Source organism: Arthrobacter sp. 05T442 (assembly GCF_056395945.1).
Genome location: NZ_JBFTKM010000022.1, coordinates 1 through 46010, shown reverse-complemented (window position 1 = coordinate 46010; position 46010 = coordinate 1). Strand labels below are relative to the sequence as shown.

The 46010-nt window shown below is 66.5% G+C and carries 40 protein-coding genes; 27 read left to right on the top strand and 13 right to left on the bottom strand.

The genetic code is table 11. From position 1 onward, the window contains the following. Positions 1-3554: 3554 nt before the first annotated feature. The 5 genes from trxA to AC1DES_RS16965 all read right to left on the bottom strand — a co-directional run bounded on the left by trxA (position 3555) and on the right by AC1DES_RS16965 (position 9544). Positions 3555-3881 carry a thioredoxin gene (trxA, locus tag AC1DES_RS16985; RefSeq protein WP_476896877.1) on the bottom strand — a complete coding sequence of 109 codons (327 nt, stop codon included), beginning with the start codon at positions 3879-3881 and terminating at the stop codon, positions 3555-3557. 37 nt (positions 3882-3918) lie between these two features. Further along, positions 3919-4875, bottom strand: a complete 957-nt coding sequence (trxB, locus tag AC1DES_RS16980) for a thioredoxin-disulfide reductase (RefSeq protein WP_476896876.1) — start codon at positions 4873-4875, stop codon at positions 3919-3921. A 176-nt stretch (positions 4876-5051) separates the two neighbouring features. After that, entirely contained in the window at positions 5052-6677 is a 1626-nt protein-coding gene (locus tag AC1DES_RS16975; RefSeq protein WP_476896875.1) for an ABC transporter substrate-binding protein, read from the bottom strand. 172 nt (positions 6678-6849) lie between these two features. After that, on the bottom strand, positions 6850-8916 hold the full coding sequence (murJ, locus tag AC1DES_RS16970; protein WP_476896874.1) for a murein biosynthesis integral membrane protein MurJ: 2067 nt from the start codon (positions 8914-8916) through the stop codon (positions 6850-6852). Between the two features lie 79 nt (positions 8917-8995). Further along, on the bottom strand, positions 8996-9544 hold the full coding sequence (locus tag AC1DES_RS16965; RefSeq protein WP_476896873.1) for an NUDIX hydrolase: 549 nt from the start codon (positions 9542-9544) through the stop codon (positions 8996-8998). 182 nt (positions 9545-9726) lie between these two features. Here AC1DES_RS16965 and AC1DES_RS16960 point away from each other — a divergent pair, with 182 nt between their 5' ends. The 5 genes from AC1DES_RS16960 to AC1DES_RS16940 all read left to right on the top strand — a co-directional run bounded on the left by AC1DES_RS16960 (position 9727) and on the right by AC1DES_RS16940 (position 15814). Then, positions 9727-11202, top strand: coding sequence for a CCA tRNA nucleotidyltransferase (locus AC1DES_RS16960; protein ID WP_476896872.1), 1476 nt, complete (start codon positions 9727-9729; stop codon positions 11200-11202). Beyond that, positions 11203-11787 carry a histidine phosphatase family protein gene (locus AC1DES_RS16955; protein WP_476896871.1) on the top strand — a complete coding sequence of 195 codons (585 nt, stop codon included), beginning with the start codon at positions 11203-11205 and terminating at the stop codon, positions 11785-11787. Positions 11788-12447: 660 nt separating this feature from the next. Further along, complete coding sequence (locus AC1DES_RS16950) at positions 12448-12687, top strand: hypothetical protein (RefSeq protein ID WP_476896870.1); 240 nt, start codon at positions 12448-12450, stop codon at positions 12685-12687. 219 nt (positions 12688-12906) lie between these two features. Further along, on the top strand, positions 12907-14376 hold the full coding sequence (locus tag AC1DES_RS16945) for a glycosyltransferase family 87 protein (protein ID WP_476896869.1): 1470 nt from the start codon (positions 12907-12909) through the stop codon (positions 14374-14376). Beyond that, complete coding sequence (locus tag AC1DES_RS16940; protein WP_476896868.1) at positions 14369-15814, top strand: phytoene desaturase family protein; 1446 nt, start codon at positions 14369-14371, stop codon at positions 15812-15814. Before AC1DES_RS16945 ends, AC1DES_RS16940 begins: the two co-directional genes overlap by 8 nt. On the opposite strand, the gene AC1DES_RS16935 is transcribed toward AC1DES_RS16940, so the two are convergent. Further along, complete coding sequence (locus AC1DES_RS16935; RefSeq protein ID WP_476896867.1) at positions 15811-16503, bottom strand: ABC transporter ATP-binding protein; 693 nt, start codon at positions 16501-16503, stop codon at positions 15811-15813. The two genes, AC1DES_RS16940 and AC1DES_RS16935, sit on opposite strands and share 4 nt — an antisense overlap. A 47-nt stretch (positions 16504-16550) precedes the next feature. Continuing rightward, positions 16551-17660 carry an FtsX-like permease family protein gene (locus AC1DES_RS16930; RefSeq protein WP_476896866.1) on the bottom strand — a complete coding sequence of 370 codons (1110 nt, stop codon included), beginning with the start codon at positions 17658-17660 and terminating at the stop codon, positions 16551-16553. A gap of 188 nt (positions 17661-17848) precedes the next feature. On the opposite strand from AC1DES_RS16930, the gene AC1DES_RS16925 reads away from it, so the two are divergent. The 12 genes from AC1DES_RS16925 to AC1DES_RS16870 all read left to right on the top strand — a co-directional run bounded on the left by AC1DES_RS16925 (position 17849) and on the right by AC1DES_RS16870 (position 33204). Further along, positions 17849-19162 (top strand): sensor histidine kinase, encoded by a 1314-nt coding sequence (locus AC1DES_RS16925; RefSeq protein WP_476896865.1) that lies wholly within the window; start codon positions 17849-17851, stop codon positions 19160-19162. After that, entirely contained in the window at positions 19159-19815 is a 657-nt protein-coding gene (locus AC1DES_RS16920) for a response regulator (RefSeq protein WP_476896864.1), read from the top strand. Before AC1DES_RS16925 ends, AC1DES_RS16920 begins: the two co-directional genes overlap by 4 nt. Before the next feature lie 114 nt (positions 19816-19929). Next, positions 19930-21957 carry a penicillin-binding transpeptidase domain-containing protein gene (locus AC1DES_RS16915; RefSeq protein ID WP_476896863.1) on the top strand — a complete coding sequence of 676 codons (2028 nt, stop codon included), beginning with the start codon at positions 19930-19932 and terminating at the stop codon, positions 21955-21957. Between the two features lie 163 nt (positions 21958-22120). Then, positions 22121-23803, top strand: coding sequence for an ABC-F family ATP-binding cassette domain-containing protein (locus AC1DES_RS16910; RefSeq protein ID WP_476896862.1), 1683 nt, complete (start codon positions 22121-22123; stop codon positions 23801-23803). Positions 23804-23948: 145 nt separating this feature from the next. Beyond that, entirely contained in the window at positions 23949-24722 is a 774-nt protein-coding gene (locus AC1DES_RS16905; protein WP_476896861.1) for a DeoR/GlpR family DNA-binding transcription regulator, read from the top strand. Beyond that, complete coding sequence (locus tag AC1DES_RS16900) at positions 24719-25906, top strand: MFS transporter (RefSeq protein WP_476896860.1); 1188 nt, start codon at positions 24719-24721, stop codon at positions 25904-25906. Before AC1DES_RS16905 ends, AC1DES_RS16900 begins: the two co-directional genes overlap by 4 nt. A 90-nt stretch (positions 25907-25996) precedes the next feature. Further along, on the top strand, positions 25997-27493 hold the full coding sequence (locus AC1DES_RS16895) for a bifunctional phosphatase PAP2/diacylglycerol kinase family protein (RefSeq protein WP_476896859.1): 1497 nt from the start codon (positions 25997-25999) through the stop codon (positions 27491-27493). Between the two features lie 158 nt (positions 27494-27651). After that, complete coding sequence (locus AC1DES_RS16890) at positions 27652-28596, top strand: ABC transporter ATP-binding protein (RefSeq protein WP_476896858.1); 945 nt, start codon at positions 27652-27654, stop codon at positions 28594-28596. 3 nt (positions 28597-28599) lie between these two features. Next, positions 28600-29502, top strand: a complete 903-nt coding sequence (locus AC1DES_RS16885) for an ABC transporter permease (RefSeq protein ID WP_476896857.1) — start codon at positions 28600-28602, stop codon at positions 29500-29502. A 34-nt stretch (positions 29503-29536) separates the two neighbouring features. Next, on the top strand, positions 29537-29956 hold the full coding sequence (locus tag AC1DES_RS16880) for a hypothetical protein (RefSeq protein WP_476896856.1): 420 nt from the start codon (positions 29537-29539) through the stop codon (positions 29954-29956). A gap of 257 nt (positions 29957-30213) precedes the next feature. Beyond that, positions 30214-31746 carry an amino acid permease gene (locus tag AC1DES_RS16875; protein ID WP_476896855.1) on the top strand — a complete coding sequence of 511 codons (1533 nt, stop codon included), beginning with the start codon at positions 30214-30216 and terminating at the stop codon, positions 31744-31746. A gap of 132 nt (positions 31747-31878) precedes the next feature. Further along, a complete protein-coding gene (locus tag AC1DES_RS16870) occupies positions 31879-33204 on the top strand; it encodes a M18 family aminopeptidase (RefSeq protein WP_476896854.1) in 1326 nt (441 codons plus the stop codon). 12 nt (positions 33205-33216) lie between these two features. On the opposite strand, the gene AC1DES_RS16865 is transcribed toward AC1DES_RS16870, so the two are convergent. After that, positions 33217-33900 (bottom strand): DUF1345 domain-containing protein, encoded by a 684-nt coding sequence (locus AC1DES_RS16865; protein WP_476896853.1) that lies wholly within the window; start codon positions 33898-33900, stop codon positions 33217-33219. Between the two features lie 278 nt (positions 33901-34178). Here AC1DES_RS16865 and rpsF point away from each other — a divergent pair, with 278 nt between their 5' ends. The 5 genes from rpsF (at position 34179) to AC1DES_RS16840 (ending at position 36871) form a co-directional block, all read left to right on the top strand. Then, on the top strand, positions 34179-34484 hold the full coding sequence (gene rpsF / locus AC1DES_RS16860) for a 30S ribosomal protein S6 (protein ID WP_232084085.1): 306 nt from the start codon (positions 34179-34181) through the stop codon (positions 34482-34484). 55 nt (positions 34485-34539) lie between these two features. Continuing rightward, positions 34540-35127, top strand: coding sequence for a single-stranded DNA-binding protein (locus tag AC1DES_RS16855; RefSeq protein ID WP_476896852.1), 588 nt, complete (start codon positions 34540-34542; stop codon positions 35125-35127). A gap of 126 nt (positions 35128-35253) precedes the next feature. Next, the gene (rpsR, locus tag AC1DES_RS16850) at positions 35254-35493 is read left to right on the top strand and encodes a 30S ribosomal protein S18 (RefSeq protein WP_003800144.1); all 240 of its coding nucleotides are present in this window, start codon (positions 35254-35256) and stop codon (positions 35491-35493) included. A gap of 17 nt (positions 35494-35510) precedes the next feature. Continuing rightward, positions 35511-35963 (top strand): 50S ribosomal protein L9, encoded by a 453-nt coding sequence (rplI, locus tag AC1DES_RS16845; protein ID WP_476896851.1) that lies wholly within the window; start codon positions 35511-35513, stop codon positions 35961-35963. Positions 35964-36244: 281 nt separating this feature from the next. Next, positions 36245-36871 carry an FMN reductase gene (locus AC1DES_RS16840; protein WP_476896850.1) on the top strand — a complete coding sequence of 209 codons (627 nt, stop codon included), beginning with the start codon at positions 36245-36247 and terminating at the stop codon, positions 36869-36871. Between the two features lie 37 nt (positions 36872-36908). On the opposite strand, the gene AC1DES_RS16835 is transcribed toward AC1DES_RS16840, so the two are convergent. Then, entirely contained in the window at positions 36909-37481 is a 573-nt protein-coding gene (locus AC1DES_RS16835) for a hypothetical protein (RefSeq protein ID WP_476896849.1), read from the bottom strand. Positions 37482-37484: 3 nt separating this feature from the next. Next, positions 37485-37952 carry a hypothetical protein gene (locus AC1DES_RS16830; protein WP_476896848.1) on the bottom strand — a complete coding sequence of 156 codons (468 nt, stop codon included), beginning with the start codon at positions 37950-37952 and terminating at the stop codon, positions 37485-37487. A 583-nt stretch (positions 37953-38535) separates the two neighbouring features. Between AC1DES_RS16830 and dnaB the strand changes: the two genes are divergently transcribed. Next, positions 38536-39918, top strand: a complete 1383-nt coding sequence (dnaB, locus tag AC1DES_RS16825) for a replicative DNA helicase (RefSeq protein WP_476896847.1) — start codon at positions 38536-38538, stop codon at positions 39916-39918. On the opposite strand, the gene AC1DES_RS16820 is transcribed toward dnaB, so the two are convergent. Together AC1DES_RS16820 and AC1DES_RS16815 are read right to left on the bottom strand one after the other, a co-directional pair. Continuing rightward, positions 39915-40916: an acyl-CoA thioesterase gene (locus AC1DES_RS16820; RefSeq protein ID WP_476896846.1), complete on the bottom strand. Its 1002-nt coding sequence runs from the start codon at positions 40914-40916 to the stop codon at positions 39915-39917. The two genes, dnaB and AC1DES_RS16820, sit on opposite strands and share 4 nt — an antisense overlap. Positions 40917-41034: 118 nt before the next feature. After that, entirely contained in the window at positions 41035-41469 is a 435-nt protein-coding gene (locus tag AC1DES_RS16815) for a DoxX family protein (RefSeq protein ID WP_476896845.1), read from the bottom strand. Between the two features lie 162 nt (positions 41470-41631). On the opposite strand from AC1DES_RS16815, the gene AC1DES_RS16810 reads away from it, so the two are divergent. The 3 genes from AC1DES_RS16810 (at position 41632) to AC1DES_RS16800 (ending at position 44115) form a co-directional block, all read left to right on the top strand. Beyond that, on the top strand, positions 41632-42987 hold the full coding sequence (locus tag AC1DES_RS16810; protein ID WP_476896844.1) for an MATE family efflux transporter: 1356 nt from the start codon (positions 41632-41634) through the stop codon (positions 42985-42987). A gap of 86 nt (positions 42988-43073) precedes the next feature. Beyond that, positions 43074-43667, top strand: a complete 594-nt coding sequence (locus AC1DES_RS16805) for a hypothetical protein (RefSeq protein WP_476896843.1) — start codon at positions 43074-43076, stop codon at positions 43665-43667. Between the two features lie 85 nt (positions 43668-43752). Continuing rightward, positions 43753-44115 carry a hypothetical protein gene (locus AC1DES_RS16800; RefSeq protein WP_476896842.1) on the top strand — a complete coding sequence of 121 codons (363 nt, stop codon included), beginning with the start codon at positions 43753-43755 and terminating at the stop codon, positions 44113-44115. Between the two features lie 49 nt (positions 44116-44164). Here the strand turns inward: AC1DES_RS16800 and AC1DES_RS16795 are convergent, their stop codons facing one another. Continuing rightward, entirely contained in the window at positions 44165-44707 is a 543-nt protein-coding gene (locus AC1DES_RS16795; protein ID WP_476896841.1) for a CGNR zinc finger domain-containing protein, read from the bottom strand. 162 nt (positions 44708-44869) lie between these two features. Between AC1DES_RS16795 and AC1DES_RS16790 the strand changes: the two genes are divergently transcribed. After that, positions 44870-45817, top strand: coding sequence for an EamA family transporter (locus AC1DES_RS16790; protein WP_476896878.1), 948 nt, complete (start codon positions 44870-44872; stop codon positions 45815-45817). The last annotated feature ends 193 nt before the right edge of the window (positions 45818-46010 follow it).

Sequence of the window (46010 nt, the reverse complement as noted above, 5' to 3'; positions counted from 1 at the left end):
GGGTCGATAATATGGGGTGCGGTCATCGCGTGGTAACTCCTTGAGAGAAGACTTTGGTCGGTCTTTCCAAGAATCACGCGATGGCCGCCTCACGTTCGGGAACAACACGCCCGGGGCCGGGCCGTTACACCACGCTAATGGGCACTACCCCCTGAGGACAAAATGTGCGTGCCGTGTGAGTCCGTATGGATGGGGGGATGAGGTTCGTCCTCCGTCCGTACGACCTGGTCTGGGAGCGGCCTTGCCATCAAGTGCCCGGCCGGCGGATCTTCGTGTTCAGGCGGCGCATCGGAAGCACACCATGACTCCGCGCGACGCTCCCCCGAAGCCAGCCGGCAGGAAGCCAGATTGCAGCTATGCAGCCTGCTGCGATGCCATGTCGGCGGCCGGTGGAGGTCGACACATCGCGGGTGACAGGTCCACGACACGACCGTTCCACGCCCGGCACCTGTCTGAGGCGACGGCGGTCTATCGCCGCAGGCATCATCGGAGACGGGACCGACCCACACGGCCAGTTCCTCGCACGGTCGTCTCTCAAGTCCACACCCCGATCACGCGGTGGATACGACAGTGGATATCGCTGTGGATAACTTTGTGGATTACCAGGCGCAGCCCTTTCGACGTTCGACGGAGGCGGTCTCTCGGGACATTGCCGTCTTCGGCTTCACCGCACGCAGTCAGCAGGAGGGCCTGGGACGTTTCACGTGAAACATGCACCTGCACGGCTTGAAGCCGCTTCGCTCGCTCTGGCGCGCGCCAAGAAAATCCACGTACTCCGGTTAATTTCTGCGACATCAGGACGCAATTGTGCGCTCTTTCCCGTGCACGCGGCAGCTCCCCGTCAGCTATCCGCGGGAGACCCTGACTGCCCGGACTCCGGCAGGCCGGCCGGGGTGAGCTCTAAGCGGATGAATGGGCGGGGCCCGCCGCGGTGACCACAGCTGTGAACAATGTCTCAGACCCTGTGGATAACGATGTGAATAAGTTCTGTGGAAAACGCATCGGCAGCGGCGTAGCCGGGGATCCTTTGCGGGGTTTAAACGAGGCGTGCTGGAGCTTCGAGCGCGCTCCACGACGGTCCCACGGAGCTGGAAGGAACAGGGGTTCCGGCGCGGGAAAGCAAGACGCGGACCAACCACCGTCGAAGGCTGCGGCGCCTGGAAGGAAACCGGGCCAGCTGACGCCCTGGCCCCGAGTCACCTGAGGTCTGTCGGGTTGATTGCTGAGGGCGCGGACTGCACGCATAGCGGTCCTGCGGTCGGCATTTCTATCCAGCCTTCTGCGTGGAGGTCCGAGGACGGAGAGGTGGAAAACATGGTGTCTCGGTTCGATCCCTCGTCGAGACCCATCACTGGAGGTGCCGGAGATTGACCGGATTGTGCGGCGGCGCAGAGCCAACTCGGTGTCCTACAGTTATCATCCCTGATTCGAAAGCCGCAGCAGGGGAACTGCCTGGTCCAGGGCCGTCGAGCACCCGAGGGCAATGTACGCCCTCGAGTCGCGCAGGAAGCATGGGTCCGGACGCAACGCGCATCGGCGCCGGCCGCTGCAGCGGGTCTCCGGCCACGGATCCGACATGTGCCAGTCGGCCCCCGCGCGCCCTGATGCGTCAGTCAGAGGACCCTTCGCCCGTACGAATGGCCCAAGCTGCCGGGGTTCACGTCGGGACGTCCGTGACATCCCGGGACCGTTCCCTCGCGGCGGGGCTGGGCTGTTCAGCGGGTTGCGTTGTGGCGGGACACGGCCGTCATCCAGGTCTCCCCTGCCTTCTCGGCCGCCCTCGTGACGCCCCCCGGAGTGCTCATTTTCGGGTCGGTAGGTTGTCACCGATGAGATGAAACGGTGATGCGGTAATGAGTGCCGGTGAGATTCCCATCAAGAACGGCGCCGGCCAATCTGACGTCGCCAGGGGGTGGCCGGTGGTCCGAGTTGTCTGTGGGTTGAGGAATCATGGCAGGCCCGGACTGTACGAGCCAAGGATCGCGAGTCCCGCGGCAGCATTTAGAGAGGCCGATGCCGTGCGTATTCATGTTTTGGGGGCACCGCATCCCCCGGGCGGGCGCGCACGCCCTCCCGGGTCGCCATCGGAAAGCTCTCCTGCAGCCCGGATGAACCCCAGCGAGTCCGCACTGTTTCACGTGAAACAGCGATGCACGGCTCATGCAGCGGCGAACCACCGGAGGCGCTTAGCCTCAGCACCAATGCTTGTCACGTCGCAGGCATGGCGGGGCGGTGCCTTTGGTGGGCTGAGCGCCGCCCACTTCGGAGAGACTGACGCGTGTGCCGTACCGCTCGGCCGCTCTGGCCGCTTGGCTGGAAGCGGCCCACTGAGGGTGTTTGCGGGGGCCGGCGTCGGGGCGGCCTGGTGCACGCGGACAGGCTATCTAATAGTCGCGTATCAATTGTTCGCCCAAACGCAGTACCACGGCACAGAGGGTCTCTCCGAAGTGCACCAACGGACAAGAATCGAGGGGCACGAGAATCCGTGAAGATGCTCGCTCGCAATGCGCCACGTGAACGTCGGTTAGCCTGCACAGGCGCATGGCTGGCGGCGCGGGTCCGGGGAGAACATCCTGGTCAGGCTCCCTCGGGTGCCGGGTCCGCGGACCAGACATACCGCCTTGGAGCATAGTGTTTCACGTGAAACATTCACTAGACACCAACCATTAGCTTTGGCCATCTGCTTCCCCAGCACAGTCCGCAGAGGTTCGGGCAGCTTGCCCGCATTATCCCGCTAGAGCTGATGAGGCTCCTGCGGCATATGACACCGGATCAACGCATGTCCTGACGGACGGGGAGCATCGCGTTTCATGTGAAACATTCACGAGCCCTGACAATCAGCAGTGGGTATCGGTCCCCCGCCGCCGCCCGCGGTTGCTTCGTCGAGCCAGCACGGGCCTTCCCGCAAGATATGCGCCCACATGGGCCGGCTGGAAGGTGCCCGGTCGGGCGGTCGAAATATCCCGTCGGCTCGTCTGCCGACTTGTGAACGGTCCAGCCGGAACGGCCCCCTACCTCTCGCTGGAAAGCCGCTGCGTCCCGGACGAAATCCCCCTAGGCGTCAGCAGCGCCGAAGGCTGCGGTTCCAACTTGCACAAAGCAGAAACGGGTCCGCCGCGATGCGGATGCCCGCCGTTGTGTTCCGTGTCAATGATTACCCCGACGAGAGGCGCGGACCCTTACAACCATGTTCTGGAGCCCGTGACAGCCGATGTTTCACGTGAAACAGGAAGGACCAGATTCGGCACTCAGCCGAAGCGCCGGACCACCGCCAGCGAGGCACGCTGAGGTTCTTCTCCGTCAATGGGCCAGGCCTGGCACAGCGAAGGGGCGCATCTCGCGTCGGGACCGCTGCCACACAATGCAGGAGTAACTAAACCGTTATCAGGGGAATACGACGACTTCGACTCCGGCTCGATGATCTGTCGGGCAGACTGCCGCCGTACCCGAGCCGAGCCGAGGGCAACGAAGCTGCCAAACGAAAGCGGCCCCCGCATCCAAGAAGCGGGGGCCACCGACACACGCAGGCCCAGCGGCATGCACGTGAGCGTGGACTAAGACAAAACGTCCGCGAATTCCTTTTCGAAGAACTGCTTGGGCCGGGCGCCGATTACAGTGCCCTTCACTTCGCCGCCCTGGAACAGGTAGACGGCGGGGATGGACGTGATGCCGTATTCCGCAGCAATGCCCGGGTTGTCGTCCACGTTGACCTTGACCACGTTGACCTTGTCACTGTACTCGACCGAAATCTCGTCGAGAATGGGGCCAAGCTTTCGGCAGGGACCACACCATTCGGCCCAGAAGTCCACGATGACCGGCTTGTCGGCGGCCAGTACGTCGGTGCTGAAGCTTGCGTCTGTTACGTCTTTTGCGTTGCTCATAACCTTGCTCTCTCTCCGGTTGGTTCCTGCGCGCCGTTTAGGCGTGGAAGTCTGCGAGGTAGTGCTCGACGTCGAGGGCGGCTACACAACCGGAACCCGAGGCGGTGATTGCCTGTCGGTAGGTAGGGTCGATGACGTCACCCGCGGCGAACACGCCCCTGACGCTGGTCTTCGAGGTTCGGCCGTCGACGGCGATAGTTCCCTCCGGGGTCAGCTCCAGCTTGTCCTTGACGAGATCGGTGCGGGGATCGTTGCCGATCGCTACGAACACGCCGGTGACAGCCAGTTCGGTTTCTGTACCGTCCACGAGGTGCTTCAGGCGAAGGCCCGTAACTTTGTCCCCGCCAAGGACGTCCTCGACGCCGGTGTTCCACACGAAGCTGATCTTCTCGTGCGCCAGTGCGCGGTCTGCCATGATTTTGGAGGCCCGGAGCGTGTCGCGGCGGTGCACCACGGTGACGGACTTGGCGAACTTTGTGAGGAACAGGGCCTCTTCCATGGCCGAGTCACCGCCGCCGATCACGGCGATGTCCTGGTCCTTGAAAAAGAAACCATCGCAGGTTGCACACCAGCTCACACCGTGGCCGGAGAGCCGCTTTTCGTTCGGCAGGCCAAGCTCACGGTACGCCGAACCCGTGGACAGGATGATGGCGCGGGCTTGGAAGGTCTCCCCTGTTCCTATGGTCACGGTTTTGATGTCACCGTCGAGGTCCAGTTCGGTAACGTCCTCAAACTGGATTTCAGTTCCGAAACGGGCAGCCTGCTTCTCGAAGTTCTCCATCAGGTCCGGGCCCATGATGCCTTCGGGAAATCCCGGGTAGTTCTCGACGTCTGTCGTGTTCATCAGTTCGCCGCCGGCGGTAACCGATCCTGCGAGCATCAGGGGCTTGAGGTTGGCTCGCGCCGTGTACACCGCGGCGGTGTAACCCGCAGGGCCGGAGCCGACGATGATGACATCACGTACTTCGGACGCGGTGTTTTCTGCGTTGCTCACTGAACGGTGAACCTCTTCCTTTGTCGATGCGCCCGCCTGGGTGGCCGGCCACATGGCACAACTACTACATGGTGCTGAATATTCCGGCCCAGCCGGGCATCACAAAAGGACACCATCACCTAGGCTACCGGCTAACCCGCGAAGACAGATGGCCGCCGTGTCTCAGATGCGCAGCCCTACTGCACCTTGATCTCGGCCAGGCGGAGCCCATAACCGTAGCGGGTCTTCGGGGCGGCCAGCTTCGGAAGTGACTTGATGGACACAATTACGTACTGCGCCGTAACAGGCTCCTGCAGTGGCATCGTCAGGTCCGGGGAGGTGAAGCTGTTGCTGCCGACCTGCTTGGCCCCATCCAGGGACGGGCTGTCGTTGGTGAAGACGCTGATGCTGCCGCCGGACGCCCCAAGCTGGCTCAGCGTGACGGAGGAGATCTTGGAGGGACCCTTTAGCTTGACCACCAAAGGCACTTCCGTGGCGAGACCGCCCCAGTTGTCTGTGGCGAACTCCATGTCCGACCAGAAGCTGGCACCGTTTCCGTCGAAGGTCTTGACCAGATCACCGTCGTAGGTGGCGGCAAAATCGAAGTTGCCAAGCCGGGTTACTCCCTCGATGGCAGGAGGGCCCGCTACAGGTGCGTTGCTGGCGCTTGCTGAAGGCGCACCGGACGCCGCCGACGGCTCGGGTGCGCTGGACGAGGATGTTGCCACAGCATTGGGCTGCGGGCTGCTTTTGAAGAGGCTTCCGAGGTTGGTTACAGCAAAGATCAGCCCTACAACGAGGACAGCGGCGAGAAGCCCGCCGACGAGCCAGCGCATGGACCGCGGTTCGCGACGGGGCTCGTCGTCCTCGTCGCCGTAATATTCGTCGTCCTCGGCAGTGTCCCTGGCAGACGCCGGGAAGTTGCCGGGAGCACGGTCTGCCGCCCCCAAGCCTCCTGCGGCCATGCCGGCGGAGGCACTTGCGCGACCCTGACCGACGCCGGCGCCGGGCTTATCCCGCGTGGGCTGAACGGCCGTGCGCTGGTCGCCGCCAGTGTAGTCGTCGTCGGACCACAGAGACACTTTGGGTGACTCGGCGGCGGCCACCGGCTGGGCGGCGGTCGGCTCGGCCGGCCTGCGGGCAGCAGCGTTCTGGACAGGTTGGGGCGCCGTCGAGTGCGGTGCCGCTTCCTGCGGCGCGGTCTGGGGGGACTTTGCTGCGCTGGCCGCCGCGGCGCCGCCGGCAAGTCCTGCTGCAGCCGCAGCTGCGCCTGCACCGGGGGAGGGCGACGCCGTCGGCCGCGACGGTGCATTTGCCGGGCGGCTTACCGGAGATGCAGCAGGGGAACCCGGCTGCTGGGCTGCGGCCGGCTGGCCCTGACCGTAGTCGATGTACCCGGCGTCGACTTCCTCGTCGTCGTATAGCCCGTCGTAGGTTTCGGGTTCGTTGGACCGGGCCTGCCCGAAGATTTCGCTGCCGAGCGTGTCAGTGAAGAAGGGTTCAACGTAAGGAGGGTTGGATGACACCACCAGATCCAGTAGGTCAGCCGCTGAAGTGTGGTTGGTGATCAGGTATGTAGTGGATTCGCTGACGCCAAGATCCAGGATCTGGACGCTGCCGGGCCGCTCGCCTGTGGCCACCTCGCGCGCACTTTGCGCCACTTGATCAGCGTTGCCCGGTCCCGCGACAAGGATGCTCACGGGACGGTTCAAGACCTGGTCCATCCCGTCCAGCACCAGATCCTGGTCATGCGAGGTCAGCACTGTAGCAGTGACCTTGTAACGGCCACCGAGTACTGATCCGACATCGATCGGGTGGGACACGGGCTCCTCCTAAGCTGTCCGGCAATTACCGACGCTGGTCACCTTATGAGTGACGATCAGCCCCCCGTTAAGCCGGTTGGCCGCTGGCCTGCAACTCTCCTTGTTAGTCTTCGATCCTAGCCGATGCGCTGTCCGCGCCGTGGAGGCCCGGCTGTTCGAAAGCGGTCGAAGATCATTTTTTCTTCTTCCGTCCAAACGGAAAATATGGATTGTGACCCACCGGGCCCTGATAGGTCCTGCGCCCCGGGAGCGGAACGTCGCCCCGGCCCAAGCCCCCTTGCGCGGTGCTGGGAAGGTCTTCCGCGGGGAGATAGCCGCCCTCCGGTCCCGCGGGCCGGCCGAAGGAAGCTGCGTCTTCGTCCCTGATGTCAGGCCCGGCGCGGAAGGATGCCGCATCGAATTCACCGGAGATCCTCGGAATCAGGCCCGTATCGACGGAGACTGTGGCCCGTTCGGGGGCCGTCCGTGCAGGGGTGGCGCCGTCCTTGCCGGGTTCGGTGCGGGCCTGGCCGCCGGGTTCCGGGGACGGTCCCCGCCGGAGCCGGCCCAGCAGCGGCTGCAGCAGATCCCGGAGTTCGGTGACCTGGAAGACCTTGAGCAGGACGAGGTAGACGGCCAGCATCACTGGTCCGACGACGGCGATCGTCGCCAGCGCTGCAATGCGGCTGCTCCAGGCGAACCCGTCCGGGCTGTAGCTGCCCAGCAGCCACAGGCCCAGCGCGCCGGCGATTGCGGAGCCGAGTGCCGCATAGCCCATGCGGATATAGGAGTTGGCGATCCGCGGCCCGTCCAGGTGTCCGAGGAGCCGGCGCAGGAATAACGCGCTGACGATGACGGAGAGGATGTTGCCGCCGGTGTAGAGGATGGCGATGGCGAAGATGATCTGGTCAAACGGCAGGAACTGGATGGAGAAAGCGGACACGACGTTGACCAGGGCGAGGACCAGCTGGATGAAGAACGGCGTGCGTGCGTCTTCGTTGGCGTAGAAGACCCGGGACATCATGAAGTTGGCGCTCATGAAGGGCGTGCTGAGTGCCAGGATGGTCAGCGTCTGGGCCAGCATGACGCCGTCCTGCGGCTTCCCGCCGGAGAAGAACATGCCCAGCGGGCCGGCGAGGGCAAACAGCGCCAGCGCCCCGAATACCGTGGCGACGGCCATGGTCCGCAGGCCGTGGGACAGTGCGTTCCGCAGCTCGGCCCGGTTTCCATCCTGCGAGGCGCGGGTCATCCGGTTGAAGAGCACGGTGGCCAGGGACAGCGCAATGATGGAATGCGGCAGCAGATAGAGCTGGCTGGCCACTTCCAGCACGGCGTTTCCTGGCAGGGTGGCCGCGGCGGGGTCACCGGCGTGTTCCAGGCGCAGCCGCTCGGCACCGGGGATCGTGGCAATGCGCATGACATACAGGAATGCAAGCTGCCCGACGGCGGCGGTAGCCAGGGTCCAGACGCTCAGTCTTGCGGCTTGGCCCAGCCCGACGCCCCTCCATCCGAAGCGGGGCCGGAGGCCGAGCCTGAGCCGGAACACCGGGACCAGCAGGATGGCAGTCTGGGCGATCACGCCGATCGTGGAGAACCCGGCCACCAAAATCGTCTGGAAGGATCCCCAGTTGTCGAGTGTGTGCGGGTTGGCGACGTTGGCGCCCATGATCCCGATGAACATGCCTAGTCCGGCGATCGCCACGATGTTGTTCAGGATCGGAGCCCACATTGCCGGTCCGAATGCGCCATTGGCGTTCAGTACCTGGGTCAGCAGGGCATACAGGCCGTAGAAGAAAATCTGCGGAAGGCACCAGAATGCGAAAGACACGGCCAGCGATTTCTGCTGGGGCGAATAGCCCTGCGTCGTCAGCTCGATGACGGACGGTGCCAGCAGCGTCACCAGCAGGGTCAACGTCAGCAGCACCACGACGGCGAGCGTCAGGAGCCTGCTGATGTAGTCAGCTCCCCTGTCAGGCGCCCGGCTGGCCTTGATGATCTGCGGGACCAAAACCGCGTTGAAGACACCGCCCGCGACCAGCAAGAAGATCAGGTTCGGCAGGTTGTTGGCGTTGATGAACGTGTCGTTGACGGTGGAGCCGAGGCCAAGCGCGGCTCCCAGCATCCAGGTCTTGCCGAACCCCAGGAAACGCGAAACCAGGGTTCCGGCGGCCATGATGGCGCTGGAGCGTGCTTCGCCGGGGTGGGCGGCCTGGGAATCGGCGGGACCGGGGCGTGAGGGGGTGGGTTTGGCGGATGACATTGTCTTCATCGTCTCACCCGGGCGTGCCTTTGCGCGTCACCCGTGGCCGGAAGCGGCGGCCCGCGTGCCCCGGATTCCCTCAGCGGTCTTCCGGGAGGACTTCCTTGGCGAGATCGGCAATCCGGCGCTCGTTCGGGAAGGAGAGCTTGCGGGCCAGTTCGTGGATGGGGACCCAGGCAACGTCGACAGCTTCTTTGTCGGGATCGTTCTCGATGGTGAGTTCCCCGCCAGTAGCCTGCAACAGATAGTGATGGACGGTCTTGTGGACCCGGTGTCCGCTGACAGTGAACCAGTAGTCAATGCTTCCGAGCGGCGCGAGGATCTTGCCTTCGATGCCCGTTTCCTCCGCGATTTCGCGCACGGCGGCTTCCTCGTTGCTTTCCTTGCCTTCCGGATGTCCCTTCGGCAGGCACCATTCGAGGCGTCCTCCGCGGTTGAGCCGGGCGATAATCGCAACCCTCAGTTCGGCGTCGGACGTGTCCACCACGACGCCGCCGGCAGAGATTTCCTCCACGGTGGGCAGGGAGGCCTGTCCCGTGTGCTGGACGGGCGCGACATTGGCACCGATTGCCGATGGCAATGGTGCGTTTGTCCTCCTGCCGGGAGCGCTCGGTACGGGGTGGGCCATGAAGTCCACTCTAACTACTCTTGTCCGCTGTTGATGACCTAAACATGGCTCGAAAGTGGACGGCCGGGAAAGTGGTTTGCCGCCGCCGCGGTCCTTGCCCGGTCCCGTCCGGGGCCAACGCCGGGATTATGCGACGGATCCTGTGTGGTGCTCGCGCGGTTTTCTGACAAGCTTAAGAAACTATGGCGCACGCACATCACAAGATTGACACCCACACCGTTGAATTCCAGGTGGACCCGGTGGTTCTGGAGCTTGGGCAGCGGTTCGTCGACGCCGGCCATGAACTGTCCCTCGTTGGCGGACCTGTCCGCGACCTATTCCTCGGAAGGGTGTCCCCCGACCTGGACTTCACCACGGACGCGACCCCGGACCAGACTGTTGCGCTGATCAGGAAGTGGGCGGACAACTACTGGGAGATCGGGCGCGCCTTCGGCACCATTGGGATGCGCAAGGGCGGATTCCAGATCGAGATCACCACCTACCGGGCCGACGCCTACGATGCCGACTCCCGCAAACCCGTGGTGGCGTTCGGGCATTCCCTGACGGATGACCTCCTGCGGCGGGACTTCACCATCAACGCCATGGCCCTGCGCTTGCCGATGCTGGACCTCGTAGATCCCTTCGGCGGCGTCCGGGACCTGCACGCCTCCGTCCTCGCCACTCCGGGACCGCCGGAAACGTCCTTCTCCGACGATCCGTTGCGCATGATGCGCGCCGCCCGTTTCGCGGCCCAGCTGGGCGTGAGCCTGCGCGAGGACGTCCGCGAGGCCATGACCCGGATGGCCGAACGGATCACCATCATTTCGGCCGAGCGCGTGCGGGACGAACTGGTCAAGCTCATCTGCGCCGCCCATCCCCGCGCCGGTGTGGACTTGCTGGTGGACACCGGGCTCGCGGAGTTTGTCCTGCCCGAGGTCTCGGCCCTGCGCCTCGAATCCGATGAGCACCACCGGCACAAGGATGTCTACCAGCATTCGCTCCAGGTCCTGGAGCAGGCCGCGGCACTGGAAACAGGCGCGGACGGCGACGTTCCCGGCCCTGATTTTGTGCTGCGGTTTGCGGCGCTCATGCACGACGTCGGCAAGCCGGCTACGCGACGCTTCGAGCCCGGCGGCGCGGTGAGCTTCCGCCACCACGACATGGTGGGGTCCAAACTGACCGCCAAGCGGATGAAGACACTGCGTTTCGATAACGACACCATTAAGGCGGTCGGCAGGCTCGTGGAGCTGCATATGCGGTTTTACGGCTACGGCGATGCGGGCTGGAGCGATTCCGCCGTTCGCCGGTACGTCACTGACGCCGGGCCCCTGCTGGAGCGGCTCCACAGGCTCACCCGCTCTGATGTCACCACCCGGAACCAGCGCAAGGCGGACCGTCTATCTTTCGCCTATGACGACCTGGAAGCCAGGATCGCGGCCCTGCGGGAGCGGGAATCCCTTGAAGCCGTCCGCCCGGACCTGGACGGCGGGCAAATCATGGCACTCCTTGGACTCAAACCCGGGCCCGTCGTGGGCCGCGCCTACAAGTTCCTGCTGGAAGAACGAATGGAGCACGGCCCGCTTGATCCCGCCGTGGCGGAGGCTAAAATTCGAGAATGGTGGGCAGCTCAGCCCGAGTCTTCAGCCGCCGTCGAACTGTCCACCACTGAGGAGCTTTAAGTGATTGCACCTTCCAACGGCCCGCGTCCGCAGCTGTGGATCCTGCGGCATGGTGAAACCGAATGGTCCAAGAGCGGGCAGTACACCGGGCTCACCGACATGCCGCTCACGGTGGAGGGCGAGCAGCAGGCCGTGGAGGCGCGCAAGGTTCTCGAGACTGTCGACTTTGACCTCGTGCTGACCTCCCCCCTGCGCCGCGCACGCCGGACCGCCGAACTCGCCGGCTACCCCGATGCCCAGCTGGAGCCGCTGGCGGTGGAATGGGACTACGGCGACTACGAGGGCATCAGCTCAGACCTCATCCGCAAGGACAACCCCGAATACCTGATCTGGACGCACGGCGTCCCCAACGGTGAAGCGCTCGACGACGTCGCCGCGCGGGCCGACAAGATCGTGGCCAGGGTGCTGGAATCGGGCCTGGATAACGTGCTGATCGTCGCGCACGGACATTTCTCCCGCATCCTGACCGCCAGGTGGCTCGGACTCGATCCCCACGAGGGCCGGCACTTTGTGCTGGGTACCGCCAAGGTCTGCACACTGGGTTGGGATAAGAAAACGCCGGCGATCGTCCGCTGGGGCCTGTAAATACATTCAAGGAAAGAACTTCCAAAAAACTTTATGAATTCAGTAGTCAGCTGCTGTATTCGTAGGGTAGTTTTATTTCTGTCCCCAGAGCGTCTTGCCGGGGACATGGCGCGCGTCGCCCGGCCAGTCAGCCGGAGCCACGGCAGGACGGAAAAGGAGGTTGGGAAAATGAATACTTTGACTAGCGGATGGAAAGTCACCTTTGCCTCTTCCCCGGCCACTGTCGCTGAACCGCGCCTGGTTCCCGGAATGACTGCCTCCTGATTCACCCGCTCCCCGTCTAGGCGTCACCGCCAGCCGGTGGAGCCCGGGTGACAGGCGGGACCTCCCATGAGGAAGGTCCCTATGCAGCAGCCCGGACAAGCGGACCGTCGAGGTTGCGCAGCACCCCTTAGTTCGGAACCCAGCTTCTTGTTGGGGTTCATTGCGCTACCGCGGCCAGGGGCCATTCCTCGCTCCGGCGAAACATATCCCGCTGCCGGGCATTTACGGACCAGTTACTGTGCCATTAGTGGCCGCTAATTGCCGTACCCGAAAAGCCATTGTTCATTCTGATGAATGGGGCTTTATTTGCCATGCCCAATTCTATTCATTGCAGCAGTGCTGCACTAAGGTGCAGCCCCGGCTAAAGACACAACACCACCCAAAGAAAGGTCCATCGTGTCGATCGCCACCAACACCAACACCAACACCAGCCCCGGCCGGACAGAGGCGCTGCCGCTGCCGCCCAAGCCAAGCCACCGACGGGAGGTAACAACCATGATGAAAAAGCTCCGCGACGTCCTGATCTTTTCGAGGAAGCCGGCGCGCAGGGAAGCTACCCGTTTCAACGGAGCGCTGCTCGACCAGAAACGCGAGGACGTCTTCGCCGCAATGCGCCAGATCGGCCTGCTCCGCTGAGCGACGGGCTTCCGCCGCCGCGCACCATCAGCGCGCGGAACCGTGCCTCAGCTGGACTGTGCTCAGCGAAGGAGGATCTGATGACTGACATCGGAACCGGTCTGCAAGGAGCCCACGCGGCGACGCGTGGGCTCCCGCAGTTAAGCGCCGGCGGCGAATCGGCCTTCCGGGCCCGGCCGAAGCGCGACCGGCAGCGGCGGCCCCGGTAAGCTCAAGGGCATGCAGGAGACAAAGCCGCCGGAGCACCGCAAACGGGCCCGACTGGTCATCCCGAGCCGCAGCGACCTGCTACTACGGAACTTCACAGAACTAATCGGCGGTCCCATGGGCCACCGCTCGGCACCGGGCATTGTCTCGCCGGGATTCTTCACCGTGGAACGGGTTCTGGTCCTGCTCACCGTCCTGGCCGCGTTGACGGGGATCCTGGTCAAGAATTACTGCCGCATCAACGGCTGGGAATCCCCCGGACAGTTCTACGCCACGTGCTACTCCGACTTCCCGGAGCTGTTCCGGAACCGCGGACTTGCCGACGGCGCCTTCCCCTTCATCACGCACGGCAGCTTCTTTGAATATCCCGTGCTTATGGGGTTCATCGCCGGCGCCACGGCCTTGCTGGTCCCGGGCACCGGCGCCAGCAGCCCGCGCGCCCTGGCCTACTTCGATATCAACGCCACGCTGATCGCGGCAGTCTGGATCGTCACGGTCCTCGCTACGGCACGGATGACGCGCCGGCGGCCCTGGGACGCCGCCATGGTGGCCCTCGCCCCCGGAATTGTCCTGGCGGGCGTCATCAATTGGGACATGTGGGCTGTCGGCCTGCTGGCCGCCGGGATGTTCTTCTTTTCCCGCAACAAGCTGGTCCTTGCCGGGATCTTCATCGGCCTCGGCACGGCGATGAAGCTCTACCCGTTGCTGATCTTGGGCGCCATCCTGCTGCTGTCCCTGCGGACCGGCCGCTTCCGGGCGGTCCTGGTCACCGCCGGTGCGGCGGCAGCCGCCTGGCTGGCGGTCAACGTTCCGGTAGCCGCCCTGAACCCGGACGGCTGGAAGTACTTCTACCAGTTCACCCAGGAACGGCCTGCGGGCTACAGCTCCCCGTGGTTCGCCTACAACCTGGTGGCCGGGCGTCTGGGCTGGACACCGCTGCAGGCTGAAGCCATCAACTCCGCGGCATTGAACGTGTTCCTGCTGGCCTGCATCCTGGTTGGCGTGCTCGCCCTCACGGCACCCCGGCGCCCCAGGCTCGCGCAGCTGGCCTTCCTGATCGTCGCGGCGTTCATCCTCACCAACAAGGTGTACTCCCCGCAGTTTGTCCTATGGCTGATCCCCCTGATCGCCCTCGCCCGTCCACGCTGGCGCGACTTCCTTCTCTGGCAGGCCGTCGAAGGGCTGCACTGGGCTGCCGTCTGGATGTACCTGGGGCAGGTGACGAGCGGCGGCGCGGCCCAACACAACATCGACATGCCGTACTACGTCCTTGCCGTGGCCTTCCACATGCTCGCCACCGCATACCTGATGGTCCGTGTGGCCTGGGACATCTGGGACCCCGGCTATGACGTCATCCGCCGCCATGACATGGATGATCCCCACGGGGGGCCCTTCGACCGTGCCCCGGACTGGTTGCGGCTGGATCCCCTGCGGCCCTCGGCTTCGCTGCTGCCCTGGCGGAAGGTGACGGCCGATGCCTGACGTCGCCGTCGTCGGCTCCGGCCCGAACGGGCTGGCCGCAGCAGTGACGATGGCGCGGGCCGGGCTCAACGTGCACGTATACGAGGCCGCCCCCACGCCCGGAGGCGGCCTTCGCACCGCCGAACTGATGGAGCCGGGCCATTTCCACGACGTCTGCTCTGCAGTGCATCCGATGGCACTCGCGTCCCCCTTCTTCCGGGAGTTCGAACTCTCCCGACGCATCATCCTCAGCGCGCCCGAGGTCTCGTACGGCTCCCCCCTCGACGGCGGCCGGGCAGCACTGGCCTACCGTTCCCTCGACCGGACAGTTGCCGGGCTGGGGCGGGACGGCGCTGCCTATGGCCGCCTGATGGCGCCCCTGGTCCGACGCGTGGAAGGCATCACGGACGTGGCCCTGAACCAGCTCCTTCGGGTACCGAGGGACCCTGCGGCCGCCGGCGTGTTCGGCCTCAGGACGCTGGAGCAAGGCTCGCCCCTGTGGGGTGCCCGGTTCCGGGAGGAATTGGCCCCGGCCCTGCTCACCGGCGCCGCAGCCCACGCCGTCGGACGGCTGCCTGCCCTGGCTGCGGCAGCCGCCGGTCTGATGCTGGGCGCGCTGGGCCATGCCGGGGGCTGGCCCATTCCGCAGGGCGGATCGGCCGCAATCGCGCGCGCCCTCATCGCGGACCTCGAAGCCCATGGCGGCGTCGTCGAGACCGGAAACCGGATCGGATCCCTGGCCGATTTGCCCCCCGCGAGAGCCACCCTGCTTGACGTTGCCCCTCCCGGGCTCCTGCGGCTCGCGGAGGGACGCCTTCCGGCACGCTACCGCCAGGCGCTGGAATCCTTCCGGTTCGGGAACGCAGCCTGCAAAGTCGACTTCATCCTCTCCGGCCCCGTACCGTGGGCGGCCCCCGGACTGGCGGACGCCGGGACAGTCCATGTGGGCGGGACGAGGCATGAGATGGCCGAGGCGGAAAACCAGGTGGCGGCGGGCCGGCACCCCGCCCGGCCGTTCGTCCTGGTCTCGCAGCCGTCACGCTTCGATCCCGGACGTGCTCCGGCCGGGCGGCAGGTGCTCTGGAGCTACTGCCATGTTCCGGCCGGTTCCGCCGTGGACATGGGCGAGGCCGTCATCGCCCAGCTTGAACGCTTCGCTCCCGGATTCAGGGACATCATCGTCGAGTTCAAGGTGACGACGGCGGCCGGGCTGGCGGCGTACAACGAGAACTACGTCGGCGGGGACTTCAGTGCCGGCGTGATGGACGTCCCGGGCCTGCTACGGCGTCCGGTCGTCGGTCCGGTGCCGTGGCGGACGCCCCTGTCGGGCGTCTACCTGTGCTCGTCCTCGACGCCGCCGGGCCCCGGCGTCACCGGGATGCCCGGCTACCATGCGGCGAGGCATGCCCTTAAAGACATGTTCGGTCTGCCCGTGCCGGACCTGGGCTTCGAACCCTAAGAGCCCACCAGCTGCGCTGCCGAGAGCCGGCCGTCCCGCATGATCGCCCGCGCGTCCGTCAGCCGGACAAACTCCGTCTCGTGGGTAACCATGACCGTTGCGACATTGAACTCGTCGGTGACCTGCCGCAGCAGTGAAACGATGGCCTCGCCACGTTCGTGGTCCAGGGCCGCCGTCGGCTCGTCGACGAGCAGCAGCGCGGGGCTGCCCATGAGTGCGCGGGCAATGTTGACGCGCTGACGCTGCCCGCCCGAGAGCTGGTGCGGCCGTTTCGACAGGACGCCCCCGAGGCCGACGAGATCCAGCAACCCCTGTGCGCGCTCCACTGCAGCCGAGGCCGGCTTCCCGCGGAGGTGGTCACCAATCGCGAGCTGCTCCACCGCGGTCAGCGACGGCAGGAGGTTCGGTTGCTGGAAGATGATCCCGATCTTCTCGCGGCGCAGCGCAGTGCGACCGGCGTCGGTCAGCGCGCCTGCATCCTTCCCGTCAATCAGCACGAGGCCGGCCGTCGGCCTGACGAGGGTGGCGGCGACGGCCAGGAGGGAGGACTTGCCGGAGCCGGACGGGCCCACCAGGGCCAGGAACTCCCCCGGCCGGACCGTGAGGCTGACGCCGTCGAGGGCCTTGAGCGTTCCGTCGCCGTCCGGGTACTCCAGCGTGACGTCGACGAGGCTGAGGGCAGGGTTCATGATGTATTCCTCTCGGGGAATGTATAGTGCCGCGGCTGCGCCGGGCATTAGTTGCCGCCAAGGGCGATGAGCGGATCGACCCGCGTGACGCTGCGGACAGCGAGAGCCGCCCCGCCAAGGCCGAGGAGGACAATGCCCGCTACCGGCAGGAGCGTGGTCATTGGGGTGACGAGGAAGGGTGCGACCCGGGAGGCGAGGAAACCGCCGGCGACTCCCGCTGCGCCGCCGGCAGCGGCACCGGCCAACAACACCAGCGCAGCCTGCACCATGGCGTCCCTCAGGACATACCCGGAAGAACCTCCCAGGGCTTTCAGCACGGCGATGTCACGCGTGCGCTGTACCGTCCAGACCGTCAGGAACGCCCCGATCACGAGGGCGGAGATCCCGTAGAGGAATGCCTGCATGAGCAGCAGCGAGCCGTTCTCGCTCTTGTAGGAACCAAGGGCCTGGAAAGAGCCGTCCCGGGTGGCGCTGACCGTGCCGGCGGCCGCGTTGGCGGCGTCGACGTCGACCCTGGCCCCGGCGTCAAACGTCACGGCGGTCACGGTTGCGACGGCATCGCTTCCGGAGATATGGGCCAGCTTCCGCCAGTCCGCCAGCGTGGTCCACACGACGCCGGTATGCGAATACCACTGGTCCGGAACCACACCGGCCACGGTCAGTTCGGATCCGCCGACGCCCGTGCGGCTGCCGACGCTGAGATCCAGCTCCTTCGCCAGGGCCGCTCCGATCACGACCGTCCCTTCTGCCACGGGTGCAGGGGCGATTCCAGTGCCTCCCGCGCCGGCGTCGTCTGTGCCGAAGACCGCCACGTTGGCGGTGCATGAAGGAGTGCCACCGGCGCCCAACGCCTGGAAACGGCTCTGGCTGACGCCCACGGCCCGGGCGCGGGAGACACCGTCCCGTGCGGCCCATCCGGAGACCTGGGCGCGGGTCACCTCGGACTCGGTGAAGGAGGCGGTCGGGCTGCTTCCGGCGGGGGCGCCGAAGACGATCTGGTCTGCCGGCAGGACGGCGATTGCCGACGTCGACTGGTTGCCGAGACCGGCCGTGAGCCCGGAGAGCAGCACGAGCAGGAGGGTGATGAGGGCAACCACCCCGCCCATGAGGGCGAAGCGTCCTCTGGCGAAGCGGATGTCGCGGATGGCGAGAAACATGGATGTCCTTTTCCTGGGGGTTTGTGGCCGTGCTTCAACCCTCCCGCCCCGGCGCGGCATTGGCATCGGGCGGTCGGTTGAACAACCGCCTCCACCCGGGGGGTCCGCGGGTCAACCAAATGGTTGATTCCTTGCCGCACGGGCACTTTCCCGGCGGCCGGCTGCCGCATCGGCACTACCCTGAAGGAATGGAGGACACAGCCTGCAACACGGAGACACGCAGTACTGACGCGGCCGTGATCCTTCGGGTCCTGCGGGTGAGCCTCCACGTCGGCTTCGCGGCGCTTCTCCTTGTGGCTCTTGTCCGGCTGCTCCTTGCTGGAGTGGAGGGGACCCAGTGGTTCACGCTGGGCCTCGCCGTGGCCCTCGCCGCCGTCTATGTGGCCGGCACGGTGCTGGAAAAGCGCCATGCCCAGGATCCGTCGCGTTTCGACCCGAAACCGTTTTCCGCCTGGTGGCTGGGCGCCGTCGGGGTCCTGTGGCTGCTCCTGATCTGGGCCAGCGCGGACTTTGTGTGGCTGGCCTTCCCGCTGTTCTTCCTGCAACTGCACGTGCTGCCGCGGGCAGTGGCACTGCCGGCGATCGCCGCGAGCACGGTGCTGGTCATCACCGCCCTGTGGTTCCACAACCGCGGTGCAGCCGGGGCCGCCCTGCAGCTGCCCATGGTCCTGGGGCCGGCGTTCGGCGCGGCCTTTGCCGTGGTGACCGGGCTCGCCTACCGTGCGCTTTACCTGGAGGCCGCAAACCAGCGGCGTGCGGCGGAGGAGCTGCGCCGCACGCGTGCCGAACTGGCACGCACCCAGCACGACGCCGGAACGCTCGCCGAGCGGGCGCGGCTGGCCCGCGAGATCCACGACACCCTCGCCCAAGGCTTCTCCAGCATCGTGCTGATGGGCCGCTCGGCTGAGAATGCCCTCGACTCCGGCGACACCGCCACGGCGAAGGACAGGCTCCGCACCGTCCAGGACACCGCCTCCGCCAACCTTGCCGAGGCCCGCAATTTCGTCCGCGACCTGCAGCCCCCGGTCCTGGAGGAAAGTTCGCTCGTCAATAGCCTGCGGCGGCTCTGCGAAAAGACCGAGACCGAGGCTGCCGCCCGCGGAGCGGGGCTACGGTGCCGTTTTGACCTGGAAGGCACACCGGTGGAGCTGCCCAATCCCTACCGGACCACCCTGCTCCGGGCCGCGCAGGCGAGCCTCGCGAACGTGTGGGTTCATGCGAAGGCCGGCTCGGCCGTCGTGACCCTGTCCTTCCTTGGCAGCGAGGTCGCGATGGACATTTACGACGACGGCGCCGGCTTTGACGCCGCCGCTGTCGCGGGGCGCTCTGCACGAGCTGACGGCTCAGGGTACGGGCTGAAGTCCCTCCGCCAGCGGGTCGCCGCGCTGGCTGGCAGCCTGGACATCGAATCGACCGAGGGCGAGGGCACCGTGGTGGCCATCCGCCTGCCGCTCGGAACCGGGGCCGGCGCCCACCCGGCTGCAGACAGGGCAAACCAGTGAACGACATCCGGGTGCTCCTTGTGGATGACCACCCGGTGGTGCGGGCCGGGCTGAGGGCCATGTTGAGCGATTTTGCGGGCATCCGGGTTGCCGCTGAGGCCTCCGACGGCGGTGCGGCGCTGGCCGAGCTGGCCAGGCTCCACACCCTCGGTGAGCCGGTCGACGTCGTGCTGATGGATCTGCAAATGGGTGCCGGCATGGACGGCGTCACGGCGACCGGCAGGATCAAGGCCGGCGAAGCGGGGCAGCCGGCCCCGCCCGTGCTCATCCTGACCACGTACGACTCCGACGCGGACATCCTCGCCGCCGTGGAAGCGGGCGCCAGCGGCTACATGCTCAAGGACGCGCCGCCGGAACAGATCCGCCAGGCGGTGCTCTCCGCCGCTGCCGGCCAGACGGCACTGGCACCCGAAGTGTCCGCGCGGCTCATGGGCCGGATCCGGAATCCGGAGCCGGCGTTGACCGCCCGCGAGATCCAGCTCCTGGAACTCTTGGCCACCGGCATGGGCAACCGGGCCATTGCGAAGCAGCTGTTTATCTCCGAGGCCACGGTCAAGACCCACCTGGTGCACATTTACGGGAAGCTTGGGGTGGACAACCGCACCGCGGCGATCTCCGTCGCGACGCAGCGCAGGGTCATCCGGCGGACCTGAGCCCCGTTACCCGCTGGCGGCGGCCCATCATCATGTGCCCGCGCCATGTGCCTGCATCATGTGCCTGCGTCATGTGACAAGGGAGTTGTCCGCAGCTCAGTGCATAATGGCGCGATGGGGAACTCATCAAAACTTTCACTCGCCCTTGTGGGTCTCGTTCTTGGCGCCTCGCTGGTGGCCTGCGATGACGGGCGCTCCGGCGCCCAGGACGCCGCGAAGAAGCTCGCTTCCGGGGTAGCCGCGCTCGACATCGGCTCCGTCGCTTTTGACGGCAAGGACTCCGGGGCGGCAAACGACCAGCTCAAAGAGGTGTTCAAGGCACTCGATCCGGCCAAGCCGTCCGTGGAGGCCGGAGAGCTGAAAATGGATGCCGACACGGCTAAGGTCCCGCTCAACTACACCTGGAAGGTGGGCGCCGACGAGTGGAAATACACTGTTTCCGCCCAGCTGAAGAAGGCGGGCGACAAATGGCTCACCGTCTGGAATCCAGCCATTTTGGTGCCGGACCTGGCCGACGGGGAAGTCCTCAGCGCATCCACCGAGACACCACAGCGGGCACCCATCCTCGGCGCGGGAGACGTCCCGCTGGTCACTTACCGGCCGGTGGTGAACGTCGGCATCGACAAGCCCCAGCTCGGCGGGGCCGACGCCGCGGACTCCGCCACCAAGCTCGCCCAGTTGGTCGGCGTGGACCCGGCCGCGTACTCCAAGCAGGTGGCGGCAGCCGGGGCCCAGGCGTTCGTTCCCGCCATTACGCTGCGCGAAGACGGCAGCCGGACCATCACCGACGAACAGATCTCAGCGGTTCCCGGCGGCCGGGCCATCAACGACATGCTGCCGCTGGCCCCCACCCGCACGTTCGCGCGGGCCCTGCTGGGAACTGCCGCCGAGGCCAGCGCGGAACAGATCGAGAAGTCCGGCGGCGCGCTCAAGCCCGGCGACACCACCGGCAACGGCGGCCTCGAGCAGCAATATGACGCGCAGCTGCGCGGATCCGAGGGCATCGTGATCCGGGCCCAGAAGTCCGGCCTGACGGCCGAGGAGATCAAGGCTGCGGCCGCTGACCCGCGCCGGATCCTATTCCAGGAGCCGATCAAGCCCGGGATCCCGCTGAAGACCACGCTCGATCCGAAGCTCCAGCAGCTGGCGGAGGACGTCCTGGGCAAGGTCGGTCCGGCCTCGGCCATCGTGGCGCTCCGCCCGTCGACCGGTGCCGTCCTCGCGGCCGCTTCCGGGCCCGGCAGCAACGGCTACGACACGGCCATGCTTGGCCAGTACGCGCCGGGTTCCATCTTCAAGATGGTGGATTCCCTGGCGCTCTTCCGCAACGGAATGACCCCTGACTCCAAGGTCGAATGTACCCCGACCCTGACGGTGGACGGCCGGACGTTCAAGAACGCTGAGGGGTACCCCGCGTCCTCGCTGGGCTCAGTGACCCTCCGCGAGGCTTTCGCGCATTCCTGCAACACCGCCTTCATCAATGCGCGCGACAAGGTCACCCAGGCGCAGCTGGAAGCCGCCGCCACCTCCCTCGGGGTCGCCGTCGAGGCGCCGGCACTGGGTGCCGCGGCCTTCCTCGGTTCAGTCCCGGGCGCGGCCGAGGGCACCGAACACGCCGCCTCCATGATCGGGCAGGGCAAGGTCCTGCTCTCCCCGCTCGCGGCCGCCATCATGGCCGGCTCGGTCGCCAAGGGAGCGCCCGTTTCGGCGCAGCTCGTGCTGAATCCGAACGCCTCCGTCGGCGCCCAGCCCCCCGCGCCCGGCAGCCCCGCGGCGACAGGCTCTGCCCCGGCCTCGCCACCGGCCTCGCCAACCGCGGCCGGCGACGCGTCAACGACCCCAGCCGCCCCCGCGAAGACCTCCGGCACGCCGGTGACGGCCGCGGAAGCGGCCTATTTGACGGACATGATGCGCGCCGTCGTGACTTCCGGCCACGCCGGCTTCCTTGCCTCGGTGCCGGGCGCGCCGGTGGGTGCCAAGACCGGCACCGCCGAATTCGGCACGGATGACCCGCCGAAGACCCACGCCTGGATCGTGGCAGTGCATGGAGACCTCGCCGTCGCGGTGTTCGTGGACGACGGCGGCCTGGGTGCCACGACCTCCGGGCCGTTGCTGAAGCAGTTCCTCACCCAGGCCGGCTGAGCCGACCCTCCCTCAGTTCCGGCAGCGAATCGGCGGACGCTCCCTCAGTTCCGGCAGCGAATCGGCGGACGCTCCCTCAGTTCCGGCGGCGAATCGGCGGACGCTCCCTCATCGTCGGGAGCGTCCGCTTGGGCGGGAAGATGCACGTGGGAAGATTGACTGCGTGGCTCATATTGACGTTTCCGGCATCGACTACTTCCTCTCCGACGGCACCCAGCTCCTGAACGGGGTGACCTTCAAGGTCCCGGACGGCGCCAAGACGGCGCTGATCGGGCCGAACGGAACCGGCAAGACGACGCTGTTCCGGATCATATCCGGTGACCTCATCGCGGATGAAGGCGTCATCGGCCGGTCAGGGAACATGGGCATCATGCGCCAGTTCGTCGGCCAGGTCCGGGACGACTCGACGGTCCGCGATCTGCTTGTGTCCGCTGCCCCGCCCGCACTGGCCGCTGCCGCGCGGGCAGTGGACGACGCCGAGCTGGCCATGATCGAACACGACGACGAACCCATGCAGATGGCCTACGCCCAGGCGATCGTGGACTGGGGCGACGCCGGCGGCTACGACGTCGAGACCGTCTGGGACGAGGTCTGCATGGCCGCACTGGGCCTGCCCTTCGACCGCGCACAGCACCGCCCGGCGTCGAGCCTCTCCGGCGGCGAGCAGAAACGGCTCGTGCTCGAGGCGCTCTTCGCCGGCCCCGACCAGCTGCTGCTCCTGGACGAACCGGACAACTACCTCGACGTCCCCGGCAAGCGCTGGCTTGAGGCCAAACTCAACGACTCGAAGAAGACCGTGTTGTTCATCAGCCACGACCGCGAGCTGCTCAACAACGCCGCAGGGCGCATCGTGACCCTGGAACCGGGCATCAACGGTGCCGGGGCATGGATCCACGGCGGCGGCTTCGGCTCCTACGTGGAGGCCCGCGCGGACCGCAACGCCCGCTTCGAGGAACTGCGCAAACGCTGGGACGAGGAGCACGTGAAGCTCAAGGAACTCGTCAACATGTACAAGAACAAGGCCGCATTCCGTTCAGACATGGCCAACCGCTACCACGCCGCGCAGACCCGGCTGGCGAAGTTCCTCGAAGCAGGGCCGCCCGAGGCCCTGCCGATCGAACAGAACGTGAAGATGCGGCTCAAGGGCGGACGCACGGCCAAGCGCGCGGTCATGGCCGAGAAGCTGGAGCTCACCGGACTGATGAAGCCGTTCTCCACCGAGGTCTGGTTCGGCGACCGTGTCGGCGTCCTGGGCTCCAACGGCTCCGGGAAGAGCCATTTCCTGCGCCTGCTGGCCACCGGCGGCACGGACCCGGAGCGGGAGCACCTGCCGGTTTCCGATGTGGAGATCGCTGAAGTGCCGCACGAGGGCACCGTTAAGCTCGGGGCCCGCATCCGGCCCGGCTTCTTTGCCCAGACGCACGTCCGCCCAGACCTGTTGGGCAAGACCCTGCTGGAAATCCTGCACCGCGGCGACGAGCACCGCTCCGGGCTGGGCCGGGAAGCCGCGGCGGGGGCCCTGGACGGCTACGGCCTCGCCGGGCAGTCGGAACAGAAGTACGAATCCCTCTCCGGCGGCCAGCAGGCCCGCTTCCAGATCCTGCTGCTGCAGCTCTCCGGTGCGACGCTCCTGCTCCTGGACGAGCCGACCGACAACCTGGACCTGCACTCGGCCGAGGCCCTGGAACGGGCAATCGACCACTTCGAGGGCACGGTCCTGGCGGTCACCCACGACCGCTGGTTCGCCCGCACCTTCGACCGCTTCCTGGTCTTCGGCTCCGACGGCAAGGTCTACGAGTCCGCCGAGCCGGTCTGGGACGAGAAACGCGTCGAGCGCGCCCGCTAACCGCAGGCAGCGGAGCCCACACGGCAGGTCCAGACAGCAACACGGGGTCAGATGCGGCCCATTCGCGGGGGCCTGTTTTTGGCGCGGAGTGGCCCCGCGCTGCGCAACAAATGATTAAATGCGCAAGTTTCGTTAGCATTTGAACATGAGTACTGGTGAGCGGCACCGCCTGATCGGTGAACTGCTGCGCAGCCGCGAGCAGGTGACGGTCGACGAGCTGATGGCCGCCTGCGGAGCCTCCGGCGCCACGATCCGGCGCGACCTTGACGCCCTGGCCCTGCACGGCGTGCTGCGCAGGGTCCACGGCGGCGCCGTGAGCCTGCTGATACACGGTGAGAACCCCGAGTACGGCCAGCGGGAGCTGGAGGACCACGGCGTTAAGGTGCGTATTGCTGCCGGGGTTGCGGCGATGCTCAAGGACCGGGGCCATCTCTGGCTGGACAGCGGCACCACTGCCACGGAGATCGCCCGCCAGCTGCGGCAGCGCGAGATGACGATCATGCCGATGTCCTTGCGGGCCGTCAGTGCACTGACCGGTGATGACGCCCCAGCCGGACGCCGCCCCGAACTGTTGCTGCCCGGAGGGAGCCTGGTCCCGGGCGAACTGTCCTTCCGCGGGCCGATGACGGAAGCGAATATCCGTTCGCTCCGCTTCGACACGGCCGTGGTCACGCCGTGCGCTGTGAACCTCCGCGACGGATTGCTGGCCCACGATCTCGACGACGCCGCCGTGAAGCGCGCCGGCCTGGAGTCCGCGTCGAGGGTGATTGTCGCCTGCTCAAACTCCAAATGGAACGCCAGCGCGGTGGCACTGGTCGCTGCCTTGGATGCCGTCGATGCCCTCGTCACTGACCGGCCGCTCCGCCCCGAAGAACTCGCCCAACTCGCCCGACACTCAGTGGAAGCAGTGATGGTATGACCAAAACCGCGACAGACCTTCAGCTCAAGTCCGCGACAGGGGCGACGTTCCTGGTGTTCGGCATCAACGGACTCGTCTTCGCCAGCTGGGCGGCGCGCATCCCGGCGGTCACGGACATCCTGCGCATCACCTCGGGGCAGATGGGAACCCTCCTGCTGTGCGTGGCCGTCGGCTCGCTGATTGCGCTGCCCACCGCGGGGCATGTCGTGGGTCGGATTGGAACGGCCAACGCGGTACGGACCGCCGGTCTGCTGGCGGCCGCGGCCGGCGTGGGAGTGGCACTCTCGCTGCTGGCGGCATCCATTCCCGGGACGGCAATCGCGCTGTTCTTCTTCGGGATCGGAATCGGCCTGTGGGACGTTTCCCAGAACATCGAAGGGGCCGACGTCGAACACCGGCTCGGGCGCACCATCATGCCGCAGTTCCACGCGGCCTTCAGCGGCGGAGCCTTCCTGGGCGCCCTCATCGGCGCGGGCTTGTCCGGTCTCGGCGTCGGGCTGCCGGTGCACTTGCTTGCCATCGCGGCGGTGGTTGCGGTGCTGACCGCCGTGGCCCCGCGGTACTTCCTGCCGCACGTCCCGGCGTCCCCTCCGGCAACGGGAGATGAGACTGCGCGCACGGCCGGGGCGGCCTGGCGGGATGGCCGTACCCTGCTGATCGGCGTCGTGGTCCTCGGCGCCACACTGACAGAGGGCGCCGGCAACGACTGGATCGCCAAGGCGTCTGTAGACGGGCTCGGGGCCTCGCAGTCCACGGGTGCTCTGCTGTTTGCAGCCTTCGTACTGGCGATGACGGCCATGCGCTTCTTCGGCGGCCGGGCGATCGACGTCTATGGCCGTGTCGCGGTCCTCCGCGCCAGCATGGCCGCGGCCGCGGCAGGGCTGGGGCTGTTCGTGTTTGCCGGTAACATCTGGCTGGCCGCCGCCGGAGCCGAGCTGTGGGGGGTGGGAGCAGCCCTCGCGTTCCCGGTCGGCATGTCGGCAGCAGCGGACGAGCCCAGGCACGCCGCCGCCCGCGTGTCGGTCGTCTCGACACTGGGCTACATTTCGTTCCTCGCCGGTCCGCCGTTGCTCGGCTACCTTGGCGATGCGAACGGAATCAGGCTGGCCCTGCTAGCTATCGGGGTCCCGATTCTGGGTGCGCTGCTGCTCGCCGGCGCCGCGAAGCCCCTGCGCGCCGGATGAGGAGCCGCCGGGATTCGCTGAGGGGCCAGCACTCGGGGTGATCGCCCCATCCACCGGCCGCGCCCCCTGGCAGGGCAGTAAGGTGGACAGATGCGAAGCATGCTGAGGAAAGCGCCGGGCCGGCTCGAGAAGTTCGACCGCAGACTGGTGCGGGCTGTGTCGGCCCTGCCGGGCGGGAGCCACGACGAGTTCTTCCGGGGATTGTCCGCGGCCGCGAATAACGGAAAACTGTGGCTCGGGATTGCCGGCGTCCTGGCCCTGGTGCCGGGGAAGACCCGGCGCGCTGCCCTCCACGGCGTCCTGGCGCAAGGTGTGGCGTCCGGTGTCACAAATCTGGTTTTCAAGTCCCTGCTGCCCCGGGCGCGCCCCCTTCCAGAGCACCTGCCAACCTTCCGGTTCGTCCACCCGCAGCCCACGAGTTCGTCCATGCCCTCCGGCCACTCCGCTTCAGCCGTCGCGTTCGCGCTCGGCGTCGGAATGGTGCGCCCGGCCCTGGGGGTCGCACTGGCACCCGCCGCCGCGGGTGTCGCTTACTCCCGGGTCCATACCGGAGCGCATTGGCCTTCCGACGTACTGTTCGGCTCGGCGATCGGCGCGGGGGCCGCGATGGTGACGAGAAAGTGGTGGCCGGTCCGCCCCCCGTTCCCGGACACCCGCCGCACCGCCGTCCGGACGGTCGAGCTGCCCGACGGGCACGGGCTGGGCATCGCCGTGAACACCCTCGGTGGTTCTTACGCCGACGAGACCGCGGACGCCCTCCAGAAAGTATTCCCCAAAGCGTATATTAAGGAGATCGCCCAGGACGAGGACGTCGCTACGGGAATAGCCGGCGTGGCAACCCGGCCCGGCATCGTGGCCCTCGGCGTCTGGGGCGGCGACGGGACCGTCGGTACTGCCGCTGCTGCCGCCGTCGAGCACTCCCTTCCGCTGCTCGTCCTGCCGGGCGGAACGCTGAACCACTTTGCCCGCGATGCCGGAACGCCCACGCTGGAGGCTGCCGTTGCAGCGGCCTCCCGGGGTGAAGCCGCGCTGGCCGACGTGGGGCACGTGGCCGTCGAACGCGGCCTTCCCGACAGCCCCGAACACCTCGAGCTGACCATGCTCAACACTGCCAGCATCGGACTCTACCCGAATCTGGTCCGGCGCCGGGAGCAGCTTCAGCCGGCGCTGGGTAAGCCCCTGGCCGGTGTGGTGGCGATGTTCAGGACCTTCGCCGCAGGCACCCCCACTACGCTGATCGTCAATGGCGTCCGGCACAGGCTTTGGATCATGTACATCGGCCGCGGCCGGTACTACCCGCGCGACCACGCCCCGCTCGTGCGTCCCGTGCTGGACGATGCCGTCCTGGACCTGCGGCTGATCACGGCCGACGAGTCCTTTGCGCGGCTTCGCCTGCTCTGGGCGGTGCTGACGGGAACCGTGGCCACCTCCAAGATCATGCACCTGACCGAAACGGACAAGATCACCGTGGAGCCGGGGAATTCGACCATGGTCCTGGCTGTCGACGGCGAGGTCATGCCCGGCGTGCGGCGAGTCGACTTCACGGTCCGGCGCGGGGAGCTGACGTACTACTCGCCGGCACCCTGAGTCTGCTCCCGAGTCATCCTCCCGGACTACCCTGACCTCGCCCCTGAATCATCCCTGAGACCGTCGAAATGCACGGGCTGCGTCTGTAGCGTGGGGTGTAGCCCGGACCATTGATCACGGCGGTCCGGAAATCCCCTGCTACGCAAAGGAACGCTTCCATGATCGAAGCAAGAGGCCTGACCAAAGTTTATGGCGACAAGACCGCCGTCGCCGGCGTCAATTTCACGGTCGAAGCCGGCCGCGTCACCGGCTTCCTGGGTCCCAACGGGGCCGGCAAGTCCACCACCATGCGCATGATTATGGGGCTGGACCGGCCGACGTCGGGCTCGGTGACCGTCAATGGCTCCCCCTTCGCCCGTCACGCCGCTCCGCTGCGCGACGTCGGCGCCCTGCTCGACGCCAAGGCCGTGCACACGAGCCGGTCCGCGTACAACCACCTGCTCGCCATGGCGGCAACGCACAGCATCCCCAAGACGCGCGTGCACGAGGTCATCGACATGACCGGCCTGGCCGATGTGGCCAAGAAAAAGGTCAAGGGTTTCTCGCTCGGCATGGGCCAGCGGCTGGGGATCGCCGCCGCGCTGCTCGGCGATCCGCAGACCATCATTCTGGACGAGCCCGTCAATGGCCTCGACCCGGAGGGTGTGGTCTGGGTCCGCAACCTCGTCAGATACCTCGCCTCTGAGGGACGCACGGTGTTCCTCTCCAGCCACCTCATGAGTGAAATGGCCGTCACGGCGGACCACCTGATCGTGATCGGCCGCGGACGGATCATCGCCGATGCGCCGATCCAGGAGATCATCACCGGCAAGGGCCAGAGCCGCACCCGCGTCCGCACCGACCAGCCTGACCGGCTCGTGAATCTGCTGGCCGGGACCGGAGTCTCTGTTGAGGTCCAGGAGAACGAACTGCTGGAGGTCAAGGGCCTGGATCCGCGGCAGATTGCCCGCACCGCTCTCGACAGCCATGTCATGATCTACGAACTCACCCCGCTTCAGGCCAGCCTCGAGGAGGCCTACATGGAACTGACCAAGGATGAAGTCGAATACCACTCGCTGATCACCTCGGGTGCCGCCGCTCCCGTCCAGTCCGGAGGCAACTAGGCCATGAGCTCCACTACTCTCGAACCCACACCTTCGCGCCGCGGCGCGCACGCCGGCACCGATGTCCGCCCCGAACGCTCCGGCGACGGCAGCAGCTCCGGTCCCGGACCCAGCTTCCTGCGCGTACTCAACTCCGAATTCATTAAGTTCCGGACCCTGCTGTCCACGCTGATCCTGCTCGGCGCCACCGTCCTTGTCATGGTGGGCTTCGGCGCCCTTTCCGCCTGGGGAACAGGCCAGTTCTCGCAGGCGGCAGGCAGGGACCCGCAGGCCGCCGCCAGGATCGCGGCCCAGGGCGGCGACCTCGCGGTCAGCGTGCCGACCTCCGGCATCGCTTTTGCCCAGTTGATCCTCGGTTCACTTGGCGTGCTGCTGATGAGCTCCGAGTTCACCACCGGCATGGCACGGTCCACTTTCGCCGCAGTGCCGAAGCGCATTCCGGCGTTCGCGGCCAAGCTGCTCGTCGTTGTGCTGACCTCGTTCGTCATCACGGGCTTCTCCACACTGCTCGCCGGACTCGTCTCCGTCCCGATCCTCGACAACTACAACCTCACGCTGGATCTGGGCAGCCCGCAGTCGGTCAAACTGCTCATCGTCAACAGCATCTACGTCGCCGCCGTCGCCGCAATCGGGATGTCCCTGGGCACCCTGATCCGCAATTCGGCAGGCGGCATCATGAGCCTGGTGGGCCTGTTCTTCGTCGCCCCGATCGCGTTCCAGCTGATTCCGGGCGACTTCTTCGTGGAAGCCCGGAAGTACCTGCCCGGGAACACGGTCAGCCCCCTCACCGCAGCGGAACACGTGCCTGACACCCTGGAAGCCTGGCAGGCCGCCCTCGTCCTGGGCGCCTGGGTTGTCCTTCCGCTCCTGCTCGCCGGCTTCCTGTTGAAGAGGCGCGATGTCTAGGCCGGACCCAAAGCCCACCGTCTAGGCTCAGAGCATGATCGACGCCTTGCCCGTGAAGGACGCGCCAGCCAGCCAGGGTGACGCGTCCTTCACTGACATCGCCGCCCGCCGCCGGGGCAGGCTCCGGCGGTACCTGTTCCTGCATCCGCGGGTGCTGGATGCCCTCGTGGGGCTCTGCTACCTGCTCCTGGTTACTCCCACCGCCGTGGAATCAGCGACCGACGGCGCGTGGCCGGTCGTAGCGCTGCTGGCGGTCGCTGCCGCGGCGCTGTTCTTCAGGCGTGGTCAGCCGGTGCCGGTGGTGGCTGCCGTGGCCGCTCTGGAGCTGGCGGTCATCCTGCTGCACCCCTGGGGATCCAACGTCTCGGCCGGCTTGTGGTCCGGGACCCGTGTGCAGGCCGTGGTGTACGCCTACGAGGCCGGACTGGTGGTCCCCAGCAGCACGGAGTACTGACCGGTAGCCGTGAAGCAGTGGTTTCAGGCACATTACAAAATTGCCCCGGGGTCAACTTCCGTTGCGCTTTACTGTGCCGCGTTAGAGTCCCGCCCTGAATGGAACGGCGTCATTTGTGGGAATGCACAACGGCGGCCGTGGTGTGCCGGTCTAGTGTGAGACGACGATGTGGCGCGGCACACGGCCCGCTGTAGACACGAGGGCCACGCCTCACCGCACAGGCCTGCCCAGACAATCACCCGAAGGACGGCGCTTCCATGCACGCTGACCAGCAGCTCTCAAAATCCCTGAAACCACGGCATCTTTCCATGATCGCCATCGCCGGCGTGATCGGCGCCGGACTGTTTGTCGGGTCCGGTGCAGCCATCCAGCAGGCCGGCCCGGGCATCCTCGTCGCCTACGCCGCGGCAGGAATCGTGGTCATTCTGGTGATGCGAATGCTGGGCGAAATGGCCGCGGCCAACCCCGAGACCGGCTCCTTCTCCACCTACGCCGACAAGGCCCTGGGCCGCTGGGCAGGGTTCAGCATCGGCTGGCTCTACGCCTGGTTCTGGATCATCGTGCTCGGCATTGAGGCCACGGCCGGCGCCGCCATCATGCACCGCTGGGTGCCGGGCATCGACCAGTGGGTCTGGGCCCTCGCCCTGATGATCCTGCTGACCCTGACCAACCTCGGTTCCGTGAAGTCCTACGGCGAGTTTGAATTCTGGTTCGCCTCCATCAAGGTCGCGGCGATCGTGCTGTTCCTGATCTTCGGCGTGGCCGCGATCCTCGGCCTCATTCCCGGCGTGCCGGCACCCGGCCTGAGCAACCTCATCGAAAACGGCGGGTTCATGCCCAACGGCCCCGGTGCGGTGCTTGCCGGCATCCTCGTGGTCGTCTTCTCCTTCTTCGGCGCCGAAATCGCCACGATTGCCGCCGGCGAATCCGAGAACCCCGTCGACGCCGTCAAGAAGGCCGTGAAGTCCACCGTCTGGCGCATCCTCGTCTTCTACATCGGTTCCATCGCCATTGTGGTCACCCTGCTTCCGTGGAACTCCGCCACCGTCGCCAAGAGCCCCTACGTCGCGGTGATCGAGCTCTTCGGCATCCCCGGCGCCGGCACCATCATGGACATCGTCGTTTTGACCTCGGTGCTCTCCTGCCTGAACTCCGGCCTCTACACTGCCAGCCGCATGCTCTTCTCCCTGTCGCGCCGCGGCGACGCTCCCCGGGCCTGGATGCGGATCTCGAAGCGCGGCGTGCCGGCCGCCGCAGTGCTCGCCTCCACAGTGGTCGGTTTCATCACCGTCGGCCTGAACTACATCGCCCCGGACACGGTCTTCCTGTTCCTCGTCAACACCTCCGGCGCCATCGCGTTGTTCGTCTGGCTCGTGATCGCAGGCTCCCAGCTGATCCTGCGCCGCCGCATGGGCGCGGCCGCCAAGGATCTGGAGCTGAAGATGTGGCTCTTCCCGTACCTGACGTGGGTGGCCATCATCAGCATCGTTGCCCTGCTGATCGGCATGGTCATCCTGGAATCGACCCGCGAATCCCTGCTGCTCTCGCTGGCCCTCGGCGCCGTTGTGGTGGGGATCGGCCTCTGGCGGTACCGCAAGCACGGCACGAAGGCCGCCGTCGGCGCTGCCGCCACGTCTGGGATGCCTGGCACGTCCGGCACCGGTTCGGCCGCGCCGGACACCAAGACCGGCACCGCTTCCGCCATGCCTGTCACGGGACGCACTGCCGCGCCCGACGCCGCCGAAACCGACCTCGAAGAAACCGCCGCCGCCGGCCGTCCGGCGTCGTAACTCCCACGGGACATGCCCTCCTCCGACGCCCAGGGATGGGCATAGCGGCACTATGTCCACGCCCCGACGCCGGGGGAGGGCATGTCCGGGTGTGGCCCGGTGCAAGACCTGGGCGGGGCTAGACTCGGAGCCATGCCAACACCGACCAGCGCCGCAGACCACATCCATGACCTTGGCGCGTATGTCACTGCGTCGCCGTCGAGCTTCCACGCAGTGCACGAGGCGGCCCGGCGGCTGGACGAGGCGGGTTTCACCGGCCTGGACGAGTTGCAGGCGTGGGACGGGACCGCGGGCGGCGCCGCGGAGGCCGCCGGCAAGCACTATGTCATCCGCGACGGCGCCCTCATCGCCTGGGTGACGCCGGCGGAGGCCGGGCCCACCACCGCCTTCAACATCCTGGGCGCCCACACGGACTCGCCGTCGTTCAAACTCAAGCCGAAGCCGACGACCGGCAAGTTCGGCTGGCTCCAGGCCGGCGTCGAGGTCTACGGCGGACCCCTGCTGAACTCGTGGTTGGACCGCGAACTCCAGCTGGCCGGGCGCCTGGTGATGCTCGACGGTACGCAACACCTGACCGCCACGGGTCCGCTGCTGCGGTTCCCCCAGCTCGCAATCCACCTGGACCGGGCCGTGAACGAGGGACTGGCTCTGGACAAACAACAGCACATGAACCCGGTCTTCGGGCTCGGCGACCCGGCCGGGGCCGACCTGCTGGGCCTGCTCGCCGGGCACGTCCGGGGCGCGGACGTGGATCCCGCGCAGATCGGCGGCTACGACATCGTCATCGCGGACACCCAGGCTCCCGGGGTCTTCGGCGCCAAGGGCGAGTTTTTCGCCTCGGGCCGGCTGGACAACCTTTCCGCCACACACGCCGGGCTGACGGCGCTGATCGCCCACGCCTCAAGGCCGGTGCCCGACGGCGCTCCGATCGCGGTGCTGGCAGCCTTCGACCACGAGGAAATCGGCTCGGCTTCCCGTTCGGGTGCCTGCGGACCGATCCTTGAGGATGTCCTCGTGCGCATCTCCGACGGGCTCGGGGCCTCGGCGAGCCAGCGGCGGCAGGCCTTCGCGGCGTCGTTCTGCGTCTCCGCCGACGCCGGCCACGCCGTGCACCCCAACTACGCCGAGCGGCACGACCCGGCCAACCGTCCGGCGCTGAACGGCGGCCCGCTGCTGAAGATCAACGCAAACCAGCGCTACGCAACCGACGCTCCAGGCGCTGCCCTCTGGGCGCGTCTGTGCACCGCTGCCGGCATCCCGTACCAGGAATTCGTGTCCAACAATGTGATGCCCTGCGGCTCCACCATCGGCCCGCTGACGGCCACCCGGCTGGGCATCAGGACGGTCGACGTCGGCGTGCCCCTGCTGTCCATGCACTCAGCCCGCGAACTGTGCGGGGTGGAGGATCCCCACCGGCTGGCGACGGTGACGGAGCACTTCTTCCGGACCGCGGCCTAGGCGGCGCGAGCCCTAGGCAGTCAGACCGATCACGAGGTTGATGGTTGCGGCCAGGATGACTGTGCCAAAGAGGTAGGACAGCAGGCTGTGCTTGAGCGCCTCCGCACGGATGCCATGGTTCTTCAGGGCGGTGTCCGAGACCTGGTATGTCATTCCGAGACTCGTGGCCAGATAGGCGAAGTCGGTGTACTGCGGCGGCCGGGTCTGGTTGAAGTCGATGCCGCCGACCTCGGCGCCGGCCTTCGGGCCGGTGCTGTAGTAGAGCTGGGCGTAGCGGAGCGTGAAGAGGGTCTGGACCAGCATCCACGACAGGGCCACCGAGGCCAGCGCCAGCAGCCCGCCGCCGAGCCGGGACGCGCCGTCAGTATTGCTGTGGGAGTCGACGACGACGGCCGCCACCGCGGCCAGGCTGGCGACGTTCGCGCCCAGGATCAGCAGGTCAGTGGTGCTGCGGGACGGGTCCTCGGCAGTGGCGTGGGACCGGGTCGCCGGGGGTTCCAGCCGCCCGATCACCAGCCAGACCCAGACCATGTACGTCAAGGCGGCGCTGCTCCAGCCAATCGCCGGAGCCTGCACCAAGTGACCGCTCAGGGCCGCCGCCGTTGCTGCCAGCACCCCTGCGAGCAGCATCACGGCAAAACGCAGGCGGCTCCGCCGGGTGCGGACGGTGCCAAGGCGCGGTGATCCGGAGTTCATTCCCCGATCATGGCACAGAGCGGGCCCGTGTCCCGCGCACCGGACATCCGCGCTCCGGGTTATCCACATGGAGGCCTGCGCAGCTTCCCGCCCGTCGGCGGCGGCGCCTACCGTGGACAGGCACGGAATCGCCGAAATGGGCCCGGATGCACTAGGATATTGAAGTCTGTGCTGCGCCCTGTCCCCGCTCCGGTGACCGGGCAACGCGCGGCACCGCAAATGAACCTCCTGTTACGGAAATGCCGTAACCGCTTAGCCCAAAGGAGGTGGGTTCACATATGCGTCCTTATGAATTGATGGTAATCATCGACCCCGAGGTCGAAGAGCGTACCGTTGAGCCAACGCTTCAGAAGTTCCTGAGTGTCATCACCAACGATGGTGGAACCATCGAAAAGGTTGACATCTGGGGCCGTCGTCGCCTGGCCTACGAAATCCAGAAGAAGTCTGAAGGTATCTACGCCGTGGTGAACTTCACCGCTGAGCCGGCTACCGCCAAGGAACTTGACCGCCAGCTGAGTCTCAATGAGACCATCATGCGCACCAAGATCACCCGCCCCGAAGTACAGAAAGTTGTTGCTGAGTAATTTCAGCTTCGATTTTCACTCTTCATCCCCGCAGGAACGAACAAGGAGGCAGTAGATGGCAGGCGAAACCACTATTACGGTCATCGGTAATCTCACCAATGACCCCGAACTGAGGTTCACACCGTCAGGTTCGGCAGTAGCGAATTTCACCATCGCTTCTACGCCCCGCACCTTCGACCGCCAGTCCAACGAGTGGAAGGATGGGGAAACCCTGTTCCTCCGCGCGTCGGTATGGCGGGAAGCAGCCGAGAACGTCGCCGAATCCCTGACAAAGGGCATGCGCGTGATCGTTTCCGGTCGCCTGAAGAGCCGTACCTACGAAACAAAAGAAGGCGAGAAGCGCACCGTTATCGAGCTCGAGGTCGATGAAATCGGCCCGAGCCTGCGCTACGCCAATGCCAAGGTCAACCGCACCCAGCGCTCCGGCGGTGGGGGTGCCGGCAGCGGCGCCCAGGGTGGCTTCGGCGGCGGCAACAGCGGCGGCGGCTTCGGTGGCGGCTCTGGTGGAAACCAGGGCGGCAACTCCGGTGGAACCTGGGGCGGCAACCAGCCCGCACAGCAGGATGACCCCTGGGCCACGCCCGGGGTCAGCAATGCAGGTGGCGGCTGGGGCAACGGCCCGGACTCCGAACCTCCCTTCTAAACAACATCTAAGGTTCGATTGACGGAACCGCCGGGACGCTGCAAGGCGGACGGGTGCAGACCGACGTCGGATCACCACCATCCCGTGGATCAATATCCACGGGCTCCATCGAATAGGAGCTCCACGATGGCTAAGGCTGAACTCCGTAAGCCCAAACCAAAGTCCAACCCCTTGAAGGCCGCTGACATCACTGTCATCGACTACAAGGACGTAGCATTGCTGCGCAAGTTCATCTCCGACCGCGGAAAGATCCGCGCCCGTCGCGTCACTGGCGTCACGGTGCAGGAACAGCGCAAGATCGCCCAGGCAATCAAGAACGCCCGCGAAGTTGCTCTGCTGCCTTACTCCGGCGCTGGCCGCGGCTAAGGAAGGGATTAACTAACATGGCAAAGCTCATTCTGACCCACGAAGTAACCGGTCTCGGTGCTGCTGGCGACGTTGTCGAGGTCAAGGACGGTTACGCACGTAACTACCTGCTGCCCCGCAACTTCGCCCTGACCTGGTCCAAGGGCGGCGAGAAGCAGGTTGAGTCCATCAAGACTGCCCGCGTTGCCCGCGAGCACGCTTCCTTGGAAGACGCTCAGAAGCAGGCCGCTGCACTCTCCGCCAAGCCGGTCAAGCTCGTCGTCAAGGCTGGCGAGACCGGACGCCTGTTCGGCACCGTCAAGCAGGCCGACGTGGCCGACGCAGTTGAGGCCGCTGGCCTTGGCCGCATCGACAAGCGCAAGGTTGAACTGCCGGCACACATCAAGTCGGTCGGTTCCTACCAGGCCAACGTCCGTCTTCACGACGACGTTGCCGCAGTCATCGAACTCGACGTAGTCGCAGGCAAGTAGCCCTTACCGGCTGCGCAGTCCTGAACTGCTCGAGGGCCCCCGCCTTCGGATTCCTTTCAAGGAACCGGAGGTGGGGGCCCTCTGCGTTAAGGCCGATGTCCTGTCAGTTGTGGTTGTCATTCGGGCCGTTTAGGGACAATTTAGGGACCGGACGTGGTAGCACAACGGGCGGGGTGAAGCGGCGGGAATGGGGCGGGAATAAAGGACACCGACCCCCGCTTCTACAGGTAGATGCAAATGCATGTATTACTGTTAGATATGCCTGACACTAGGAGCACTCCGTGGAATCCCGCCGCATCACCGTCCTCTCCGCCGGACTCGGCGTCCCGTCGTCGAGCCGCCTGCTGGCGGACCAGCTGGCAGCCTCTGCCGAACGCCAGCTCGCGGCAGCCGGCTACGCCGTGACGATCGACGTCGTGGAACTGCGGGACCTCGCAGTGGACATTGCCAACAACTTCGTGACCGGCTACGCCGCCCCGCGGCTGGCGGAAGTGATCGCCGGCGTGGACGCCTCGGACGGCATTATTGCGGTCAGCCCCGTGTTCAGCGCCTCCTACAGCGGTCTGTTCAAGTCGTTCATCGATGTCCTGGACCCTAAGTCCCTGGAAGGCAAGGCTGTGCTGCTGGGAGCGACAGCCGGCACGGACCGTCATCAGATGGTGCTGGACTTCGCCATGCGGCCCCTGTTCACCTACCTGCGCACCCGGATCGCGGCCACCGCGGTCTTTGCCGGCGCCCAGGACTGGGGAAACAACGACGGCGGCGGCTCGCCGCTTTCGGTGCGGATCGACCGCGCGTCGGGGGAATTCGTCCGCCTGCTGCAGGACGCACAACCGCAGCAGAAGGCGGCGGCGTTGGAGTCCCTGCCCTTCGAACAGCTGCTCGCCGGGATATCGGGCGGGCAGTAGCCAGGGCCTGCCGCCGGGGATACCGACATGAACTGCCCTAGTCGTCGAGCAGCGCGATGAATTCCCTGGCCTGCTTCATGGAGATATCCGAGTGGCGGGTGAGCGCTGTTGCGGCCGCCTCGGTGTCGCCGCTCTTGGCCAGGGTGCGGATCCGGCCGTAGATCTCGTCGTTGAGCATGTTGCTGCTCACTTCCCGGGTGACATCCCCCTTGCTGGCGATCGCGCGGTAGCGGTAGGGGAAACGCTGCGGGGTGTCGTCGTCGTCGCTCGTGTCGGGCTCGGGGACCTCCGGTGTGCGGAAGGTCTGCGGGTGCGCTGCGAGGGCGCCGACGGCGTCGCGGGAGGCGCGCAGGCCCTCCCCGGTGGCCTCGAAGTAGAGCTTGATGGCGGCCATGGCCTGTCCCTGGGCGATCAACGCGTACAGGCGGCGGTGCTGCTCCTGGTTCAGTTTGGCCGCCGCGGTGCGGGCGAGCTCGGCGGGGTCCCGCCCCGGTTCCGGCATGGCTTCGGGCCGTGGCCGGTCGCGACGGCGGCCCCAGGCCCTGGCCGCCATCAGCACCCCGGCGACGACGAGTGCCAGGATCAGGATGGGAATGAGCAGGGATTCCATGTACTACAGCCGATCTACGTAATTCTTGGCGGTCAAAAGATCTGAACGGGTTGCCTGGCGCAGCAGCCTGATGGCCTGGAGTTTCTTGCCGCTGCGCGCCAGCGACTGAAGTTGGAGGGCGAACTGGGGGTTCAGCGCCCCGCCGGGCAATACCGCGCCCTGGTAGCCGGGCTGCCCCGCAGCAGGCGAGGAGGCGCCCTGGGCCCGCAGGGCCGCACGGGCATGATCCGCTTGCTGTGACTGCTGTTGTTCGTTCTGGCTGGGCCGTGTGGCCGCATCGACGCGGGCCCGCGCTGCCGTTGCGGCCTGGACCTGTGCTGCGTAGTGGGCCTGGGACCGCACAGCCAGTTCCTGTTGATACCGCTCAGCGTCCGAGATGCCAAAATCCCGTGGCTTGAGTGCCGTGGCGAACCCCCACAGAACTGCCGTCAGAACGAGGGCAGGAAAGATGACCAGCAGTACATCGCCCATGACTAGAGCTTATGCCCGATAGCAGTTATCCACAGCATGTTCCGATGATGCCATACAGCGGTACACGCCAGCAGTCAATATTGCCCGCCGCCCGTGAGGACGGTCATAAAATGCGGCAATTGCGCAGAAGATGTGGCCGCGATCCCCGCCGGTATCCCCAGCTCCGCGCCAGAGGCTGTGGATGAACGTCTGCCAAAATAGTTTTGTGTCCACAAGGTGAATCGAGTGTATCCGCAGGTCAACCGTGGATTTCGCGGCGAATTATTTTTCTATCCACAGGTGTTCCCACAGGCTGTGCACAAGCAGCACGCACTAGTGCACAGGTTATCCACAAGGGGGCGCGCCGACCGGGTTGGTGTCAGCGGACTCGGGGGATAACGTAGCTGGATATCGGGCTCGGATACGGAAATGCGCTCGTCGCTCCACGATGAGTTCACACAGCGCGGCCGGATCCTGTCGGTGCCGGCTGATAGTAATTAGGCGGACGGTGGGCCTGGTTTGACGCTAATGGCCACCAAGGCACATGGCTTACGCGCTGCGGCGAAGAGTGATCCGCCGCGGCACACAATGGAGGACGGCAGTTTTGTCAGTTACGCATCTGGACTCGATCGAGGGCACGCGGGGATCCGAAGGCAGCCGCAAGCCGCCGCAGGACATCCCCGCCGAGCAGTCCGTGCTGGGCGGCATGATGCTCTCCAAGGACGCCATCGCCGATGTCGTCGAAATCCTCCGCGGCCAGGACTTCTACCGGCCGGCCCATGAGACCATCTACGAGGCCATCATCGACCTCTACGGCCGTGGCGAGCCGGCCGACGCCGTAACCGTCTCGGATGAACTGACCAAGCGCGGTGAAATCAACAGGATCGGCGGGCCGGCCTACCTGCACGAGCTCATCCAGACCGTCCCCACCGCTGCCAACGCCGGGTACTACGCCGAAATTGTCGCAGAGCGTGCAATCCTGCGCCGCCTCGTCAACGCGGGCACCAAAATCGTCCAGCTCGGCTACGGACAGGACGGCGAGGTCGAGGACCTGGTCAACCAGGCCCAGGCCGAGGTCTACGCCGTAGCAGAACGCCGCACTGCTGAAGACTACGTGGTCCTCAAGGACGTCATGGAGGCCACAGTGGACGAGATCGAAGCCTCCGGCCACCGCGGCGAGGGCATGGTGGGCGTCCCTACGGGCTTCTACGAGCTCGACGAGCTGACGCACGGCCTGCATCCGGGGCAGATGATCGTCATTGCCGCCCGCCCCGCCGTCGGAAAGTCCACGTTCGCGCTCGACTTCGCCCGCTCCGCCGCGATCAAGAACAACCTCGCCACCGTCATGTTCTCGCTGGAAATGGGCCGGAACGAGATCGCGATGCGCCTGCTGTCCGCAGAGGCCACGATCGGCCTCCAGGATCTGCGCAAGGGCACCATCAAGGACGAGCAGTGGTCGAAAATCGCCACGACGATGGGCCGCATGAATGATGCCCCGCTGTTCATTGACGACAGCCCCAACATGTCCCTGATGGAAATCCGAGCCAAGTGCCGCCGCCTCAAGCAGCAGCACGACCTCAAACTGGTGATCCTTGACTACCTGCAGCTGATGAGTTCGGGTAAGAAAGTCGAGTCACGGCAGCAGGAAGTCTCCGAGTTCTCCCGTGCGCTGAAGCTGCTGGCCAAGGAACTCCAGGTGCCCGTCATTGCGCTCTCGCAGCTGAACCGTGGTTCGGAACAGCGCCAGGACAAGCGGCCCATGGTCTCGGACCTCCGCGAATCCGGTTCCATCGAGCAGGACGCCGACATGGTGATCCTGCTGCACCGTGAGGACGTCTATGACAAAGAATCGCCCCGTGCCGGTGAGGCCGACATCCTGATCGCCAAGCACCGCAACGGCCCGACAAAGGACATTGTGGTGGCTTTCCAGGGCCATTACTCGCGGTTTGCCAACATGGCAGCCGACGCCGGTGGCGGCGGCTTCTAGCCGATCCCCGGTACCGGACCAGGCTGGTGTCTGCCCGCCGCCAGCAGGTGGGTGGGCAATCTGTTCCCTGGCGCCCGGCCGCGGATTTCCAGCAGCTCCCGGGCGTGGGCATGCAGCCGCTTGTCCTCCTCCGATACCGGAACCCATTGCGGGATCGGGATCGAGTTGCCGGCCGCATCGCGGGCGACCATCACGGTCAGGCAGTACGTGGTGAGGTCAAGTTTGCGACCCTTGGGGTCGCCTGAGCGGACGTGGACGGCGATGTGCATGCCCTTCGTGCCGGTGTAGACCAGCCGCGCCTCGACCTCCACCACATGGCCGATCAGCAGCGGCCGGTAGAACCGGACGCCACCGGAAAAGACGGCCACCGTGTCCCTCCCGCAATAGCGCGAGGCGCACACGTAGGCGGCCTCGTCGATCCATTTCATGACAATTCCGCCGTGGACCTTTCCACCCCAGTTGACGTCCGTCGGGGCGGCCATGAACCGCAGGACCACGCGCTCGGCGGTGCCGGCGCCGGTATATTCCTGGCTGCTCATGGCCTTGACGATGTCCTCACGGACCTTGATCCGCGCCAGCGCATGATCCCGCTGCTCGATCTCCGCGGCCGTGGCCGGTTCAAACTGCGGCACCGGAATGGGCCTGCCGTCCTCAGCTACTGCCACGAAGATCACCATGCATTGGCTGCGCATGGTGGCCGGGCCTCCCTTCGGATCGCTGGAGGAGACCACGGTGCGGATATGCATCGAGGAGCGGCCTGTGTAGACGATCGTTGCCGTGACTTCGACCATGTCGCCGCTGTTGACCGGATCGGCAAAGTGGATGTTCCCTACGTACGCGGTGACGCAATAGGACTTGGCCCAGCCGACAGCCGCGGCATAGGCGGCCTTGTCCACCCACTCCAGCACTGTCCCGGCATCGACCGACCCGCTGTGGCCGACGTCGGTGGGGGCCGCCAGGAAGCGCAGGGTCACGGAATTGGCGGATGTCTCACTCATGCTGTGAGTTTACTGACACGCCGCGCGCGGCGTGGCGGGGAAGGACACAAACGCCGCCCCGGCCGCCATATGCGGTCCGGGACGGCGTCCGGGTCAGCAGAGTCGCTGAAACCGGCGGCTAGGCAAGGATCCGGAGCTTGGAAGTGGCGCGGCCGAAGAGCGCGCGGTCCGCGGACAACGTTCCGGCGCCGACGAGTGCAACGGCCAGGGCTGCGGCGGCCAGCAGCAGCACGAGTTCGTAGCCTCCGGTTGCGACGAAGACGCCGGCGGAGGCGTGGACCAGGAACAAGGCCCCCAGCATGTCCGCGGCGAGAAGCACGGCGAAGACCCGGGTGAGCACACCCAGGATCAGCGCGAGCCCGCCGAGCAGTTCGAGCGTGGCGATGACCGGCGCAGTCACTTGGGCGGCCGGAACGCCCATCTGTGAGAACGCGGCCTGGGTTCCGGCGATGGTGAACTCGTTGAATTTCTGCCAGCCGTGGGCAGCGAACAGGAATCCGGTGATCACGCGCAGGATGGTGCGCGCCGAGGTGGCGAGTGCGGGCTGATTCATGTGATGTGCCGTCCAGGAGTCGGGGTGCTGCCGGGGAAGGGCCCCGGAAGGAAACAAGTTGTAGGTTCAACTTCGAGTTTTCCGTCATTTAGTTGAATAGTCAACTAAATGACGTTAGGTTGCGTGCCGGTGCAGCGCTGCCCGGCCCGTTAGGGTTGGTCCGTGCACGCATCTTCTCCGCCCCCAGTGACGTTGCCTGCCTTCGCCGGCCACAGGCGGCAAATCCTGCGCCTCGCCGTGCCGGCCCTGGGCGCCCTGATCGCGGAGCCGCTGTTCCTGCTCGCCGATTCGGCGATCGTCGGCCATCTCGGAGTAGCCCAGCTGGCCGGCGTCGGACTCGCGTCCGCGGTGCTTCACACGGCGGTGGGGCTCATGGTGTTCCTTGCCTATTCCACAACGCCGGCCGTCGCCCGGGCCATCGGCACCGGCCAGCTCCCCAAAGCCCTCGCGGCCGGGCGCGACGGCGTCTGGCTGGCCCTCCTGCTGGGAACCGTCCTGGCCCTGGCCGGGTTCCTCGCCGCGGAGCCGCTCCTGGACCTGATGGGAGCGCGCGGCGCGGTGCGGGTCTATGCCGTGGATTACCTGCGCTGGTCCATGCCCGGGCTGGTGGCAATGCTGCTCATCTTCGCCGGGACCGGCGTGCTGCGGGGACTGCAGGACACCCGGACCCCCCTGGCCGTTGCCGCTGCCGGTTTCACGCTGAACATCGTGCTGAACCTGGTCCTGGTCTACGGATTCCACTGGTCCGTTATCGGGTCCGCCGGCGGCACCAGCATCGCCCAGTGGGCCATGGCGCTCGTCTATGTCGTGATGGTCCAGCGCAATGCCCGGCGCCACAACGTTTCCCCGCTGCCGGATTGGAGCGGCATCCGCGCCATGACGAAGGTCGGTTCATGGCTGATGCTGCGGACGCTCAGCCTGCGCATTGCGATCCTCGCCACGGTCGCCGTCGTCACCGCCCAGGGGCCCGTCAACCTGGCCGCCCACCAGCTCGCCATGACCATCTTCACGTTCCTCGCGTTCGCCTTGGATGCCCTCGCGGTGGCCGCCCAGGCGCTGATCGGTAAGGAGCTGGGTGCCGCCCATCCGGACATGGCCCGGGCGCTGACGCGCACCATGATCCGCTGGGGCATCGGCTTTGGGGCCCTCGCCGGACTCCTTCTGGCACTGGCTGCCCCGTGGGTCGGGCCGGTGTTCACTTCCGACGCCGGGGTCGGGTCTGCGCTGACGCTCGCAGTCTGGGTCCTCGCCGCCGGCCAGCCGATCGCCGGATATGTCTTCGTCCTCGATGGCGTCCTGATCGGCGCCGGCGATGCGCGCTACCTGGCCATCGCCGGGGTCGTCAACCTGGCCGTCTACCTGCCGCTGCTGCTGGCTGTCCGCCTCTCCGGCGCCGAGGGAGGCGCGGGGCTGCTGTGGCTGTGGGCGGCATTCTCGCTCGGTTACATGCTGGCCAGGGCGCTCACACTGGGCCTCCGGGCCCGAACAGACCGGTGGATGGTGCTTGGTTCCCATTGACCGGGGCGCGCGCTGGCGTCGGATCGGCTGGCTTCGGGTGCCGACGGGCGGCCCGTACCGGATCCGCCGCACACTAAACTGGACGGGTGACCCTTCCCTCAGCCCCTGACGCGTCCCCTGTCCTGCCCGCCGCGGCGGACCTCTGGAGGCCCGTGCTTGTCCGCGCCACCGTTGCGCTGGTATTCGGTGCCGTGACGGTGTTCTGGGCCGCTCCCTCCGAGGCGGGAATGGGCTGGTCCGGCGGACTCTACCTGCTGGCCACCGGCGTGGTGCTGATCTGGAGCCTCAAAAAGGCCGGACTCCACCCCGGGGCGCTCCCGGGCCGGACCCTCGCCGCCGGCGGTGCCGTTCTGGCGGGAGCCGGCGCGGCAGTGGCTTTGATCCCCGGCGCCCTTGTTTTCGGAACCATAGGGGCCGTGGGTTTGGGCGTTGCGGGCGCGGCCGAGGTCTGTGCGGGCATCGCCGGCCGCGGCCGTTCCGTGCTGGCGCGTGACTGGATCTACTCCGGCGTGATCGGACTCGGCACTGCGATCGCGCTGCCGTTCTTCATCGGCCTGGGGGCGCACGCGCTCCTGGGCGTCATGGGCGGCGGCGCCATCATCGGCGGCGTGCTGTGGATGCTCGCCGGACTGACCCTGCGGCACGATGGGCGGGGCGAATCCGTGGAGGCCGTAAACTAGTACCGACAGGTTCTACCCTGCGTAGAACAATTGCGGCATCATTACTGCCACGCCTGCCGGGCGCTGGCTGCAGGAGGAATGTACCTTGGCACAGCAGAAATCCGGAGAACCGCGCAGCCTGCGGACCTCGGTCAAGGGACCGCTCATGTTCTCCGCGTTCTGGGCAGTGCTCGCCTTTTTCGGCGTCCTGATCTTCGCCTCGGGCGGCAGCTCACGCTCGCCCCGGTTCGACCTCGCCTTCACCGGCGCTGGTATCGCATTCATCGTGACGCTCGTAATCGCCGCCATGCTCTCGATGAGCTACAAGGACAACGCCGAGCACCTGGGCAAGGGATCCGGGGTCAACCTGAGCTCCAAGCGCCCGTCTTCCGGTCACGGCGGCTACTCCGCGCAGCGCGGCACCGGAGCTGACGGCGCCCCTGACGGGACTCCCGACGACGCGCGCTAGTCCGGGCCTGTCCGCCGCCGGGGCCCGCCGCCGCTAGTAGCGTGCGCCGTTACGAAGCGGCTTTCCGGGCCCGGTAGGCGGCTACATGTGCGCGGTTGGCGCAGTTGCCGGTGTCGCAGTACCGCTTCGAGCGGTTGCGGCTGAGGTCCAGGACGACGGCGTCGCAGTCTTCGGCAGCGCACACCAGCAGGCGGTCCATCTCCTTGCTGCGGATGACGTCGACGAGAGCCATTGCCGCCTCGGTGCTCATCCTGTCCGCCAGCGGAGCCTCCGGCGTGGTGGCATGCAGATGCCAGTCCCAATCGTCATGCTTGACCAGCTGGGGGAGCGCGCGGGCGTCCCTGAGCAGCCGGTTGACGGTCTCCACGGCACTGTTCTCATCGGCGAGCCAGAGCCTGGCGAGCTGTTCCCGGAGCCGGTGCACGCTGGCCAGTTCGCCCACATCCCGCGCCCGCCAGCCCGAGAATCCCTCGGCCGCAAGAAAACGGTCCAGGTCGTCCACCGTGGCCAGATGCTCTTCCCCGTTGGCCGCGGTGTTGATCAGGTTCACCACCGAACGCAAGGCAATTTCCGTGTCAGGGGCAAAAACCATCTTGACTCCTTACCTTGCCCGGGCGTACTGTCATGACCATAAACCCACTTTACTCCTGACAGGAGGCAGCCCGTGTCTGCCGCACGCCACCACACCGAAGCCCCGGTTGCTGATCTTGCCGCAAGGCCGGGCGCCACACAGGTCCAGGCCGCGTCCGGCTTCATGGCTTCCGGTCTGGGTGTCGCCCTGTTTTCCTCTGCCGTGTTCGGGCTGTCCGGCTCGTTTGCCAAGGCACTCCTGGAGTCCGGCTGGACACCCGGCGCCGCGGTGACCGCCCGCCTGACCGGCGCTGCACTCATCCTGGCGGTCCCGGCCGTCCGGGCCCTGCGAGGGCGCTGGCATCAGCTCAAGGACAACCGGCTGACCATCGTCCTCTTCGGCCTTATTGGCGTCGCGGCCTGCCAGCTGTTCTACTTCAACGCTGTGTCCCGGCTATCGGTCGGCGTCGCACTCCTGCTGGAGTACCTCGCGCCCGTTCTGATCGTGCTGTGGCTCTGGGCGGCGAGCAGGAAACGGCCCAGGCCGCTCACCATCGCGGGCACCCTCCTGTCCCTGGGCGGGCTGGTCCTGGTCCTGGACCTCACAGGTGCCGTGAAGATCGACCTGATCGGCGTCTTGTGGGGGATCGCTGCTGCGGTGTGTCTCGCCGTCTATTTCTTCATCACAGCGAAGCAAAATGACACGCTCCCGGCGATGGTCCTGGCATCCGGAGGCCTGATGGTCGGCGCCGTCGTCATGTGGCTCGCGGCTGCCACCGGGCTGCTGCCGATGGCGGTCAGCGCGGCAGATACCAGGCTGGGTCCGTGGGTGGCGCCCTGGTGGGTGGCGCTGGGCGGGCTCGTTGTCCTTGCCACTGTCGTTGCCTATGTCTCCGGCATTGTGGCGGCGCGGGCCCTGGGATCGAAGGTGGCGTCGTTCGTGTCGCTGACGGAAGTGCTCTTTGCCGTCCTCTGGGCCTGGATCCTGCTCGGCGAACTGCCGGGACCCATCCAGCTTGTGGGCGGGCTCCTGATTGTCGGCGGGGTGGTGCTGGTCCGCGTGGATGAACTGCGCACGGCGGTTGTGCCGGCTTCGCTGGATCACGCGAACGACGTCGAACCCGTGCCTTAAAGGCTTACACAGGAACGGCCCGGACGCTGCTGCGTCCGGGCCGTTCCTGAGAATGTGCGGGGGCCGCTCAGCGGGAGGCGCTTTCCTGTTCGGTGGCATTGCGGCCGGCCAGCCGGCTGGCCTCCTGCAGCGCCTGGGAGACCTTCGCCAGCGCCGCGACGTGCTGGCCGTTCCACTCGCTGCGGAACTTATC

Coding starts and splice junctions, on each gene's coding strand:
- AC1DES_RS16795 (WP_476896841.1), bottom strand. CDS start 44,707: ATGGTTTTTGCCCCTGACACGGAAATTGCCTTGCGTTCGGTGGTGAAC.
- AC1DES_RS16790 (WP_476896878.1), top strand. CDS start 44,870: ATGGCTTCCGGTCTGGGTGTCGCCCTGTTTTCCTCTGCCGTGTTCGGG.
- AC1DES_RS16960 (WP_476896872.1), top strand. CDS start 9,727: ATGGCGCACGCACATCACAAGATTGACACCCACACCGTTGAATTCCAG.
- rplI (WP_476896851.1), top strand. CDS start 35,511: ATGGCAAAGCTCATTCTGACCCACGAAGTAACCGGTCTCGGTGCTGCT.
- murJ (WP_476896874.1), bottom strand. CDS start 8,916: ATGTCATCCGCCAAACCCACCCCCTCACGCCCCGGTCCCGCCGATTCC.
- AC1DES_RS16815 (WP_476896845.1), bottom strand. CDS start 41,469: ATGAATCAGCCCGCACTCGCCACCTCGGCGCGCACCATCCTGCGCGTG.
- rpsF (WP_232084085.1), top strand. CDS start 34,179: ATGCGTCCTTATGAATTGATGGTAATCATCGACCCCGAGGTCGAAGAG.
- AC1DES_RS16965 (WP_476896873.1), bottom strand. CDS start 9,544: ATGGCCCACCCCGTACCGAGCGCTCCCGGCAGGAGGACAAACGCACCA.
- AC1DES_RS16830 (WP_476896848.1), bottom strand. CDS start 37,952: ATGGGCGATGTACTGCTGGTCATCTTTCCTGCCCTCGTTCTGACGGCA.
- AC1DES_RS16890 (WP_476896858.1), top strand. CDS start 27,652: ATGATCGAAGCAAGAGGCCTGACCAAAGTTTATGGCGACAAGACCGCC.
- AC1DES_RS16925 (WP_476896865.1), top strand. CDS start 17,849: ATGGAGGACACAGCCTGCAACACGGAGACACGCAGTACTGACGCGGCC.
- AC1DES_RS16900 (WP_476896860.1), top strand. CDS start 24,719: ATGACCAAAACCGCGACAGACCTTCAGCTCAAGTCCGCGACAGGGGCG.
- AC1DES_RS16875 (WP_476896855.1), top strand. CDS start 30,214: ATGCACGCTGACCAGCAGCTCTCAAAATCCCTGAAACCACGGCATCTT.
- AC1DES_RS16940 (WP_476896868.1), top strand. CDS start 14,369: ATGCCTGACGTCGCCGTCGTCGGCTCCGGCCCGAACGGGCTGGCCGCA.
- AC1DES_RS16865 (WP_476896853.1), bottom strand. CDS start 33,900: ATGAACTCCGGATCACCGCGCCTTGGCACCGTCCGCACCCGGCGGAGC.
- AC1DES_RS16820 (WP_476896846.1), bottom strand. CDS start 40,916: ATGAGTGAGACATCCGCCAATTCCGTGACCCTGCGCTTCCTGGCGGCC.
- AC1DES_RS16885 (WP_476896857.1), top strand. CDS start 28,600: ATGAGCTCCACTACTCTCGAACCCACACCTTCGCGCCGCGGCGCGCAC.
- AC1DES_RS16935 (WP_476896867.1), bottom strand. CDS start 16,503: ATGAACCCTGCCCTCAGCCTCGTCGACGTCACGCTGGAGTACCCGGAC.
- AC1DES_RS16855 (WP_476896852.1), top strand. CDS start 34,540: ATGGCAGGCGAAACCACTATTACGGTCATCGGTAATCTCACCAATGAC.
- AC1DES_RS16915 (WP_476896863.1), top strand. CDS start 19,930: ATGGGGAACTCATCAAAACTTTCACTCGCCCTTGTGGGTCTCGTTCTT.
- AC1DES_RS16870 (WP_476896854.1), top strand. CDS start 31,879: ATGCCAACACCGACCAGCGCCGCAGACCACATCCATGACCTTGGCGCG.
- AC1DES_RS16945 (WP_476896869.1), top strand. CDS start 12,907: ATGCAGGAGACAAAGCCGCCGGAGCACCGCAAACGGGCCCGACTGGTC.
- AC1DES_RS16835 (WP_476896849.1), bottom strand. CDS start 37,481: ATGGAATCCCTGCTCATTCCCATCCTGATCCTGGCACTCGTCGTCGCC.
- AC1DES_RS16880 (WP_476896856.1), top strand. CDS start 29,537: ATGATCGACGCCTTGCCCGTGAAGGACGCGCCAGCCAGCCAGGGTGAC.
- AC1DES_RS16905 (WP_476896861.1), top strand. CDS start 23,949: ATGAGTACTGGTGAGCGGCACCGCCTGATCGGTGAACTGCTGCGCAGC.
- rpsR (WP_003800144.1), top strand. CDS start 35,254: ATGGCTAAGGCTGAACTCCGTAAGCCCAAACCAAAGTCCAACCCCTTG.
- trxA (WP_476896877.1), bottom strand. CDS start 3,881: ATGAGCAACGCAAAAGACGTAACAGACGCAAGCTTCAGCACCGACGTA.
- AC1DES_RS16895 (WP_476896859.1), top strand. CDS start 25,997: ATGCGAAGCATGCTGAGGAAAGCGCCGGGCCGGCTCGAGAAGTTCGAC.
- AC1DES_RS16930 (WP_476896866.1), bottom strand. CDS start 17,660: ATGTTTCTCGCCATCCGCGACATCCGCTTCGCCAGAGGACGCTTCGCC.